This window comes from Xanthomonas vasicola pv. musacearum NCPPB 4379 (genome assembly GCF_000277895.2).
Taxonomy (GTDB): domain Bacteria; phylum Pseudomonadota; class Gammaproteobacteria; order Xanthomonadales; family Xanthomonadaceae; genus Xanthomonas; species Xanthomonas vasicola.
On record NZ_CP034655.1, the window covers coordinates 1 to 57671 of the forward strand.

Annotated in this window: 42 protein-coding genes, 2 other RNA genes and 4 pseudogenes (1 of these 48 running past the window's edge); 26 read left to right on the top strand and 22 right to left on the bottom strand. The window is 63.5% G+C overall.

The features are described 5' to 3' along the window. The first annotated feature begins 39 nt into the window (after positions 1–39). The 11 genes from dnaA to KWO_RS00060 all read left to right on the top strand — a co-directional run bounded on the left by dnaA (position 40) and on the right by KWO_RS00060 (position 13400). Positions 40–1368: a chromosomal replication initiator protein DnaA gene (gene dnaA / locus KWO_RS00010; RefSeq protein ID WP_010376404.1), complete on the top strand. Its 1329-nt coding sequence runs from the start codon at positions 40–42 to the stop codon at positions 1366–1368. Positions 1369–1646: 278 nt separating this feature from the next. Then, positions 1647–2747, top strand: a complete 1101-nt coding sequence (gene dnaN / locus KWO_RS00015) for a DNA polymerase III subunit beta (RefSeq protein WP_010364809.1) — start codon at positions 1647–1649, stop codon at positions 2745–2747. A 1071-nt stretch (positions 2748–3818) separates the two neighbouring features. Continuing rightward, complete coding sequence (recF, locus tag KWO_RS00020; protein WP_010376403.1) at positions 3819–4925, top strand: DNA replication/repair protein RecF; 1107 nt, start codon at positions 3819–3821, stop codon at positions 4923–4925. Between the two features lie 112 nt (positions 4926–5037). Beyond that, positions 5038–7482, top strand: coding sequence for a DNA topoisomerase (ATP-hydrolyzing) subunit B (gyrB, locus tag KWO_RS00025; protein ID WP_010376402.1), 2445 nt, complete (start codon positions 5038–5040; stop codon positions 7480–7482). Positions 7483–7549: 67 nt separating this feature from the next. After that, positions 7550–8386 carry a CPBP family intramembrane glutamic endopeptidase gene (locus KWO_RS00030; protein ID WP_010364801.1) on the top strand — a complete coding sequence of 279 codons (837 nt, stop codon included), beginning with the start codon at positions 7550–7552 and terminating at the stop codon, positions 8384–8386. Between the two features lie 186 nt (positions 8387–8572). Beyond that, positions 8573–9379 carry a M48 family metallopeptidase gene (locus KWO_RS00035; RefSeq protein WP_017113519.1) on the top strand — a complete coding sequence of 269 codons (807 nt, stop codon included), beginning with the start codon at positions 8573–8575 and terminating at the stop codon, positions 9377–9379. Between the two features lie 276 nt (positions 9380–9655). Continuing rightward, positions 9656–10849, top strand: a complete 1194-nt coding sequence (locus KWO_RS00040; protein WP_010376399.1) for a tetratricopeptide repeat protein — start codon at positions 9656–9658, stop codon at positions 10847–10849. A gap of 153 nt (positions 10850–11002) precedes the next feature. Continuing rightward, on the top strand, positions 11003–11668 hold the full coding sequence (locus KWO_RS00045) for an energy transducer TonB (protein ID WP_010376398.1): 666 nt from the start codon (positions 11003–11005) through the stop codon (positions 11666–11668). Positions 11669–11752: 84 nt separating this feature from the next. Beyond that, on the top strand, positions 11753–12514 hold the full coding sequence (exbB, locus tag KWO_RS00050) for a TonB-system energizer ExbB (RefSeq protein ID WP_005912445.1): 762 nt from the start codon (positions 11753–11755) through the stop codon (positions 12512–12514). A 46-nt stretch (positions 12515–12560) separates the two neighbouring features. Continuing rightward, on the top strand, positions 12561–12983 hold the full coding sequence (locus KWO_RS00055) for an ExbD/TolR family protein (protein ID WP_010364790.1): 423 nt from the start codon (positions 12561–12563) through the stop codon (positions 12981–12983). A 3-nt stretch (positions 12984–12986) separates the two neighbouring features. Beyond that, positions 12987–13400 carry an ExbD/TolR family protein gene (locus KWO_RS00060; protein WP_005912449.1) on the top strand — a complete coding sequence of 138 codons (414 nt, stop codon included), beginning with the start codon at positions 12987–12989 and terminating at the stop codon, positions 13398–13400. A gap of 416 nt (positions 13401–13816) precedes the next feature. On the opposite strand, the gene KWO_RS00065 is transcribed toward KWO_RS00060, so the two are convergent. From KWO_RS00065 to cls, 3 genes are all read right to left on the bottom strand, one after another. After that, on the bottom strand, positions 13817–14584 hold the full coding sequence (locus tag KWO_RS00065) for a pyridoxine 5'-phosphate synthase (protein WP_010376396.1): 768 nt from the start codon (positions 14582–14584) through the stop codon (positions 13817–13819). A gap of 10 nt (positions 14585–14594) precedes the next feature. Then, positions 14595–14864, bottom strand: coding sequence for a hypothetical protein (locus tag KWO_RS00070; RefSeq protein WP_010376393.1), 270 nt, complete (start codon positions 14862–14864; stop codon positions 14595–14597). A gap of 74 nt (positions 14865–14938) precedes the next feature. Next, the gene (cls, locus tag KWO_RS00075) at positions 14939–16399 is read right to left on the bottom strand and encodes a cardiolipin synthase (protein WP_010376391.1); all 1461 of its coding nucleotides are present in this window, start codon (positions 16397–16399) and stop codon (positions 14939–14941) included. 136 nt (positions 16400–16535) lie between these two features. Here cls and KWO_RS00080 point away from each other — a divergent pair, with 136 nt between their 5' ends. After that, a complete protein-coding gene (locus tag KWO_RS00080; protein ID WP_010364757.1) occupies positions 16536–17630 on the top strand; it encodes a PA0069 family radical SAM protein in 1095 nt (364 codons plus the stop codon). A gap of 224 nt (positions 17631–17854) precedes the next feature. Here the strand turns inward: KWO_RS00080 and KWO_RS00085 are convergent, their stop codons facing one another. Then, a complete protein-coding gene (locus KWO_RS00085) occupies positions 17855–18556 on the bottom strand; it encodes a 2OG-Fe(II) oxygenase (protein WP_010376389.1) in 702 nt (233 codons plus the stop codon). 259 nt (positions 18557–18815) lie between these two features. Continuing rightward, complete coding sequence (locus tag KWO_RS00095; RefSeq protein ID WP_010376388.1) at positions 18816–20156, bottom strand: outer membrane protein transport protein; 1341 nt, start codon at positions 20154–20156, stop codon at positions 18816–18818. Between the two features lie 218 nt (positions 20157–20374). On the opposite strand from KWO_RS00095, the gene KWO_RS00100 reads away from it, so the two are divergent. From KWO_RS00100 to KWO_RS00110, 3 genes are all read left to right on the top strand, one after another. Further along, positions 20375–21067, top strand: coding sequence for a rhomboid family intramembrane serine protease (locus tag KWO_RS00100; protein ID WP_010364746.1), 693 nt, complete (start codon positions 20375–20377; stop codon positions 21065–21067). Positions 21068–21182: 115 nt separating this feature from the next. After that, on the top strand, positions 21183–21503 hold the full coding sequence (locus KWO_RS00105) for a DUF1820 family protein (protein ID WP_008572943.1): 321 nt from the start codon (positions 21183–21185) through the stop codon (positions 21501–21503). Next, entirely contained in the window at positions 21503–22495 is a 993-nt protein-coding gene (locus KWO_RS00110; protein WP_017112423.1) for a D-2-hydroxyacid dehydrogenase family protein, read from the top strand. Before KWO_RS00105 ends, KWO_RS00110 begins: the two co-directional genes overlap by 1 nt. A gap of 161 nt (positions 22496–22656) precedes the next feature. Here the strand turns inward: KWO_RS00110 and KWO_RS00115 are convergent, their stop codons facing one another. Then, the gene (locus KWO_RS00115) at positions 22657–24186 is read right to left on the bottom strand and encodes a S41 family peptidase (protein WP_010376383.1); all 1530 of its coding nucleotides are present in this window, start codon (positions 24184–24186) and stop codon (positions 22657–22659) included. A gap of 104 nt (positions 24187–24290) precedes the next feature. Further along, positions 24291–25589: a murein hydrolase activator EnvC family protein gene (locus KWO_RS00120; RefSeq protein WP_026113122.1), complete on the bottom strand. Its 1299-nt coding sequence runs from the start codon at positions 25587–25589 to the stop codon at positions 24291–24293. A gap of 97 nt (positions 25590–25686) precedes the next feature. On the opposite strand from KWO_RS00120, the gene KWO_RS00125 reads away from it, so the two are divergent. Both KWO_RS00125 and KWO_RS00130 read left to right on the top strand, forming a co-directional pair. Next, a complete protein-coding gene (locus KWO_RS00125) occupies positions 25687–26343 on the top strand; it encodes a DUF4097 family beta strand repeat-containing protein (RefSeq protein ID WP_010364732.1) in 657 nt (218 codons plus the stop codon). A 155-nt stretch (positions 26344–26498) separates the two neighbouring features. Continuing rightward, positions 26499–28310, top strand: coding sequence for a M28 family metallopeptidase (locus KWO_RS00130; RefSeq protein WP_010376380.1), 1812 nt, complete (start codon positions 26499–26501; stop codon positions 28308–28310). Between the two features lie 319 nt (positions 28311–28629). Here the strand turns inward: KWO_RS00130 and KWO_RS00135 are convergent, their stop codons facing one another. The 3 genes from KWO_RS00135 to KWO_RS00145 all read right to left on the bottom strand — a co-directional run bounded on the left by KWO_RS00135 (position 28630) and on the right by KWO_RS00145 (position 31656). After that, positions 28630–29076, bottom strand: coding sequence for a PepSY domain-containing protein (locus KWO_RS00135; protein WP_010376378.1), 447 nt, complete (start codon positions 29074–29076; stop codon positions 28630–28632). 208 nt (positions 29077–29284) lie between these two features. After that, positions 29285–30268: an IS5 family transposase gene (locus tag KWO_RS00140; RefSeq protein WP_017113471.1), complete on the bottom strand. Its 984-nt coding sequence runs from the start codon at positions 30266–30268 to the stop codon at positions 29285–29287. A 272-nt stretch (positions 30269–30540) separates the two neighbouring features. Further along, positions 30541–31656, bottom strand: coding sequence for a glycoside hydrolase family 5 protein (locus KWO_RS00145; protein ID WP_017112675.1), 1116 nt, complete (start codon positions 31654–31656; stop codon positions 30541–30543). Positions 31657–32205: 549 nt separating this feature from the next. Here KWO_RS00145 and KWO_RS00150 point away from each other — a divergent pair. Further along, a non-coding RNA gene (locus KWO_RS00150) (sX9 sRNA) lies at positions 32206–32278 on the top strand. A gap of 4 nt (positions 32279–32282) precedes the next feature. Here the strand turns inward: KWO_RS00150 and KWO_RS00155 are convergent. Both KWO_RS00155 and KWO_RS00165 read right to left on the bottom strand, forming a co-directional pair. Then, positions 32283–33332, bottom strand: coding sequence for a glycoside hydrolase family 5 protein (locus KWO_RS00155; protein WP_010375107.1), 1050 nt, complete (start codon positions 33330–33332; stop codon positions 32283–32285). Positions 33333–34108: 776 nt separating this feature from the next. After that, positions 34109–35182, bottom strand: a complete 1074-nt coding sequence (locus KWO_RS00165; RefSeq protein WP_010375109.1) for a glycoside hydrolase family 5 protein — start codon at positions 35180–35182, stop codon at positions 34109–34111. A 311-nt stretch (positions 35183–35493) separates the two neighbouring features. On the opposite strand from KWO_RS00165, the gene KWO_RS00175 reads away from it, so the two are divergent. After that, complete coding sequence (locus tag KWO_RS00175) at positions 35494–36552, top strand: NAD(P)-dependent alcohol dehydrogenase (RefSeq protein WP_010364711.1); 1059 nt, start codon at positions 35494–35496, stop codon at positions 36550–36552. A gap of 392 nt (positions 36553–36944) precedes the next feature. On the opposite strand, the gene KWO_RS00180 is transcribed toward KWO_RS00175, so the two are convergent. From KWO_RS00180 to KWO_RS00205, 6 genes are all read right to left on the bottom strand, one after another. Further along, positions 36945–37928 (bottom strand): IS5 family transposase, encoded by a 984-nt coding sequence (locus KWO_RS00180; protein ID WP_017113471.1) that lies wholly within the window; start codon positions 37926–37928, stop codon positions 36945–36947. Positions 37929–37980: 52 nt separating this feature from the next. Continuing rightward, complete coding sequence (locus KWO_RS00185) at positions 37981–38334, bottom strand: hypothetical protein (protein WP_010375346.1); 354 nt, start codon at positions 38332–38334, stop codon at positions 37981–37983. Beyond that, on the bottom strand, positions 38321–38623 hold the full coding sequence (locus tag KWO_RS00190) for a hypothetical protein (protein WP_010375348.1): 303 nt from the start codon (positions 38621–38623) through the stop codon (positions 38321–38323). The genes KWO_RS00185 and KWO_RS00190 overlap by 14 nt, the downstream gene beginning before the upstream one ends. A 148-nt stretch (positions 38624–38771) precedes the next feature. Then, positions 38772–40253, bottom strand: coding sequence for an FAD-dependent oxidoreductase (locus KWO_RS00195; protein WP_010375350.1), 1482 nt, complete (start codon positions 40251–40253; stop codon positions 38772–38774). 105 nt (positions 40254–40358) lie between these two features. Continuing rightward, positions 40359–44831, bottom strand: a complete 4473-nt coding sequence (gene gltB / locus KWO_RS00200) for a glutamate synthase large subunit (RefSeq protein WP_017112506.1) — start codon at positions 44829–44831, stop codon at positions 40359–40361. Positions 44832–45032: 201 nt separating this feature from the next. Next, positions 45033–45413 carry an I78 family peptidase inhibitor gene (locus KWO_RS00205; protein ID WP_010364702.1) on the bottom strand — a complete coding sequence of 127 codons (381 nt, stop codon included), beginning with the start codon at positions 45411–45413 and terminating at the stop codon, positions 45033–45035. Between the two features lie 54 nt (positions 45414–45467). Between KWO_RS00205 and KWO_RS00210 the strand changes: the two genes are divergently transcribed. After that, positions 45468–46745 carry a DNA topoisomerase IB gene (locus tag KWO_RS00210; RefSeq protein WP_026112752.1) on the top strand — a complete coding sequence of 426 codons (1278 nt, stop codon included), beginning with the start codon at positions 45468–45470 and terminating at the stop codon, positions 46743–46745. Between the two features lie 283 nt (positions 46746–47028). Here the strand turns inward: KWO_RS00210 and KWO_RS00215 are convergent, their stop codons facing one another. Then, positions 47029–47373, bottom strand: a complete 345-nt coding sequence (locus KWO_RS00215) for a hypothetical protein (RefSeq protein WP_010375356.1) — start codon at positions 47371–47373, stop codon at positions 47029–47031. 223 nt (positions 47374–47596) lie between these two features. On the opposite strand from KWO_RS00215, the gene KWO_RS00220 reads away from it, so the two are divergent. The 4 genes and pseudogenes from KWO_RS00220 to KWO_RS00235 all read left to right on the top strand — a co-directional run bounded on the left by KWO_RS00220 (position 47597) and on the right by KWO_RS00235 (position 52916). Beyond that, positions 47597–50026, top strand: a complete 2430-nt coding sequence (locus tag KWO_RS00220) for a penicillin acylase family protein (protein ID WP_017112505.1) — start codon at positions 47597–47599, stop codon at positions 50024–50026. Further along, a pseudogene (locus tag KWO_RS00225) lies at positions 50026–50576 on the top strand (substrate binding domain-containing protein); the annotation flags it as partial. The gene KWO_RS00220 and the pseudogene KWO_RS00225, both read left to right, overlap by 1 nt. A 214-nt stretch (positions 50577–50790) precedes the next feature. Then, positions 50791–51177 (top strand): BlaI/MecI/CopY family transcriptional regulator, encoded by a 387-nt coding sequence (locus KWO_RS00230; RefSeq protein WP_010375367.1) that lies wholly within the window; start codon positions 50791–50793, stop codon positions 51175–51177. A 3-nt stretch (positions 51178–51180) separates the two neighbouring features. After that, positions 51181–52916, top strand: a pseudogene (locus KWO_RS00235) (M56 family metallopeptidase). Between the two features lie 323 nt (positions 52917–53239). Here KWO_RS00235 and KWO_RS00240 read toward each other — a convergent pair. Further along, a non-coding RNA gene (locus KWO_RS00240) (sX9 sRNA) lies at positions 53240–53315 on the bottom strand. Between the two features lie 733 nt (positions 53316–54048). On the opposite strand from KWO_RS00240, the gene KWO_RS00250 reads away from it, so the two are divergent. Continuing rightward, positions 54049–54615, top strand: a complete 567-nt coding sequence (locus KWO_RS00250) for a hypothetical protein (RefSeq protein ID WP_010375371.1) — start codon at positions 54049–54051, stop codon at positions 54613–54615. A 36-nt stretch (positions 54616–54651) separates the two neighbouring features. Continuing rightward, positions 54652–54926, top strand: a pseudogene (locus tag KWO_RS00255) (saccharopine dehydrogenase); the annotation flags it as partial. A 196-nt stretch (positions 54927–55122) separates the two neighbouring features. Here KWO_RS00255 and KWO_RS00260 read toward each other — a convergent pair. Together KWO_RS00260 and KWO_RS00265 are read right to left on the bottom strand one after the other, a co-directional pair. Next, positions 55123–55908 (bottom strand): DUF1868 domain-containing protein, encoded by a 786-nt coding sequence (locus KWO_RS00260; protein ID WP_010375372.1) that lies wholly within the window; start codon positions 55906–55908, stop codon positions 55123–55125. 10 nt (positions 55909–55918) lie between these two features. Next, positions 55919–57671 (bottom strand): annotated as a pseudogene (locus KWO_RS00265) (TonB-dependent receptor); it runs 916 nt beyond the window's last position.

Genomic DNA, 57671 nt, shown 5'->3' on the forward strand with positions numbered 1-57671 from the left:
TTCTGCGCGCCGCAGCCAGCAACAGATGATCATACTTTGATGGATGCTTGGCCCCGCTGTCTGGAACGTCTCGAAGCTGAATTCCCGCCCGAAGATGTCCACACATGGTTGAAACCCTTGCAAGCCGAAGACCGCGGCGACAGCATCGTGCTGTACGCCCCGAACGCCTTCATTGTCGACCAGGTCCGCGAACGCTACCTGCCGCGCATCCGCGAGTTGCTGGCGTATTTCTGTGGCAATGGCGAAGTGGCGCTAGCCGTGGGTTCGCGCCCGCGCGCGCCCGAGCCGGCTCCTGCCCCCGTCGCGGCGGCCGTTGCACCGCAAGCGGCGCCGATCGTGCCGTTCGCCGGCAACCTGGATTCGCATTACACCTTCGCCAATTTCGTGGAAGGCCGCAGTAACCAACTGGGTCTGGCCGCCGCGATCCAGGCTGCGCAGAAGCCCGGCGACCGTGCGCATAACCCGTTGCTGTTGTACGGCAGCACCGGCCTGGGCAAGACCCACCTGATGTTCGCGGCCGGCAATGCGCTGCGGCAGGCCAATCCGGCCGCCAAGGTGATGTACCTGCGTTCGGAACAATTCTTCAGCGCGATGATCCGGGCGTTGCAGGACAAGGCGATGGACCAGTTCAAGCGCCAGTTCCAGCAGATCGATGCGTTGCTGATCGACGACATTCAGTTCTTCGCCGGCAAGGACCGCACGCAGGAAGAGTTCTTTCACACCTTCAACGCGCTGTTCGACGGCCGCCAGCAGATCATCCTGACCTGCGACCGCTATCCACGCGAAGTGGAAGGCCTAGAGCCGCGGCTGAAGTCGCGCCTGGCCTGGGGCCTGTCGGTGGCGATCGATCCGCCGGATTTCGAAACCCGCGCAGCCATCGTGCTGGCCAAGGCGCGCGAGCGTGGCGCCGAGATTCCCGACGACGTGGCATTTTTGATCGCCAAGAAGATGCGCTCCAATGTGCGCGATCTGGAAGGCGCGCTCAACACGCTGGTGGCGCGCGCCAATTTCACCGGGCGCTCGATCACGGTGGAATTTGCGCAGGAGACGCTGCGCGACTTGTTGCGCGCCCAGCAACAGGCGATCGGCATCCCCAACATCCAGAAGACCGTGGCGGACTACTACGGACTGCAGATGAAGGATCTGCTTTCAAAGCGGCGTACGCGTTCGCTGGCGCGTCCGCGCCAGGTGGCGATGGCGCTGGCCAAGGAGCTCACCGAGCACAGTCTGCCGGAGATCGGCGACGCTTTCGCCGGCCGCGATCACACCACCGTGCTGCATGCCTGCCGGCAGATCCGCACGCTGATGGAGGCCGACGGCAAGCTGCGCGAGGACTGGGAAAAGCTGATTCGCAAGCTCAGCGAGTAGCCCGTTGACCGCAATCGTGTGCCCGCTGGAGAAAAGCGTGGAAACGTTGGGGTCAAATGCGGGAGAATCTGTGGATAACGTTGCGCCGCGGTCCGATGGAAAAAACTATCCACAGGGTTTCCCACCAGCTCAGGCGCACTAGTCCCAAGCGTTTCAGGCGCTGAAATGTCTTTAGAAACAAACAGTTATGGTGGTTATCCGCTGAAAACGGCCCTACCATCACCACCAAGCTTTTGATTTATTCCATTATCTTTTAAAGCATAGGGGCACGGAACCACATGCGTTTTACACTGCAGCGCGAAGCCTTCCTCAAACCATTGGCCCAAGTGGTCAATGTGGTCGAACGCCGTCAAACCCTGCCTGTTCTGGCCAACTTGCTGGTGCAGGTCAAGGACGGACAGGTGTCCTTGACCGGTACCGACCTGGAAGTGGAAATGATCTCGCGCACAATGGTGGAGGACGCGCAGGACGGCGAAACCACGATTCCTGCCCGCAAGTTGTTCGACATCCTGCGCGCCCTGCCCGACGGCAGCCGCGTCACCATTTCGCAGACCGGCGACAAGGTCACCGTGCAGGCCGGGCGTAGCCGCTTCACGCTGGCGACGCTGCCGGCGAACGACTTCCCGTCCGTGGACGAAGTTGAAGCGACCGAGCGCGTGGTGGTGCCAGAGGCCGGGCTGAAAGAGCTGATCGAACGCACCGCGTTTGCGATGGCACAGCAAGACGTCCGGTATTACCTCAACGGTCTGTTGTTCGACCTGCGCGACGGTTTGCTGCGCTGTGTGGCGACCGACGGCCACCGTTTGGCCTTATGCGAGATGGAGCTGGAGAAGGCTGGCGGCGCCAAGCGTCAGATCATCGTGCCGCGTAAGGGCGTGACCGAGCTGCAACGTTTACTGGAAGGCGCGGATCGGGAGGTCGAGCTGGAAGTTGGTCGTAGCCATATCCGCGTCAAGCGTGGCGATGTGACCTTCACCTCCAAGCTAATCGACGGCCGCTTCCCGGATTACGAGGCAGTGATTCCGATTGGTGCCGATCGTGAGGTCAAGGTGGATCGCGAGGCGCTGCGTGCGTCTTTGCAGCGTGCGGCCATTCTGTCCAACGAAAAATACCGCGGTGTGCGTGTAGAAGTCTCGCCGGGTCAGCTGAAGATCAGCGCGCACAACCCCGAGCAGGAAGAAGCGCAGGAGGAGATTGAAGCCGATACTAAGGTCGACGACCTAGCGATTGGCTTCAACGTTAATTACCTGCTCGACGCGCTATCGGCTTTGCGCGATGAGCACGTGGTCATCCAGCTGCGCGACGCGAATTCGTCTGCGTTGGTGCGTGAGGCAAGCAGCGAGAAGTCCCGTCACGTGGTGATGCCGCTGCGTCTGTAGCGCCTCGTTCCACGTGGAACACGAGAAGCCTGGCGAAAGCCGGGCTTTTTTGTTTGCCTGTTCTGCAGCTTGTTGGGCCTAGTTTGCCTAACTTGGTTGGGCGTCATCGCCATAACGCGGAAAGGCGGGCTGCTGGGACCGTAGTGCTAGCAGAACAGGCAAGGCATGTTGCTCAATCGCCGGAGGGAGAATCTTCATCGCGATATTTCGGATCACCAGACGCTGACACTGTTGGCTTCGTTGCTGACGAGATACATCAGGCAAGTGCTTAAAATACATTCCCACACGCCCTGATTGGCTGCCCTTTTTCGATGACGGTAGACCCAAGTTTCGGATTACTCGCGATGCAGGATGGAACTGGGGTGCGACCGGTGTCGTGGGTGAGTTTATGCAGAAGTCCGAGATATCTCGAATACACACAGCGTTGGCCGCTGGCCTGGACAGATTCCCCGTGACAGTCGGGCTCCGGGACTAACAAGCGATTTTCAACGTACCCGCAATCTGGGTGGGCTCCGTTCAGATTACGAGTTCTTACCCACACTCGAACGACGAAGCCGTACTCGGCTCTGAATTGCCCTAGGTGTTCGCTTTTGTGAGACCAAGTGTTTGTTGGAAGTGATCGCGGGGAAGTACATTCCAGAGTTCTGGCACTAAACGGGTTCAGCCCGAGAGCAGAGCGACAACCCATCGCCATCGTGCTGACCCACCCGGTGACAAAGATTCGCTGGCTTGGAAATCCCGGTTTTGACTTATGCACATCTAGCTTTGCTTTTAAAAATAGAAATAACTTAAGAGCTTGGTGGTGATGGTAGGGACAGATTTCGCCGAAAAGTGGATCAAGTTATTGTTCTTCAAGCTATTTATGGCCTCGAAACCCTGTGATTATCGGCCTATTTGCCGGCCTAAAAGCTGTGGATAAGGCAAAAACGGCTTCGGGCATCTTTTTTTATCCACAAGTTATCCCCTATCTGTCCAACACCGCCTGTTGGCGTGTCTGCACGGGTTTCATGCCGATCACGTATCCTTCGACCCGACCGGCATGCCGGATTACATCCCGGAGCACACCGATCGATGCATGTAGTGCGGTTGTCCATTCATCGGCTTCGTCGGTTTCAGACCGTCGAGCTCCATCCCGCCAGTGCATTGAATCTGCTGACTGGCAATAACGGCGCGGGTAAAACCAGCGTGCTCGAGGCGCTGCACCTGATGGCATATGGCCGCAGCTTCCGTGGCCGCGTCCGTGACGGCCTGATCCAACAAGGCGCGAATGACCTTGAAGTCTTCGTGGAATGGAAAGAAGGCAGCGGCGTTGCAGGAGAGCGGACACGTCGTGCCGGCTTACGTCATAGCGGCCAGGAATGGACGGGGCGTCTGGATGGCGAAGACGTGGCGCAGTTGGGATCCTTATGTGCTGCGCTGGCTGTTGTGACCTTCGAGCCGGGTAGCCACGTGTTGATCAGCGGTGGTGGTGAACCTCGCCGTCGCTTCCTGGATTGGGGCTTGTTCCACGTGGAACCCGATTTCCTGGCCCTCTGGCGACGCTACGCCCGAGCGCTCAAGCAGCGCAACGCGCTGCTCAAGCAAGGCGCGCAGCCGCGCATGCTGGATGCCTGGGATCACGAACTCGCCGAATCCGGTGAAACGCTGACGTCCAGGCGCATGCGCTACCTGGAACGCCTGCAGGACCGCCTGATTCCGGTGGCGGGTGCAATCGCGCCATCGCTCGGGCTGTCCGCACTCGCATTTGCCCCAGGCTGGAAGCGCCACGAGGTCTCGCTCGCCGATGCCCTCTTGCTTGCCCGCGAGCGTGACCGCCAGAACGGTTACACCTCACAAGGCCCGCACCGTGCGGACTGGATGCCCCGTTTCGACGTGCTTCCTGGTAAAGATGCGCTTTCTCGCGGCCAAGCCAAGCTCACCGCCCTCGCCTGCCTCCTCGCCCAGGCCGAGGATTTTGCCTTCGAGCGCGGCGAATGGCCGGTGATCGCGTTGGATGACCTTGGGTCGGAACTGGACCGGCATCACCAAGCCCGCGTCCTGCAACGGCTTGTCTCAGCGCCAGCGCAGGTGCTGATCACCGCGACCGAGACCCCGCCCGGGCTCGTAGACGCTGCCGCGCTATTGCAACGGTTCCACGTGGAACACGGCCAGCTCGCGCTGCAAGCCGCCTCAGACTGACCCAACGGCCGGGGTGGGCCGACTGGTATAATTTGCCCGCTATCCCCCTTTTCCCACGGTGCGAAGCGGCTGCCGCCGTCAGCGCCCGTGTTGTGGAGCCAACGGCACGCGCATGACCGACGAACAAAACACCCCGCCAACACCCAGCGGCACGTACGACTCCAGCAAGATCACCGTGCTGCGTGGCCTGGAAGCCGTCCGCAAGCGCCCCGGCATGTACATCGGCGACGTCCATGACGGCACCGGCTTGCATCACATGGTGTTCGAGGTGGTCGACAACTCTGTCGATGAAGCCCTGGCCGGCCATGCCGACGACATCGTGGTGAAGATCCTGGTCGACGGCTCGGTGGCGGTGTCCGACAACGGGCGCGGCGTGCCGGTCGACATCCACAAGGAAGAAGGCGTGTCTGCGGCCGAGGTCATCCTCACCGTGCTGCATGCCGGTGGCAAGTTCGACGACAACAGCTACAAGGTCTCCGGCGGCCTGCACGGCGTGGGCGTCTCGGTGGTCAACGCGCTGTCCGAGCACCTGTGGCTGGACATCTGGCGCGACGGCTTTCACTACCAGCAGGAATACGCGCTGGGCGAGCCGCAATACCCGCTCAAGCAGCTGGAAGCCTCGACCAAGCGCGGCACCACGTTGCGCTTCAAGCCGTCCGTGGCCATCTTCAGCGACGTGGAGTTCCATTACGACATCCTGGCGCGCCGCCTGCGCGAGCTGTCGTTTCTCAATTCCGGCGTCAAGATCACCCTGATCGACGAGCGTGGCGAGGGCCGTCGCGACGATTTCCATTACGAAGGCGGCATCCGCAGCTTCGTGGAGCATCTGGCGCAGCTGAAGTCGCCGCTGCACCCGAACGTGATCTCGGTCACCGGTGAGCACAACGGCATCGTGGTGGACGTGGCCCTGCAATGGACCGACGCCTACCAGGAAACCATGTATTGCTTCACCAACAACATCCCGCAGAAGGATGGCGGCACCCATTTGGCCGGCTTCCGCGCCGCGTTGACGCGTGTGCTGAGCACCTACATCGAACAGAACGGCATCGCCAAGCAGGCCAAGGTTGCGCTGACCGGCGACGACATGCGCGAAGGCATGATCGCGGTGCTGTCGGTCAAGGTGCCCGACCCCAGCTTCTCCTCGCAGACCAAGGAAAAGCTGGTCAGCTCGGACGTGCGCCCGGCAGTGGAAAACGCCTTCGGTGCGCGCCTGCAGGAGTTCCTGCAAGAGAACCCGAACGAAGTCAAGGCGATCACCGGCAAGATCGTCGATGCCGCCCGTGCCCGTGAAGCCGCGCGTAAGGCGCGCGATCTCACCCGCCGCAAGGGCGCGCTGGACATCGCCGGCCTGCCCGGCAAGCTGGCCGACTGCCAGGAAAAAGACCCGGCGCTGTCCGAACTGTTCATCGTCGAGGGTGACTCGGCAGGTGGCTCGGCCAAGCAGGGACGCAACCGCAAGAACCAAGCAGTGCTGCCGTTGCGCGGCAAGATCCTCAATGTCGAACGTGCGCGCTTCGACCGCATGCTGGCGTCCGATCAGGTCGGCACACTGATCACCGCGCTCGGCACCGGCATCGGCCGTGACGAGTACAACCCGGACAAGCTGCGTTACCACCGCATCATCCTGATGACCGACGCCGACGTTGACGGCTCGCACATCCGTACCCTTCTGCTGACGTTCTTCTACCGGCAGATGCCGGAGCTGATCGAGCGCGGCTACATCTACATTGGCCTGCCGCCGCTGTACAAGCTCAAGCAGGGCAAGAGCGAGTTGTATCTGAAGGACGCCGCCGCGCTCAACGCCTATCTGGCCAGCAATGCGGTCGAAGGTGCGGCGCTGATTCCGGCCACCGACGAGCCGCCGATCACCGGCGAAGCGCTGGAAAAACTGCTGATGCTGTTTACCAGCGCCAACGAAGCGATTGCGCGCAACGCGCACCGCTACGACCCGGCGCTGCTCACCGCCTTGATCGACCTGCCGCCGCTGGATGTGGAAAAACTGCAGGCCGAAGGCGACCACCATCCGACCCTGGATGCGCTGCAGGCAGTGCTCAATCGCGGCACCCTGGGCACCGCGCGCTACCAGCTGCGCTTCGACCCGGCCACCGAGAACGCGCCTGCCACGCTGGTGGCGATCCGCCGCCATATGGGCGAAGAGTTCACCCAGGTGCTGCCGATGGGTGCATTCGAAAGCGGCGAACTGCGTCCACTGCGTGAGGTGTCGCTGGCCCTGCACGACCTGGTGCGTGAAGGCGCGCAGATCGTGCGCGGCAACAAGAGCCACCCGATCACCAACTTCGCGCAGGCGCACGCCTGGTTGCTGGATGAGGCCAAGAAGGGCCGCCAGGTGCAGCGCTTCAAGGGCCTGGGCGAAATGAACGCCGAACAGCTGTGGGAAACAACGGTCAACCCCGACACCCGTCGCCTGTTGCAGGTGCGGATCGAGGACGCGGTGGCCGCCGACCAGATCTTCAGCACCCTGATGGGCGATGTGGTCGAACCACGCCGCGACTTCATCGAGGACAACGCGCTGAAGGTGTCCAACCTGGATATCTGAGCTGCCACCCCCGGCGCGCACGTCGCACTCGCGGCGTGCTGCTCGGGGCGGTGTTCGCGGAACGACGATGAGCACAGATCTTCCACCTCCCCCGGCACCTCGCGCAGTTGCCGGCAAGCCGCCGCTGCTGCCTGTGCTCGTGGGGTTTTGGGTCGACGTGCTCATCGCCGCCGGCCTGTTGCTAACCCTCAGCGTGGCCGGCTTTGCGTTGTGGGGCGCGGTGCGTGGCTTCAGCCATGTACAGGCGGCCAAGGCGCAGGGCCTGACGCCGTCCTCCACCGAGGTGATGGCCGCCATCGGCCAACCCGGTGTGCTGGTGCAGCTGGTCACCGCGCTGGTCAGCACGGCCACGCCAGCGTTGCTGTTGTACTACTGGCGTCGTCGTGCCACTGCCGCCGAACAGGCCGCCTCGCGGACTGCCGCGCGCCGCCCCTCCACCTGGGGCTGGACCGCCCTGATCGCCGCCGCCGTCTTCCTGCTCAGCAATCTGGTCAGCGTGGCGGCCTCGGCGCTGGGCATCAAACCGGTGCCGACCAACCTGCCGTTGATGGAAGAAGCGCTCCAGCAATGGCCGCTGGCATTGACCCTGTTTGCGGTGGTCATCGCGCCGGCCTACGAAGAGCTGCTGTTCCGCCGCGTGCTGTTCGGGCGCCTGCTCAGTGCCGGCCGCCCATGGCTGGGTATCGTCTTGAGCGGCGCGATTTTCGCCCTGGTGCATGAAGTTCCCGGTATCAGCGGCAATGGCCCTGCCGCCATCGCCCAGCTGTGGCTGGTGTACGGCAGTATGGGCGCGGCGTTCGCGTGGCTGTATTGGCGCACCGGCACGCTGTGGGCCCCGATCGCTGCGCATGGCATCAATAACGCCACCGCGCTGGCGGCGTTGTACTTTTTCGGGCTCGGCTGAGCGCGAATAGCGGCGACCTGCGACTGCCCTGCCGTCGCAACGCGACGGTACCTGATTACGGAATGACCCCGCACGCTCTGGCCCAATCGCTACCGGGCAAGCACGCCCCGGTAGCCGCACGCAGCCGCTTGACGAAATGTTAAGACGAGCCTGCCAAAATGGCCGGATGGTTCTAGGGGGATCCGAATGAAAGCTAGGCTGTTGACCGTTGTTGCCGTGCTTGCACTGACGGCGTGTGCCACCACAACTTCGCCAACCGGCCGCCGACAGGTGGTCGGTGGCGTGTCGCAACAGCAATTAGACCAGTTGGGCGCGCAATCTTTCGCGCAGACCAAGGCCAAGGAAAAAGTCAGTACCGACGGCAAGCAGAATGCCTACGTGCAGTGCGTGGTCAACGCACTGGTGGCACAGCTGCCACCGCAATGGCGCGAAACCAAGTGGGAAACCGCGCTGTTCGTGGATAACGAAGCAAACGCGTTCGCCCTGCCCGGTGGCAAGGTCGGGGTGAACACCGGCATCTTCACCGTGGCCAAGACCCAGGATCAGCTCGCGGCTGTGCTCGGACACGAGATCGGCCACGTCATCTCGCGCCATCACGAAGAGCGCATCACCCGTCAGCTTGGCGCGCAAGCCGGTCTGGGCATCATCGGCGCGCTTGCCGGCGCCGCCTATGGCGACGGCGCGGCCAGCGCGGTCAATCAGGTTGGCGGTATGACTGCCCAGACAGTGTTTCTGCTGCCTGGCTCGCGTACCCAGGAAAGCGAAGCCGATGTGGTCGGTCAGCGACTGATGGCCCAGGCCGGTTTCGATCCGGCGCAGGCGGTAACGCTGTGGCAGAACATGATGGCCGCCAGCGGCAATCGCCAACCGCAGTGGCTGTCGACCCACCCCGATCCTGCCAACCGCATCCGCGAACTGCAGGCCGACGTTGGTCAGCTTGAACCGGTGTACCAGCAGGCCAAGCAAGCCGGGCGCGTGCCACGTTGTGGCTAGAGCCGCTAACAGCATCTACGCGGCTTTTGTTGTTTCGTGCGGGTACTGACCTGAATTCAACGCCTGCCTCGTTACACTGCGGGCGCAGGTGTTGCGACCGGTCACTGAATGTTAGCTGTGCTAAGACTTGTTTACCCCGTTGCCGTTTGTCACACCACAACATGGAAACCGTTTTCGAGAACTGAGACTTTCTGCTAAGTTTGCCGGCCCAGATTTTTCGTACAGCGCCCATTCCGCTTTTCGTACCGCCCGACGGCGGATCGTCCGAGGTGAAACATGAAACTGCTCAACCGCAAGCAAGCCCTGTTGTCCTTGTTCATTGCCGCGTCGCTGGGTGGGGCTGTCATTACCGATGCGGTCGCGCAGTCGGACCGTTCTTCCGAACGCGCCAGCCGTAAATCCAAAAGCGGCAAGGCCGAGGAGCTGTACCCACAGTCGACCCGTCAGGCACCGACGATCAAGCCGTCCTCCAAGTTGAGCAGCAAGCTGCAGAAGCTGATCGAAACCTTCAACAAGGGCGAAGACTATCCGGGCGTGCGCAGCCAGGCCGATGAGATCCTGGCCAACAGCGCTGCCAACGAAGCCGACAAGGCGTTGGCCGCACAGCTGGCTGCCCAGGCCGCTTACAACCTGGACGACACCGCCGCTGCCAAGAAGTATCTGCAGCAGGCCATCGGCCTGAACGCGCTGGACAACAACGGCCAGTTCCAGTCGATGCTGATGCTGGCCCAGTTGCAGCTGCAGGACGACCAGAAGGCCGAAGGTCTGGCCACGCTGGACAAGTACCTGGAAGAGAGCAAGTCGCAGCGTCCGGAAGATCTGATCCTCAAGGGTCAAGCGCTGTACCAGGCCGAGCGCTACAAGGAAGCGATTCCGGTGCTGAAGCAGGCTATTGCCGCTTCGCCCGAGCCGAAGGACACCTGGAACCAGCTGCTGATGGCGTCCTATGCCGAAGCTGGCCAGACCGGCGAGGCCGTCGCTGCCGCCGAAGCGCTTGCCGCCAAGACGCCCAACGACAAGAAGGCCCAGCTCAACCTGGCCAGCATGTACATGCAGGCCGACCAGATGGAAAAGGCCGCAGCCGTGATGGACAAGCTGCGTGCCGCCGGGCAGTTGACCGAAGAAAAGGAATACAAGCAGTTGTATTCCATCTACGCCAACACCGAGAACAAAGAAAAGGACGTCATCGCGGTTATCAATGAAGGTATGCAAAAAGGCATCCTCAAGCCTGATTATCAGACATACCTCGCATTGGCACAGTCGTATTACTACAGCGACGATGTGCCGAAGGCGATCGAAAACTGGCAGAAGGCCGCACCGCTTTCCAAGGATGGCGAGACGTATTTAAATCTGGCCAAGGTGCTGCACTCGGAAGGTCGCATCCCGGAGGCCAAGCAGGCCGCACAGCAGGCGATCGCCAAGGGTGTTAAAAAACCAGAAGACGCCAAGAAGATCATCAACCTGAAGTAAAAAAAGAAAATAAACCCCCGAAATCCCTGTGTTTTTAGTGGTTACAGGACTCGGGATTGGTATAAGCTTGGGAGTTCCTGCGGTGTCAAAACCGTCCGAAAACCTGGGGATCATCACAGTGATCCGGGCCCCCACTGAAAGAGCCATCGGCGCATGACGGAACAACTCGTTATCCACAGGCATGACTATGATGCCGGGAACCAGGGTCTGAGCTGGGCCCGCATTATCGGCATTGCTTTTGTAATTGCTTTGCACCTCACTGCACTGATGATGTTGCTGATCCCTGCAGTGGCGCCGAAGGCTCCGGCAGAGAAGGAGCGCACCACCATGGTTACCTTGGTGGATGCACCGCCTCCTCCTCCCCCGCCGCCGCCGCCGCCGGAAGACAAGCCGCCACCGCCGGTCAAGAATCTGTCGCCGCCGAAGCCGTCACCGGTTCCGCCGCCGCCGGAAGCTCCGGTGGTCGACGTTCCCGACCCGCGTCCGAGCGATATCGTCACGCCGCCCAGCCCGCCGAGCCCTCCGGCTCCGCCGAGCGACATTGGCGCCAGCGTCGATATCTCGTCCAAGAACATGAACCCACCGAAGTACCCGCCGGCGGCATTCCGTGCCGGTGTCCAAGGTGAGGTCATCCTGATCGTGGATGTGGATGCCAGCGGCAACGTGACCAATGTGTCGGTCGAAAAGTCCAGCCGCAACCGCGACCTTGACCGTGCCGCGATGGACGCAGCACGCAAGTGGAAGTTCAACGCTTCCACTGTCAACGGGCAGAAAGCCGCCGGACGTGTCCGCGTCCCGGTCAACTTTGCTCTGAACTGATCCACGGGCCGGCTACGGTCGGCCCAGGATCCTGTCTTCCTTTCGCTCCACCCTTCATCACCACACACAACAAAGGTAAGCGTCATGCTGCAGGAATTCTTTATCGCCGCCGCTGCAGGGGGCTCCAATCCGTCGGCCGCTCTGTCGCAGATGGGCTTCGAGCACTTGATCACCGAAATGACCTCCAGCCCCGGCGATTTCGCCGTGTCTTGGGTCGTGTTGATCACCCTGATCGCCATGTCCGCTGCCTCCTGGTACTGGACTGTCATCAACATCTTCCGTGCCACACGTCTGAAGAGCGCGGCTGACCGCGTCACCACCGCGTTCTGGGATGCCCCGAATGCACAGGACGCCATCCGCGCGATGGAAGAACAGCCGGCTTCCGAGCCGTTCTCCAAGATCGCACTAGACGCAGCCCAGGCTGCTGCTCACCACCAGCGCGCCGAAGGCAGCACCGGTGGCCTGGGCGAGAGCCTGAGCCGTTCGGAGTTCGTCGACCGCGCCCTGCGTCAGGCCGTGACCCGCGAAAGCACCAAGCTGCAGTCGGGCATGACCCTGCTGGCCACCGTCGGTGCGACCGCACCGTTCGTCGGTCTGCTCGGTACCGTGTGGGGCATCTACGGCGCGCTGATCAAAATCGGTGCAACCGGTTCGGCCTCCATCGACGCCGTTGCCGGCCCGGTGGGTGAAGCGCTGATCATGACCGCGATCGGTCTGTTCGTCGCCATCCCCGCCGTGTTCGCGTTCAACTTCTTCTCCAAGGTCAACAGCTCGGTGATCGCCAAGTTCGACACCTTCGCCCACGACCTGCACGACTTCTTCGCCACCGGTTCGCGCGTTCGCTAATCCGGTTGTAAAGAACGACTTCGCAACGATTTAGACGGAGCCCGTTATGGCCTTCAGTAGTGGAAACAGCGGTGGCCCGATGGCCGACATCAATGTGACGCCCCTGGTGGACGTCATGCTGGTGCTGCTGATCATCTTCATCATTACGGCGCCGCTGATGTCCCATAAGGTCAAGGTGGAGCTGCCACAGGCCAACTTGATCCAGAAGGAAGATGCGGAGAAACGCGCCGCGCCGATCACTCTGGCCGTCAAGGAAGATGGGTCGCTGTACTGGAACGACGAGCCGATTTCCAAGGAAGCCTTGGAGTCGCGCCTGTCCACCGCAGCACAGCAGACCCCGCAGCCGCCGCTCAATTTGCGTGGCGACCGCACGACCAAGATGCGTACGATCAACGAGATCACCAAGATCGCGCAGGGTCAGGGCATGCTGGACGTCGGTTTCGTTGCAACCAAAGTGAAGGGGCAGTAAGCCATGGCATTTAGTACTGGTGGAAGCCGTGGGCCGATGGCCGACATCAACGTCACGCCCCTCGTGGACGTGATGCTGGTGCTGCTGATCATCTTCATCGTCACCGCGCCGATCATGACCTATCCGATCGCCGTGGACCTGCCGCAGCGGGTGCTCAACCCGCCACCGCAGACGACCGAACCGCCGCCGCCGATCGAGTTGCGTATCGACGCCAGCAACCAGGTGTTCTGGAACAACAGTCCGACTCCGGTCGATGTGTTGCAACAGAAGATGGAAGAAGTGGTGCAGGCCGATCCGACCAATCAGCCGGAACTACGCATCGATGCAAATCCGGATGCGGAGTACGAAGTGATGGCGAAGGTGCTGGCCGCTGCGAAGAACTCGCAGATGAAGAAAATCGGCTTCATGCAGCAGTAAACGTCTCTGCAAGACCGCAACACAACAGTCATGACGCGACTGCAACGCCACCGGAAACGGTGGCGTTTTTTTTTTCTGTTGTGTGGGTAGTAGTGGGTAGTTGCAAACATGGCTATGGCGCAGCGATCTCGATCACATTGCTCCTGGCGGCTGAGCAGCCAGTGCATTAGAACGTTGCCGGCTTATCTGGTTGGCGCGGTGCCAGATGGCACGCGACAAAGTGGCCACGTGCTGATCCGATGCGCGCGGCCATCGTCCATTCCCTGTGGATCACCTTGCATCGCCTGCGGCGAGCTGCTGTCTGCCTACTACCCCAATAACAGGCGTGTCCTTCGCCGCTGCATCAAACGACACCGCCACTGCGTCGCCATGCCAACCAGCGTTCGCGCACGATCGACTGTCGGCATTGCGCCAAATCAGGCGGTAAAGCGACCGCCGCGCAAAATCTCGACGTACGCGCGCACGCTCGCATCCAACCCTTGATATAGGGCTTCGCTGATCAAGGCGTGGCCGATGGATACTTCCAGCACGCCCGGAACTGTGGCGAGAAAATCGCCGAGATTGGCTTGCGATAAATCGTGTCCGGCATTGATGCCCAGGCCGGCGGCACTGGCACGCTGCGCGGCATCGGCGAACAGTGCCAATGCGGTATCTGCCTGCCCGCTGGCATGCGCGTACGCATATGGGCCGGTGTACAACTCGATGCGGTCTGCGCCCAATGCGGCTGCGCGGGCGATGTCCGGGTTACCGGCATCGACGAACAGGCTGACACGGCTACCGACCGCCTTGAACGCGGCGATCAGCGAGGCAAGTTGCCTGGTGTCCTGCGCAAAATCGAAGCCATGGTCGGAGGTCAGTTGCCCGTCGCCATCCGGCACCAGCGTGATCTGCTCCGGGCGCGTGGCGCGGCACAACTCCAGCAACCCCGGATAGCCCGCGCGCGGCGGCGCGAACGGGTTGCCTTCGATATTGAATTCCACCGCATGCGCACGCGTCAGCGCGCTCAGTGCGAAGACGTCGTCGGCGCGGATATGGCGCTGGTTCGGGCGCGGGTGCACGGTGATGCCGTGCGCACCGGCGGCGATGCAGGTGCGTGCAGCTTGCACCACGTCCGGGTCGGTGCCGCCGCGCGAATTGCGTAGCACCGCGATCTTGTTGACGTTAACGCTGAGCCGAGTGGTCATACGGCGGTCATCAGACCTGCGGCTCGTTGTCGCGTGCAGCGGCCAGTGCAGCCGACTTGCGTGCTTCTGCCAGCTCGCGCAGGCGGCGCAGCTCGGCCGGGTCGATCATGCTGCTGGTGTCGCGTTGGGTGTCGTCCATGCGCGAGGCGAACCAGCCGCGTGTCCACAGCAGCAGTAGCAGCAATGCCACCAGCAGCGAAACCACCAGCAACCACACGTGCGGCGTGCTGAAGGCCAGCACCAGCGCACCCAGTGCCATAAGCAGAAACAGCCAGTGCATGACGAGCTCCCCGTTGAGTGGCGGCAGTGTAACGCCGTGCCCGGCGTGGTTCCACGTGGGCACCGCGCCGTTGGTCAGAGCAGCGGCGATAACAGCCGCGCGAAGGCTTCCGGCAGGCGTGAACGCCATAACGGCCGATGCCGCACGAAACGCACTTCCTGCGCCTGTTCCATGTCGGCGCCGATCAGCCCTGCCATCTCTGCCGCCACTGCCTGGTCGCGGAACAGCATCGACAATTCGAAATTGAGCCGGAAGCTGCGGCTGTCGAAATTGGCGCTGCCGACGATGCAGACATCGTCGTCGGCCAGCAGCGCCTTGGTGTGCAACATGCGCGGGCCGTACTCGTAGATGCGCACGCCGGCTTCCAGCAGCTCGTCGAAATACGAGCGTGCCGCGTAGGTGACCAGCCGCGAATCGCTCAGCCGCGGCACCAGCAGGCGCACGTCCAGCCCGCCAAGCGCGGCCGAGGTCAGCGCCATGCGCGCGGCTTCGCCGGGGACGAAATACGGGGTGACCAGCCACACGCGGTGCTTGGCCTCATGGATGGCTGCGACCATCAGGCGGTGGATCGCTTCCCAGGACGAATCCGGGCCAGACACCAGCACCTGCGCATCCACCGTGCCTCGCGCACGGGTGGGCACATCGTCCGGCCAGAGTTGCTGGCCATGGAATGCGGCGCGGCCCTGGCCGGTGGCATAGAGCCAGTCTTCCAGGAAAACCAGCTGCAGGCTGCGCACCACATGGCCCTGCAGGCGCACGTGCAGGTCGCGATAGGCATCTTTGCGCACCTGCTCGTTTTCATCGTCGGTGACGTTGATGCCGCCGGTGAAGCCGACTCGGCCATCGATGACGATCACCTTGCGGTGGGTGCGCAGGTTCAACCACGGGCGCTTGAACGGCTTGAGCAGCTGCGAGGGATGAAACCAGGCGGTTTCCACTCCGGCCTCGCGCAGCGTGCGCAACACGCGCCGGGTCATCGCCGATGAGCCGATCGCATCCATCAGCAGCCGCACCCTGACTCCGGCGCGGGCACGTTCCATCAGCGCAGCGCAGATCGCGGTGCCGCTGCGGTCGGGCTGGAAGATGTAGTACTCCAGATGGATGTGGTCGCGCGCATCACGGATCGCTTCGATGATGGCGGCGTACGTGGCAGCGCCATCCACCAGCCAGTGCACTTCGGTGGCGCTGCTGGGCGCCAGCCCGGTGGTGGATTGGGCGATCTTGGCCAGCTCTGTGCAGTCGGCATCCGGCGGGCAGACGCTGCTGTAGCTCTCCATGCCCGAGCGCGAGCGCCCGCGCCGCAGCCGCTGGCGTTTGACCTTTTGCGGGCCCAGCCAGTAGTAGATCAACAGCCCCAGATACGGCAGCGCCGCCAGCGACAGCACCCAACTCAGCGTGGCCACCGGCTCGCGCTTTTGCAGCACGATCCAGGCGGCGATCCACAGCAGGTACAGCACATAGGCGGCGAGAAGGAGCGCTTCGAGGTGGGGAGTGTTGGCCAGCCAATCCCACGCGCCCTGTGCAAATGCGAGCATGCGCGGATTCTACGGGGCGCACGCGGTGTTGCGATGACCGCGTCGCCAACCCGGTGGCGCTGCAACGGTCTGACGGCTTCATCGGGTTGAATGTGCAGTCGCAGCGGGCGAGACGCTGCGGCCGTACGATGACGCGATGGCAAGTGCGATCAAGGGCCGAGGTGCAACCGGCCATCTGCCCGGGCGATTCGAGGTCACCACCCAGCAGGCGGTGGACGATGGCTGGTGCGCCGACGACAGCGATGAGTTTGCCGCCCCGGCATTGCGCACGCAGGTGACCGACGAAACTGCGCGCAGCATCATTAGCCGCAATCAATCGCCGGATATCGGGTTCTCGCAATCGGTCAATCCGTATCGTGGTTGCGAACATGGCTGCAGTTACTGCTTCGCGCGACCTTCGCACGCGTATCTCAATCTCTCGCCGGGCTTGGATTTCGAGACCAGGCTGTTCGCTAAGACCAATGCGCCGGAGCTGCTGCGACGTGAGTTGTCGCGGCCAAGTTATGTGCCCAGCCCGATCGCATTGGGCATTAACACCGACGCGTATCAGCCGATCGAGCGCAAGCGTGCGCTGACGCGCCAGTTGATCGAGGTGCTATGGGAGACGCGTCATCCGTTCACGCTGATCACCAAGAATGCGCTGGTGACGCGCGACCTGGACCTGCTCGCGCCGTTGGCGCGCGAGGGTCTGGTCAACGTGCATTTTTCGGTAACCACCCTCGACCCGCATCTGTCGGCCAAGCTCGAACCGCGCGCGTCCGCTCCGCATGCACGCCTGCGCGCGATGCGTGCCCTGCACGATGCCGGCGTGCCGGTTGGCGTGATGGCCGCGCCGGTGATTCCGTGGATCAACGACCACGAACTGGAAGCGATCCTGCAAGCCGCTGCCGCTGCCGGCGCGCACAGTGCCGGTTACGTGCTGTTGCGTTTGCCGCACGAAGTGGCGCCGCTGTTTCGCGATTGGTTGCAGACCCATCACCCGCAGCGCGCCGAGCATGTGATGAGCACCATCCAGCAACTGCGTGGCGGCAAGGATTACGACAGTGCCTTCGGCACGCGCCTGCGCGGACAGGGCGTGTACGCGGACCTGCTGGCGCGCCGCTTCGCCCTCGCCCACCGCCGCGCCGGCTTCGATGCACGCACCATGGCGGCGCTGGACTGCAGCGCATTCCGCCGTCCGGCCCCACCGGCCAAGCCGGTGCCTGCGTCGCCGCAGGGTGTGCTGTTTTAGGGCGGGAATTGGGGATTCGGGAGCGGGGATTTGTAACAGCGCAGCACCGCGGTCCTGCAGATATTGCTTGGTGCGTGGCATGTGTCTGCCAAATCGAAGTAGAGCGGCGTCATCGTCAGGCCCGCCGTTGTTGGCAGCATCGCAGCGTACTTCTTGCACGATTCGATAGCCCGGCGCGTAACGGCCAAGCGTTCCGCTCTTATCCAATCCCCATTCCCTATTCCCTATTCCCCGCCGTAAAGCGCCTGCGCCGACTGAAACAAAATCCAGCTCGTCGCAATGAACTTGTCACCGCCGACCGGGCGGTTGCCGCGGTGGGTGTGGGTGAAGGCAGTGGGGGCAATCAGCAGGCTGCCGGTGCGTGGGCGGGCCTTGCGTTGCTGGAACAGGAATTCGGTTTCGCCTTGCGCGAAGTCGTCGTTGAGATACAGCGTCCACAGCAGATGCCGATGCAGCGTGTCGGCGCTGGCATCGCGCGGATACAGCTCGCAATGCCAATACGGGTAGCCGCCCTGATCGGCGGTATACCACTGCAGATTAATCGCGCCCGGGCGCAGGCAGGTGCGCGTCAGATCGCCCAACGCCTGGTCGCTCATCTGCACGATGTCCTCGGCCACCAGGCGATGCGGTGTGCCATCGGCGGTGGTCACCTGCAGCATCAGCGGTGAGATCAGGGCCTGCGGATACTGCCGCAGATAGCTGAGCACGCCGTCGAACACGGCCTGCTGCAGGCGGCTTTCCACTTCCGCCCATTCGGCCATGCCACTGATGCGCAGGTCACGACTATGTTTGAGGTCGGGGAACACACCGCCACCGATGCGGCCTGGATGCAGCTGCTGGCTCTGGCGCATGCGTTGCACGATGGCCGCGCAATCTTCGCGCGAGACGGCGTTGTCGGTGATCTGGATGAAGTCGGGTTGGCTCATGCGCCTGACCATAGCAATCTGGCGCGCCGGCTGCAGCGTTCGCCATGCATGGCGCACAAGCGGGATCCGCACGCGACGTTGTCGACATCACCAATGCGTGGCCACGTGGCGATACCGCGCAAGGTGGTGAAGCGCGGTGTTGATGCGCGATGCCTTGCCCGCTTCGCTGGTTGCTGGTTGCGCGTGTTGGGCGTGCAACGCAGCAAAGAAAAACCCCGCCGAAGCGGGGTTTTTCGTCAAACAACGCAGGCTGCGACGATCAGAACTTGTAGTTGATCGAAGCGGCCAGCACGTCGCCCTTCACGTCGTAGCTGCCAGCCAGACGGTCGCCGGTGGCGCTGCGGGTGTCGCTGGTCGGGTCGCTGGTGAACAGGTGGGTGTAACCGAAGTTGTACTCGGTCTGCGCCGACGGACGCCAGCTCATGCCCAGCGAAACCCACTTGCGGCTCGCGTCCGGCACGCGCACGTCGCGGTGTTCGGCGGTGGTCGGGGTCTGGTCGTATGCCAGGCCGCCGCGCAGGGTCACCGTATCGCTCATGCGGTAGTCGGCACCGATCGAGGCGAAGGTGGTGTCGCGGTAGGAGAAGTCCAGCACGCTGTCGGGCTGGTTGGAGGCGAAGTCCACGGTCACCTGGTCGAACTTGCTCCAGGCGGTGCGGGTGACATCGGCCATGATCGACCACTGCTCGTTCACGTTATGCGTGAAGCTGGCGGTGGCGCTGGCCGGCAGCTTGACGGTGGCGCGGCCCTTGGTGTCGACGAAGGTGCCCGGTGCGGCAACCGCGAGCACGGCAGCAGCGTTACCCGGGGTGGTGAAGTCGGCGGTGCCGTCGGTGATCTTGTGGTCCACCTGCGAGCGGTAGCTGAAGCCGATGTGGGTGTTCTCATCGATGCTGAACAAGCCACCCAGGGTGAAGCCCACTTCGGTGCTGTCGCCCTTGATGCGCGAGTAGCCATCGGCACTGCCCGGCGCGAAGCCCGGCACGCGGCGCGCGGCCAGCACGCTGCCGAAATCGACGGCGTTGGCCAGGTCGATATCCAGACGCTCGGCGAACACCGAGGCACCGAAGGACACGTACGGGTTCACGTCATAGGAGAACGCGACGTTGAAGTCGATCGCCTGCAGCTCGGTCTTGGTGCCGTGGTAGCGGCCGACCCAGTCGCGGTCGTATTCGGTCTTGAAGCCGAACGGCGCGGTCAGCGAGGTACCCAGGTGCATGTTGTCGTTCTCGCCGAACGGCACGTGGAAGTACATCGCCGGGACCGGTGCGATCATGCCGGCATCGCCGCCGTTGCCGCCGGAGACCGGAGCGCCGTTGGCATAGTTGGCTGACTCAGGCTGGAACTTGGCCGAGAAGCTGATGGCGCTGACGTCGGCCTGGAACAGGCGACCGTCCAGCTGGCGCATACCGGCCGGGTTGTTGACGATGATCGAGGCATCGTCCGGGGCGCTGCCCGAACCTGCGAATGCGCGGCCGAGACCCTTGGCGCTGTTTTCCTTCAGCTGGAATGCGGCGCCGTGCGCCTGACCAACGGCCAGCACGCCAGCGACACCGACGGCCAACAGGGTGGCGCGGCTGAGAGTGGAAGCAGTAGACATAAGTTGTAGCTCTCCGGATAAGGACTGCAATGGTCGATTCAGCGCCCGCGTCCAGCACCAATCCAGTGCCCGGAGCGCGCCGGAGACCCCCCCCCGACATACGACGCCGTACGCAGTATACCTATGGCGATTAACCGAACAATAACGAATCGCACGCTGAACGTGGCATCAGGTTAGGGTTGGGTTCAGCGGCGCGGACCGGCTATTGTCCCCGTCCGATGTTCGTCTCTCTTCCTTCCCGCAAAAAACCCACGCCGCGCTGGGCGGTGCCGCTGCTGTTCGCGACGGTGTGGCTGGCGTATCTGTGGTCGATCAGTCGGCCGGGCGAGGCGCGCAATACGCTGTGGCTGGACTGGGGCGCACTTTCCAGTGGCGTCTCCAATCTGGGCGACTGGTGGGCCACCTTGCGCGACGGCAGCGTGCTGCGCCTGTTCACTGCGCTGTTCCTGCACGCCGATTGGTCGCATCTGCTCGGCAACCTGGTGTTCTTGCTGATCTTCGGGCTGCCGGCCGAGCGCATCCTTGGCCCATGGCGGTTATTGCTGCTGTTTCTGGTCGGCGGCGCGGCCTCCAACCTGGCGGCGATCTTTGCCATCGGCACTCCAGACCGCGTGATCATCGGTGCATCGGGCGCGGTGTCGGCGTTGATCGGCACCTATCTGGCGCTGTTTCCGGGCGCCAAGCTGGGCGTGGTGCTGCCGCTGGGCGTGTTTCTGGAATTCATCCGGGTGCCGGCGCCGCTGTTGATCGGCGCCTGGGCAATGCTGCAGGTGGTGTTCGCCTACATCGGCCCGGCCTTCGGCATGGTGGCGTGGTCGGCGCATATCGCCGGCTTTGTATTCGGCATCGTGTACGGCTTGTCGGTGCGCGCGGCGATCGCGCGGCGGCTGCGCAAGCGCCACGGCTTCTGAGGCGCGCAGCGCACCGGGCGTTGGGCTGAGCAGGCTCTGAGCGCTGCGCGGCGGAGCCAGTAACGCGCGATGCCGCGCACTTCGGCGGCCAGGCGGGCGCGCCTATAATCGCGGCATGTCCAAGTCTCTGTACAAAGTCACCTTCCTCAATCACGGCAAGGTGTACGAGCTCTACGCGCGTGAGGTCACCGGCAGCCATCTGTGGGGCTTCAACCAGATCGGCGAGCTGGTGTTCGACGTGCACGATGGGCTGGTGGTGGACCCCACCGAAGAACGCCTGCGCGAAGAATTCGGCAACACCAAGACCTTGCACCTGCCGATGCAGAGCATCGTGCGGATCGAAGAGGTCGAGAAAAAAGGCCAGTCGGTGATTCGCGATGCCACCACCGGCGACAAGGTGGTCACTCCGTTCCCCTCGCCGATCAAGCCACGCTGATGCGCATCCTGGTGCCCGACGACTATCAGGGTGCTGTGGCTCAGCTGCCCTTTGTGCAGCGCATGCAAGGTCACCAGGTGCAGGTAATAGGCGCACTGGACGAGCATCTCGATGTGCGTGTTGCGTGTCTGGCCGACGCCGATGCGTTGGTGCTGATCCGCGAGCGCACGCGGGTGGATGCGGCGCTGCTGCAACGGCTGCCACGGCTGAAACTGATCAGTCAAACCGGGCGGGTGGGCGCGCATGTGGATGTGGCGGCATGTACCGCGCTGGGTGTGGCAGTCGCTGAAGGCGTGGGTTCGCCGGTGGCACCGGCCGAGCTGACCTGGGCATTGATCCTGTCGGTCAGTCGTCGGCTGACCGAGTACCAGCATGCCTTGCAGCAAGGCCGATGGCAGGCACTGGGCGATCCTGGCTTGGGCCGCGTGCTGCACGGGCGCACGTTGGGGATCTGGAGTTACGGACGGATTGGCCAATGCGTGGCCGGCTTCGGGCGCGCCTTCGGCATGCAGGTGTTGGTGTGGGGCGGCGAGGCGTCTTGTGCGCAGGCAGCGCGCGACGGCTTCGCGATTGCGGGCAGCCGCGAAGAACTGTTCGAACGCAGCGATGTGGTGTCGCTGCATCGGCGGCTGACTGCGCAGACGCGGCATGACATCACCGCACAGGATCTGGCGCGCATGCGTGGCGATGCGTTGCTGGTCAACACCAGCCGTGCCGAATTGATTGCGCCTGGCGCATTGCTCGCTGCGTTGGATGCTGGCCGGCCCGGGTACGCCGCGCTGGATGTGTTCGAACACGAGCCGGTGCTGGACCCACACGATCCGCTGCTGCTGCACCCGCGCGTGTTGGCAACGCCGCATCTGGGCTATGTGGAACGCGACAGCTACGCGCTGTATTTCGACGCGGCGTTCGACAACGTGCTGGCGTTTGCCGCGGGCACGCCGCGCAATCTGGTCAATCCCGAGGTATTGGCAACAACAAAGCGGGTGTGATCCCCGCTGGATTAGCGCGGCCTTGAAGCAACCGACAAGACGCGTGCGCTGCTGCCACGTAAGCGCCGGCCAGTGTTGGGCGCGGCACGTACTCGCCCACCGATTCCTGCGCGCCGAGCAGACCTACGTCACGACAAGGCGCGCAGGTCTGTTGCCCATTCTTAGTTGACCGGCTCGGTGGTCTTCTCTGCTGGCGTCGGCGTCGGCGTCGGCGTCGTCGGTTCGGCTGGCGCAGCGGGTGCAGCCGCAGGCTTTGCTTTGCCTGCCGGTTCGGCCGATTTGGGCTTGTCTGTGGTTGCCGGGCGCGCTGCGGCAGGCTTGGCCTCGGCACCGGCCTTGGCTGCCTTCGCCTTCTGCGCGGCCTGCGCCTTGGCCTTGCGTGCAGCTTGCGCCTTGGCAGCGGAGCCGGGTTGCTTGAGTTCGGCCAGGGCTTCGCTGATCGGGCCGTCGCCCGGCAGTACGTCGCCGGCGCTGTAGCCCTCTTCGCCTTCGTCGTCGCCGCGCAGGTGGCCTGGCAAGGTGGCCTCGCTGTAGTCGGTCAGGCTGGCCGGCACATCGGCATCGCCCGGCTGCGGCTCGGGGGTGAGCATCACGTCCGGCACGATGCCGCTGGCCTGGATCGACTTTCCACTGGGCGTGTAATAGCGCGCGGTGGTGAGCTTGACCGAGTCGCCGTTGTCCAGCGGCAGCACGGTCTGCACCGAGCCCTTGCCGAAGGTGCGGCTGCCGATGATGCGTGCGCGCTTGTTGTCGCGCAGCGCGCCAGCCAGCACTTCGGAGGCACTGGCCGAGCCGGCGTCCACCAGCACCACGACCGGTGCGCCATTGAGCAGGTCTCCCGGGGTGGCGTCGAACTTGGCATCGCTGATCGAGATGCGCCCGCGCGTGCTGACGATATTGCCTTTGTCGAGCAGATCGTCGGCCACCTGCACCGCCGAGGTCAGCAGACCGCCGGGGTTGCTGCGCAGATCCAGCACCAGGCCGCGCAACTTGCCGCCGGCCTGCAGCTGCTTGAGGTTCTTCTGGAAGTCGGCGCCTGTATCAGCCTGGAAGGTGCTGATGCGGATATAGCCGTATCCCGGCTCCAGCATCTTGCTACGCACGCTGGCCACGCGGATGGTTTCGCGCTGCAGGGTCACATCGAACGGCTTGGGCGTCTTGTCGCGCACGATGGTCAGGACCACCTTGCTGCCGGATTCGCCGCGCAGCGGTTCCATTGCTTTGCTGGCATCGATCGGCTTGCCGTCGATGGCCACGATCACATCGCCGGCGCGGATGCCGGCGCGCGCGGCCGGGGTGTCGTCGATCGGCGCGATCACCTTCAGCGTGTTGTCCTGTTGCTGCAGCAATTCCACGCCGATGCCGTCGTAAGCGCCGGTGGCCTGTTCGTCGAAGGCTTCGGCGTCTTCCTTGTCGAAATAGGTGCTGTGCGGGTCCAGATCAGAAAGCAGGCCGCGCACCGCGGCGTGCATCAGCTTCTTGTCTTCGACCGGGTCAACGTAGGCCTGCTTGACCGCGTTGTACACCGCCACGAAGCGGCGGATCTCGTCCAGCGGCACCTTGGAAACAGCAGCTTCATTGGCTTCCGGATCGTCCGCGGTGGCCCGGGCGGCGGGGCCGGCCTTCTGCGCCCAACCGGGCGACGCGAACAGGGCCAGCGACAGGGCAACGGACAGGACGGCTACGCGCATGAAGCACTCCGACAAGAGATAAAGGCGCCCCGCAGCGCGGAGCTGACCGGATTATGCGCGAAGCCGCGGTAAATCCGCGTTGAATTGCGGGCGGTGCGCGGCGCTCAGCGGCGTTGCAGCCAGCTCGATGGATCCACCGGTTGGCCGTTGCGACGCAATTCGAAGTACAGCGCCGGCACGCCCTGCCCGCCCGAACTGCCGACCTTGGCCACCGCTTCGCCGCGTTTGATCGACGCACCGGCATCGCGCAGCAAGGTGTCGTTATGCGCGTACAGGCTCATGTAGCCGTTGCCGTGGTCCACGATCAGGATCATGCCGTAGCCGGTCATCCAGTCGGAAAACACCACCGTGCCATCGGCCACTGCGGTGACCGTGGTGCCCTTGGGCGCGCCGATCAGCACGCCCTTGCTGGTATGGCCATCGGGCAATGTGGCATTGAAGCGCGCCAGCAGATTGCCCGACACCGGCCAGCTGAGCCCACCGACCTTGGGGGCCGGTGCACTGGCGACGACCTTTGGTGGCGTCTTGCCGGGGCGATCGGGGCGCTCGGTTTTACCGCGTTTTGCCTGTGCAGCGGCTTCGGCGGCAGCGCGTTTGGCGGCAGCGCGACGTTCGGCTTCGGCCTTGGCGGCGGCGGCGCGCAGATTGGCGAGCAGCTGCTCCAGTGCCTTGGCATCCTGGCCGATCGCCTTTTCGCGTTCAGCGCGTTGTTTGTAGCGATCGTCCAGTTGCGCGACGGTGGCCGCTTGTTGCGAACGATCTTTCTGTAACGTGGCGGCCTGCGCCTTTTGCTGCGCACGCGCTGCATCCAGCGCCTGGCGCCGGGTGGCGATGTCCTGTTCCACTTTCGTCAGTGCATCCAGCTGTTTGGTCAAGGCGTGGATGCGCTGCGCACGCGCGTTTTGCACATACCGGTGATCGGCCAGCATGCGCGTGGCATCGCCAACGGTGTCTTGCGACAGCAGCACTTTCAACGGCGCGTTGCGGCCTACCTGATCGGCCGCACGCAATAATGCCGCCAGCTGCGCGCGCTGGTTTTGCAGGCCACGCTGCAACTGCGCGCGTTCTTGCTGAAGAGTGGAAAGATGTTGTTCCTGCGCGCGCATTGCCGCTTCGGTCTCGCTCAATGCGCGTGCGGTCCTTGCCACTTTCTCATCGGCCTGGCGCAACTGTTGCGCAGCGGTGCCGCGCTTGCCTTCCAGTTCGCGCCGATCGGCGCTGATGGTCTTGAGCTCATCGCGCAGCTGCTGCAGTTTGCGTTCGGTCTCGCGTTGGCTCTGCGCGCTTGCGCCCACGCTGCCCAGCAACGTGCAGGCCAGCGCGCACGCTGCCAGCCACATCTGTCCACGCCCGGTGGCAGGAGCGAGCGGCGAGCGCGGCAGCGGTGCGGGCGAAAGGGGCAACGAAAGATCCAGTGACTTCAGGCAGGTGCGCGATTGTAGCCAAGCATGATGTGATCGCCGCCACGCCCCAGACAACCGCCGCCGCGCGAGGTTCAGCATGAAGCCCCAAATTCTCCTCTTGGCACTGACCCTGGTCTGCACCAGTGCCTGGGCCGACGACGACGTGAGCAAGGTCAACGGCCGCATCAGCGCCGACGCCGGCAAGATCTATGGCTCGCTGGAAACGGTGAACGGCTCCATCGAGATCGGCGCCGGTGCACAAACCAAGAACGTGGAAACCGTCAATGGCGGCATCCGCATCGGCGATAACGCGCGCACCGGTGGCGTGGAAACCGTCAACGGGGCGATTACCTTGGGCCAGAAAGTGACCGTGTCCGGCGGGCTGGAAACGGTCAACGGCAGCGTCCTCACCGAGCGCGGCAGCCAGGTCAGTGGTGGCGTGGAAACCGTGAACGGCAGCATCGGCTTGGTGGGAACCGAGCTCGGCAAGAGCATTGAGACGGTCAACGGCGATATCACAGTCGGGGTGGGGTCGCATGTGCGCGGCGGCATCAAAGTGACCAAGCCAAGCTTCGGTTTTTCGTTCCAGACCGCACGCACGCCGCGCGTGGTGATCGGCCCGAACGCGGTGGTCGATGGACCGCTGCACTTTGAGCGCGAGGTCACCCTGTATGTTCACCGCAGCGCCAAGATCGGCGCGGTGAGCGGCGCCACGGCACGCAGCTTCGACGGCGAGGTGGCGCCCAAGGACTGACGCGTTCGCACGCATCTGCACCTGCGTGCGCGGGGGCAAGGGCGTCTGCTTCTGGCGCCCTGCCGGCAATGTTGACGCAGCACACCCAGCCACGCGCTCACCTCACCATGCCGCACACGCTCTAAGATCGGGATTCCGCCGCACGAGGAGTTCCGATGCCCCGCAAGATCCTGTTGTGCCTGGCCGCGACGCTGGCCCTGGCTGGCTGCAAACGTGAACCCGCCGATGCGCCGCAAGCGCCCACGACGCAGACGCCTGCCGATAGCGCGCCCAGCGCGCCGGTCAGTCGCCACACTTTCTCTCCGGAGCTGACCACCGGCGATTTCGCCGAACTGGTCAAGACGCTGGCGTCCGACGACTTCGAAGGCCGCGGCCCGGGCACGCCCGGCGAAGAAAAGACCGTGACCTATATCCGCGACCAGATGCAGCGCATCGGGCTGCAGCCGGGCAATGGCGACAGCTGGTTCCAGGAGGTGCCCATGGTGGAAACCACCGCCGATGCATCTACCGCGCCCAGTCTGCGCAGTGGCGACAAGACCCGCGCGCTGGCGTTCGGCACCGACATCGTGGTCGGCACGCGCACCGGTCAGGCCGAGGTCAAGCTGGACAACAGCGAGCTGGTGTTCGTCGGTTATGGCGTGGATGCGCCCGAGCAGCAGTGGAACGACTACGCCGGCCAGGATTGGAAGGGCAAGACGGTGGTGATGTTCGTCAACGACCCGGGCTTCCACACCGACGACCCCACGTTGTTCAACGGCAAGCGCATGACCTACTACGGGCGCTGGACCTACAAGTTCGAAGAAGCCGCACGCAAGGGCGCGGCGGCGGCGTTGGTCGTGCACGACACGCCCGGCGCCAGTTACGGCTGGGATGTGGTGAAACATTCCTGGTCCGGCCCGCAATACGATCTGCCGGCCAAGGACGACCCCGACCCGCGCCTGCCGGTGCAGGGCTGGATCAGCGCCGACACCGCCAAGCAGTTGTTCGCCAATGCCGGGCTGGGCCTGGCGCAGGCCTACAAGGACGCCAGCAAGCGCGGCTTCAAACCGGTGCCGTTGAAGGCCAGCTGGTCGGTGGATCTGAAGAGCAGCATTGCCGAAAAGACCTCACGCAACGTGGTCGGCGTGCTGCCGGGCACCAGCCACGCTGATGAGGCGGTGCTGTACATGGCGCACTGGGATCACCTGGGCAAGCATCCGGGCGAAAGCGGCGACAACATCTACAACGGCGCGGTGGACAACGCCACCGGTGTGGCCGGCATCCTGGAAATTGCCGATGCATTCGCGCATCAGGATCCCAAGCCTGCGCGGTCGGTGGTGTTCCTGGCAGTGACGCTGGAAGAATCCGGCCTGCTCGGTTCCAAGTATTACGTGGCCAACCCGAGCTTTCCGCTGGACAAGATCGCTGCGGTGATCAATCTGGATGCGATGTCGGTGGCCGGACGCGCGCGCGATGTCACCGTGGTGGGCATGGGCAGCTCGGAGCTGGAGGACATCCTCAAGCCGATCGCCGCGATGCAGGGACGCACCCTGCACCCTGAAGCCACGCCGCAAAGCGGCTCGTACTTCCGCTCGGATCACTTCAACTTCGCCAAGGCCGGCGTGCCGGCCTTGTATGCCGATGGCGGCGAAGACCTGCGCGAAGGCGGCACTGCCGCCGGACGTGCCGCGGCCGAGGACTACGGACGCCATCGTTATCACGCGCCCGGCGACGAATACGACGCCGCCACCTGGAAGCTTGACGGCACCATCGAAGACCTGCAGGTGGTCTATGGCGTGGGCAAGGAAGTGGCAGCCGGCGAACGTTGGCCCAACTGGTACCCCGGCAACCCGTTCAAGGCCGCACGCGACCGCATGATGGCTGGCAAGCCCGGTGCAGGCACGGCGACTGCGCAGCCCGCTGGCCAAAAAGCCAGCGACGCTGAGACCACGGCCACGAATGCGAAGAACGCCAAGTCCGCACGTTGAGGCATGTGGATGCGTTGCTGCTGGTAGCAGCAACGCATCGGCAAAGTGGGTCCGCCGCAAGCAGTGAGAAACACGTGTCATGCAAAGGGCCTCCATTCGGAGGCCCTTTGCGTTGCTGTGATATGTCAGGCGTTTGGCCGATGGCTTCGCCACATTGCGCACACATGATTTCGCGCGATTGGTCGCTTGCTGTGGCTGCGTGCATGTGCGGACAAGCGCACTGCGAATAAAAAAGTGGAGTGGCAATGGCGCGTTGGCAGATGCATCTGCATGCACCACCCTGCCCTACCCGCTGAGCGCGAGCGCGATGTGTTGACCCTCAATCGTTATCCACACTCACCACGTGTCCATCCTCCGGATCCACGTGTAGTTCAACCTTCTGCCCGTTGCGCTTGGCATCGGCCTTCCACAGGCCGTCCTTGAACTTGAGGTCATGCACGTCCGCATAGCCACCGGTAGAGAGCGCTGCGCGCACATCGGCTTCGCTGAGCTTGGAGGTGGTCTGGTCGCCGTAGACGCGGCCAGTGAGCGGGTCGATGTGCACGTCGACGTCCTTGCCATCGCCACTACGTGCGTCTGCCTTCCAAACACCATGCTCGAACTTGACGTCGTGCACCTTGGTATAGCCCTTCGCGGTGAGCATGCTGGTGACCTCGACGGAAGTGAGCGGCTTGGCCGGCTTGTCGGCTGCCGCCTGTGCAAACGCACCGTGCGACGCCAAAGCCAGTGCACCGATCAGCGCGGTCTTCATCAATCGCTGTGTCATGAGAATGCTCCTGCTGTGAAGTGCGCCCATGCTGGCGGGCACATAATCGCAATCAGGTGAAAACGTGCAAGCAGCCGCGACGAAAGTTCAGTTAGGGATGGTCTGATCAACGCGACCGGAAAACGAAGCAACCGCATCCGCCGCGCTGAGGGCGCTCAAATCGCCGATTTTTTGCCGGTTTCGGCACGTTTGCGGGGTGTTGCCTGGATTACAGGCACAGCTTCCCCGCAGCAGGCATTAACGCTTTGCGCGTCAGCCACAGATTCGATAGTGCAAACAGCGTCAGCACCTGTGCGGTGTTCTTCGCCAAACCGCGATAGCGCACCTTGACGTAACCAAACTGACGCTTGATCACCCGAAACGGGTGTTCCACCTTCGCACGCAGGCTGGCTTTGGTGTGCTCCCAGCGCTTGGCCAACTTCAGTTCGCGCTTATTCTTGATCTGCTTCAGCTTCGAGGGCTTCTCCGCGATCAGGTAGCGCAGCGTGCGCTTGCCCTTCATCTCATCGCGCTTGTCCAGCCCGGTGTAGCCGCTGTCGCCGCTCACAGTGTCTTCCTTGCCGTGCAGCAGCTTGTGCGCCTGCGTGATGTCCGCTGCGTTGGCCGCCGTGCATTCCACGTGGTGCACCAGGCCCGACTCATCGTCCACCCCGATGTGCGCCTTCATCCCGAAGAAGTACTGGTTGCCCTTCTTGGTCTGGTGCATGTCCGGATCGCGCTCGCCATCCTTGTTCTTGGTCGAACTTGGCGCCGCAATGATCGTGGCATCCACGATCGTCCCGCCCCGCAGACTCTGCCCTTTACGCGACAGGTGCGCGTTGACCCGGTTGAACAGCTTGCGCGCCAAATCATGCCGCTCCAGCAAATGCCGGAAGTTGAGAATCGTCGTTTCATCCGGCACCTCATCCAGCCCGCCGATCTTCGCAAAACGGCGCATCGACACCGTGTCGTACAGTGCTTCTTCCGCCGATGGATCGCTCAGTGCGTACCACTGCTGCAAAAAGTGGATGCGCAGCATCGTCTCCAGCCGATACGGCTGTCGCCCCGGCTGCCCCGACTTCGGGTAGTGCGGTTCGATCAGTGCCAGCAGATCCTTCCACGGCACGACCTGGTCCATCTCGGCCAAGAACACCTCACGCCGCGTCCGCTTGCGCTTGCCGTTGTACTCCGCATCGCCGAAGGTCAGTTGCATCGTCGTTGTCCCGTTGCGTCTGTGTGATTGTCGCAGGATCAAGGGGAGTTGTTCAGAGTTTCCTTAGCTGAAATACCGAAGCGCCCATTCACCGGCAATGCACGCGTTGTTTACGTCGGGATGAACAAAAGGTTGAGCGCATCGATGGCACTATCTGCAATGCGAATACCATGCACTGTGCGGTTGCGTCGCGATTTTGCAGATCACCCACACCACGCGCGCTGCGTGCATTCAAAAGACAAAGCCGCCTTGCGGCGGCCTTGTGGCTGATATCAGCGTGTCGTGCGTGCAGTGGAGGTGCTTGTCTTTGCGGTCGCTTTAGCGGAAGTCACCGGCGCCCGCGTGGCTTGTGCAGCCTGCGGCGACAGAATCGCCATCTGCGGCTTGTCGGTGCCATCCTTGTTGGGGTGCACGTTGTACGCGTAGCTGAGGTTCCACCACGAACCGGCCCCCCAACAGGTCCAACCCAGCCAGACATCTGCGTTGCTTTCCATGTGCGCCAACATGCCCTTCAGCGCCTGGTTGCAGACCGCATTGTTGACGCTGCCGAATTCGGCCAGAAAGCCGCGCTTACGGTTGGTGCGCAGCCACTGCGTGAAGTTGCGCAGGCGCTCGGCGCCAATGGTGCTGCTGACGCAGGTGCTGCTGGTGCCGCTGGAATCGGCATCCAGATACTGATGCACTTCGAAGGCGTAGCGATCGAGCGGGTCGTAGATGGACGTCAGCGCGGTGGCGTTGGAGTAGCCATCGTTCGTGGAGGAATACCAACTGTGCGCGCCGGTCCACAATGTGCCGGGCACCAGAATCAGGTTATTGGCACCGGTCCTGCGGATGGCATCGATGGCGGCCTGCGCTGCGCCGGCCCATTCGCTGGCCGAAATATTATTGGGTTCATTCATCAGCCCGAACATCACCGCATTGTCGCTGTTGAACTCCAGGGCGAGACGGCGCCATAGATCGGTAAACGCGGCCACCGGTACTTCCGGGCTGCCGATCTTGTAGCCGTAATACTTTGCGTAGTTATGGATATCGATGATCAGATACATGCCGGCTGCCTTGGCGCGCGCCACAGCCTGTTGCAGCAACGCCAGCTGGGTCGGATCCAGGTCGCCGCGCGCGGTGGGCTGCAGTCGTTCCCACAAAATCGGCAGGCGGATGGTATTCATGCCAACGCCGGCGAAATAGGTGTAATCGCTGGCCGCGGCGTACATATAGTCCTTGTTAAGGACTCCGGGCCTTTTGGAAGATGCGAACTCGGCACCGGAGAGATTGACGCCCGCATAGGTGAGCGCGCGCGTCTCCGCGTGGGCAAGCGAGACGCTACCAAAAACAATGAAAAACACAGCATATTGCAGCAGCGTACGCAGAGATAAAGACAGAGCGGACATGACATAACTCCTTCGGCGGCGAGCGAGATTTAAGGGAAGGGCTTACGCGTTTGGCGGGATGCGCTGCATCCGCCTGAGTTATTGCATATGCCGTGCCAATCGCCGAGCGTGGTTATAGAGCGCCAATATGCGAATTGCATCGCAGTCATACTCTGCAAGGCGCTTTGTTGAGATTGATAAGCCGCACAAAATCGCCTGGTATAGCGCGCTGTTCGCGCAATTGCGGCGTGGGTGTGTCCGCGCTGTCGATTTTGCGTCGTATGGACGCGTCTGCCGTCACTGCCATGACGTCATATCTATGACGCTACGCCGCATTAAAATGCCACTGATAATGTCGACATAGGTTTTTCCTCAAAATTCGAGGAGACAGCGATAAAAGCAGTAATGCTCAGCCCGGTAGAAAGCGCATGCTCGCTACCGGACAGAAGAGTGATGCATGCGGTGACGATTGCATTCCGTGCCCGCACGCGTCTTGACTAGCGCTGTCGTTGCCGACAACAGCTGAAACACCAGCGTGCAGTCATCAAGCGGGCGCGGCAGTCGCGTGGCATGGCCCACGCGTACGCTGTGGTTTCTGCACCATCCGCGCCCACCTGACCACTGCTCGCTAGCGGTGTGGGCCGTGCTTAATCGGTAATCCGGCGCGCATGTCGGCTTAATAGCGACATCTGCGGCTTGTCTCGCCCTTGCGCATCTGGTTGCACGTTGAACGGATACGACCGGCTCCACCACGTGCCTGCCGCCCACCAGGACCAGCCCATCCACACATCGCTATTGGATTCCATGTAGCCCAGCATGCCGTTGAGCGCGCGCTTGCAGGTGGCCGTGTTGCCGGTACCGAATTCGGCAAGGAACCCGTGTTTTTTGTTCAGGCGCAGCCACTCGGTGAAGCTGAGCAGGCGCTCGGCCCCGACCGTGGCGCTGACGCAACCGCCGCTGGTACCGCTGGAATCGGCATCCAGGTATTGATGCGCTTCGATGGCATACCGATTGAGCGGGTCGCGAATGGACGCCATCGCCACTGCATTGGATTGTCCGGCCACCGTGGAGTACCAGCTGTGCGCGCCTGTCCATAAGGCGCCCGGTACCAGAATCAGATTGGTGGCGCCGGTTTTACGAATGGTGTCGATCGACGCCTGCGCGGCCGCCGCCCACGCTTGCGGACTGATGTCGCAAGGCTCATTCATCAGCCCGAAAATCACGGCGTTGTCGCCCTTGAAGGCAATCGCCAGCCGTCGCCACAAATCGTTGAAGGTGCTGATCGGCACTTTCGTGCTGCCGATGGTGTGGCCGTAATACTTGGCGTAGTTGTGCACATCCACAATCACGTACATTTTTGCTGCCTTGGCATTGGCGACCGCTTGCCGGATCAACGTCAGTTGTGCCGGGTCCAGCTCGCCACCCGCCTTGGGCTGCAGCCGTTCCCACAGGATCGGCAAGCGCACGGTGTTCATTTGCTTGCCGGCGAAGTAGGCGTATTCATCGGCCGCCGGATAGTGATAGTCGATGTTGAGCACGCCGGGCATTTGCGAGGAATTGATTTCGGCGCCGGATAGATTGACGCCTGCATATTTGAGTCCGCTGTCTTGCGCCTGCGCGAGCGGCATGACGGCAAGCAATAGCAAAGACAGCGCGCGGCAATGCAGCCGGCGCTTGCGCGTGGTGATGGATTTCATGGGGAAACTCCTGAGACTTCTGCGTGCGAGAGACGTGTGCAAGGACGACGTGCCGAGATGGGCATGAGCTCGTTCGATGTACGACAGCAACGCGTCCATCACAAGACTAGGCGTATACGCCCGCACAAACCACGGTTAAGAGGGATCAATCGGCCAAGCTGTGCAGTGACACGCAGTTCTTGTGTTAGAGCGCGCACGCGTGGCCCGAACGCACCGCACCTTTTGCGCACGCTTCAAACGAGTGGCACGGTCCATGACTGCGCGATGGCGTAGTGTGCATCGCAGGCGAATGCAGCTGCATTGTGTGCAGTGCCTCTGCACTGCAGCGTTTGTCTGTCCATCGCGATGGGTTGCCTGATTGCAACGCTGTCGTCTGCCGGTGCCAACCACGGCGGCAGGCAATGCGCAGGTGTCGTGCGCAATCGCGGTGGCGCGATTAAAGGATGAGATCGCTTGCGCGTCGTCCACGCATCGTGGCGCGGGAGCGTAGCACCAGCGCGTCGCCGAGACGGCCGCTTGCACTGCAGCTTGCACATGCCCATGGAAGACATGGCAGGCGCTCGATGCAGGGCTGTTGCACGCGATTAAGAGCGCACAGCGGCAACACGGAGCGTTTGAGCTGGCGCGGATCGCTTGTGCCTTCTGCGCTGCCCACGGCGAGCTAGCGGCGGTCTGGTCCTCTCCGAAGCAGACTGCCCTCCAATGCGGTGCACGGCAATGGACAAAAAAATGTGGCCGCAACACTGGTTGCGACCACGCTCTGCCTATGCCGCTGCTTACTTGCCGGCGCGGCGTGCGTACTTGCTCAGGATCGCCATCTGCGGTTTGTCGCTACCGTCCTTGCCGGGCTGTACGGTGAAGGGGTAGTCCGGCTTCCACCAGGAACCTGCCGCCCACCAACTCCAGCCCAGCCACACGTCGCTGTTCTTTTCCATGTAGGTCAGCATGCCTTCCAGCGCCTTGTCGCAGACGGGATTGTTGGCCGTGGCGAATTCGCCCAGGAAGCCCTTCTGCTTGTTCTCGCGCAACCACGACGTGAAGCCCTCCAGCTTTTCTTGGCCTACCGAATCGCTGGTGCACACCGGCTTGGTGCCGCTGTAGTCCTTATCCAGGTATTGGTGCGCTTCAAAAGCCAGGTTGTTGCCCGGGTCCTTGAGGATCTCCAGCGCCTTCGCGTTGGAGATGCCGTAGCTGGTGCTGCGCCAGCTGTGTGCGCCGGTGTACGCCGTGCCTGGTACCAGGATCAGATTGTTCGCGCCGGTCTTGCGGATCGCATTGATCGCTCCCTGCGCGGCATTGGCCCAATCCGGTGCGGAAATGCCATTGGGCTCGTTCATCAGCCCGAAGATCACCGCCTTGTCGTTCTTGAACTCCAGCGCCAGCCTGCGCCACAGATCGGCCAACGCGCTGGCCGGCACATCGCTGGTGCCGACGCGCTTGCCGTCGTACGTCGCATAGTTGTGCAGATCCAGGATCAGGGATTGCTTGTTGGCCTTGGCCGCCTCCAGAGACTCCTTGATCAAGCCCAATTGGGCCTGGTCCAGCGGACCATTGAGCTCGGGCTGTACGCGTTCCCACAGGAAAGGCAGGCGGATCGTATTCATGCCTTTGCCGGCGAAATAGCTGAAATCCGAGGCGGCCGGGTAGGTGTAGTCCTTGAACAACGTGCCGGGCTTCTTGCGCGAGTTGAACTCAGCGCCGGACAGATTGACGCCGACATACTTCAGGCCGGCGGTTTCCTTCTTCGGGTCGGCCGGCTCCTTGGCCTGGACCAATGGAGTGGCAGCGAGCAAGGTCAACGCGAGCGCGGCGGTGCGCAAGCGGGAGAAGTGCGGGGGAATGCGGAACATGGGAGCCTCCTTCGGCATCGACGTGGGCGGCCGCGGGGGGAGGGCACGGCCAGTGCAGATGGTGCAGGGCGATCAGCGGCTGCGTGAGCCTGGGAGCTCGCACGTTAGCGTGCCATTCACGCGCATCGCGCGGATTTGACCGCATGCGAACATGCGAAAAGCGCATCATGCCGCTGCGGTAGCGCCCGCAATAGGCCAGGGTAAGACGCACTGTCGCAAGAGTGCGACAGTGCTGCGTCTTAAGCTATCGATCCGTTCTTTTCTGTTGTTGGCGCACCTTGCCGACGACGCAACACTCCGGAGGTTTCCCCATGAGCACAGCCCACGCCTACGCTGCCCAGGCCGCCGATCAACCACTTGCCCCGTTCGTGTTCGAACGCCGCGCGCCCGGCCCCAACGACGTGCACATCGACATCGCCTACTGCGGCGTGTGTCACTCGGACCTGCATACCGCACGCAACGAATGGCACAACACGGTGTACCCCTCGGTGCCCGGCCACGAGATCGTTGGCCGCGTGAGTGCGGTAGGTAATGCGGTTACCGGCTTCAAGGTCGGCGACCTGGCCGGTGTTGGTTGCATGGTCGACAGCTGCCGCAGCTGCGCCTCCTGCCAGGAAGGCGAAGAGCAGTATTGCGAACAAGGCTTCACCGGCACCTATAACGGGCCGATGTTCGGTGGCGGCGAGAACACCTACGGCGGCTACTCCGACCATATCGTGGTCGACCAGAAGTACGTGCTGCGCATCACCCACAGCGACAACCTGGCCGCGGTGGCACCGCTGCTGTGCGCCGGCATCACCACCTATTCGCCGCTGGCACACTGGAAGGTGGGTCCGGGCCAGAAGGTGGGCGTAGTCGGCCTCGGCGGCCTGGGCCACATGGCGGTGAAGATCGCCAAGGCGATGGGCGCGACCGTGGTGCTGTTCACCACTTCCGAAAGCAAGCGTGCTGATGCACTGCGCCTGGGCGCCAGCGAAGTGGTGATTTCCAAAGACGAAGCGCAGATGGCGGCGCAGCACAACACCCTGGATTTCATCCTCAACACCGTGGCCGCGCCGCACAACCTGGACCCGTTCCTCAACGCACTCAAGCGTGACGGCGCCATGGTGCTGGTCGGCGTGCCCGAGCAGTCGCACCCGTCGCCGGCCGTGTTCAACCTGGTGATGAAGCGCCGCACCCTGGCCGGCTCGCTGATCGGCGGCATCCGCCAGACCCAGGAAATGCTGGACTTCTGCGCCAAGCACAACATCGTCTCGGACATCGAAACGATCCGCGCCGACCAGATCAACGAGGCCTACGAGCGCATGCTCAAGAGCGACGTGAAATATCGCTTCGTGATCGATATGGCCTCGCTGGATAAGGCGGCCTGATTCGTTATTGCATAGCGTTGCGATGCCGCCGCTTGCGTCGTTATTTGGCGCAAGCGGTGGCGCATCTACGTTGGCATTAAAACGGTCATCGAGGCGCTACACGTCACCATTATATTGATGGCAAATTTGATGTTTGGGAATGCTAAGCGCTACCCAAGGCAACGCCTCCTACAAAGTGCTATGAGCTGTATAGGCTATCGAGCTTTGGGATCGGAAAATATCTGCAGAATGCCTTCGACTGCGGTCAACCCGCAGTTGCCGTGCCTCAATTTGACTTAGGGATGGTCTGATCAACGCGACCGGAAAACGAAGCAACCGCATCCGCCGCGCTGAGGGCGCTCAAATCGCCGATTTTTTGCCGGTTTCGGCACGTTTGCGGGGTGTTGCCTGGATTACAGGCACAGCTTCCCCGCAGCAGGCATTAACGCTTTGCGCGTCAGCCACAGATTCGATAGTGCAAACAGCGTCAGCACCTGTGCGGTGTTCTTCGCCAAACCGCGATAGCGCACCTTGACGTAACCAAACTGACGCTTGATCACCCGAAACGGGTGTTCCACCTTCGCACGCAGGCTGGCTTTGGTGTGCTCCCAGCGCTTGGCCAACTTCAGTTCGCGCTTATTCTTGATCTGCTTCAGCTTCGAGGGCTTCTCCGCGATCAGGTAGCGCAGCGTGCGCTTGCCCTTCATCTCATCGCGCTTGTCCAGCCCGGTGTAGCCGCTGTCGCCGCTCACAGTGTCTTCCTTGCCGTGCAGCAGCTTGTGCGCCTGCGTGATGTCCGCTGCGTTGGCCGCCGTGCATTCCACGTGGTGCACCAGGCCCGACTCATCGTCCACCCCGATGTGCGCCTTCATCCCGAAGAAGTACTGGTTGCCCTTCTTGGTCTGGTGCATGTCCGGATCGCGCTCGCCATCCTTGTTCTTGGTCGAACTTGGCGCCGCAATGATCGTGGCATCCACGATCGTCCCGCCCCGCAGACTCTGCCCTTTACGCGACAGGTGCGCGTTGACCCGGTTGAACAGCTTGCGCGCCAAATCATGCCGCTCCAGCAAATGCCGGAAGTTGAGAATCGTCGTTTCATCCGGCACCTCATCCAGCCCGCCGATCTTCGCAAAACGGCGCATCGACACCGTGTCGTACAGTGCTTCTTCCGCCGATGGATCGCTCAGTGCGTACCACTGCTGCAAAAAGTGGATGCGCAGCATCGTCTCCAGCCGATACGGCTGTCGCCCCGGCTGCCCCGACTTCGGGTAGTGCGGTTCGATCAGTGCCAGCAGATCCTTCCACGGCACGACCTGGTCCATCTCGGCCAAGAACACCTCACGCCGCGTCCGCTTGCGCTTGCCGTTGTACTCCGCATCGCCGAAGGTCAGTTGCATCGTCGTTGTCCCGTTGCGTCTGTGTGATTGTCGCAGGATCAAGGGGAGTTGTTCAGAGTTTCCTTAGAAGAAACTTGACGTCTGTAGGGACACCGATCTCGTTCTTTAACGCAGCCATTAACCTAGCTTGTGCCGGTTCCAATTGTTCGACCTGGCCTTTGACTACACCCACGAACTGTAGATTTAAGGCGTTGTACTTCTCCCACGCTTGGTCACGCTCTTGCCTGCGCATATTGCACTGACCACGGAAATGTTCGAAGGATCGTTGAAGTGCTGCCATACGAGCGAAGTCAGGATGACCAGACTCGTTCTGTGCCCTCATCTCTATATTAATACGCTGGACTTCTTGCATATTTTGGTTGTAGAGCTGATCCGCAATTGCTATTTCGGATTTAAGCTCGTACATGGGCTTTGTAGCCGCCATGAGGAAAAACAGTGACCCCCGTGAATGATGCACTTGGCTCGCCAGCATGCTTCATCACTTCGGAACCGCCGACCAGTTGCACCCTCGCAAGCTGCGCAATGACAACTTGGACGGGTATTCCGAACTCCGGCGACGTGGGATCCTTCGCCGACAGCATACCAAGGTGTCCTTGTAGCGCTTTAATGTCGCTGTAGAGCTTCAGGTAAACTTCTTTACGTAGGGTACCGAGACGATCCTTGAGCTTTCCGGCTGCGTCATGCTGCAGTTGCATGCGCAAACGTCGGGAATTACTCCAATTTGAAAGCAGAACTCCCGCTAGCGAAATTGCAGCCGCGACTATTCCAGACCAGACAACTGTTGGAAGGCTTAGGCCTTCAAACGTCATGTGCAGATAACCATCGGTCAAGCCCTATGATTAATCACGCAGCAGCCGGCTCCTTGACCTGCGCTTTCACTCCCAGCAGCTGCACGATGCTGCCCGCCGCGTCACGGCCTTCGGCCACTGCGGTCACCACCAGGTCGGCACCGCGCACGCAGTCGCCGCCGGCGAACAGGCGCGGGTTGCTGGTCTGGTAGGGCAGGCGGCCGTTGCCGTCGGCCGGGGCGACGATGCGGCCGTTGCTGCCGGCTTCCACGCCTTGCGAGGACAACCAGTCGGGCAGGGTGGGCGAGAAGCCGAAGGCGATGATCACCACGTCCGCTTCCAGCAGCGATTCGCTGCCTTCCACCGGCACCGCGTTGCGGCGGCCGCTGGCGTCGGGCTCACCCAGCTTGGTTTCCACCACGGTCACGCCGATGGCTTCGTCGTCGGCGCCGGATTCGATCGACAGCGGTTGGCGGTTGAACAAAAAGCGCACGCCTTCTTCGCGGGCGTTGGCGACCTCGCGTGCGGAGCCGGGCATGCTGGCTTCGTCGCGGCGATACGCGCAGGTGACCTTGGCTGCACCCAGGCGAATGGCGCTGCGTACGCAGTCCATGCCGGTGTCGCCGCCGCCCAGCACCACCACGCGCTTGCCGTTGAGGTCGGGCAGGGCGAGTTGGTCTTCCCAGCCGGCGATCGGCCGGCCATGTGGATCGTTGCCGCTAACGATGCGGCTGTTCTGCACCAGGAACGGCAGCGCCGGCAGCACGTTCTTCAGGTCCTGCCCCGGTAGACCGCCGTCGGTGTAGCGGTAGGCGCCGGTGCCCAGGAATACCGCATCGTATTCGCCCATCAGCTGCTCGATGCTGACGTCCTTGCCGATCTCTACGCCCAGGCGGAACTGCACGCCCATGCCTTCGAGGATTTCGCGGCGCTTGCCGATCACCGACTTGTCCAGCTTGAAGCTGGGGATACCGAACTGCAGCAGCCCGCCGATCTGCTCATAGCGGTCGTACACCACCGCTTCGATACCGGCACGCACCAGGCGGTCCGCACATGCCAGACCGGCTGGGCCGGCGCCGATCACCGCCACGCGGTGGCCGGTTGACTGCACGTTGCCCAGGTCCGGGCGCCAGCCCATCTTGAAGGCGGTGTCGACGATGTATTTCTCCACCGCACCAATGGTGACCGCGCCAAATTCTTCCAGCGTGCAGCTGCCTTCGCAGAGACGGTCCTGCGGACACACGCGCCCGCACACCTCCGGCAGCGGGTTGGTGGAATGGCACAGCGCAGCGGCCTCTTCGATGCGGTCTTCCTGCACCAGCTGCAGCCACTGCGGAATGGCGTTGTGCACCGGGCATTTCCAGCTGCAATACGGGTTGCCGCAGTCCAGGCAACGGCCGGATTGGTACTGGGCGTCGGCCTTGTCGAACTTGCCGTACAACTCGCCCCAGTCGCCGGACGTGCGCAGCTCCACCGGAATGCGCGTGGGCATGGTCCGGGGCAGGTCGAGGAATTGGAAGGCTTGTTTGCGGCTCATAGGGCGGGAATCGGGAATGGGGAATCGCAAAGGCGGGTCTGTGAGAACGGGAGTGGAGCCGATGAACCGGGCTTTTCACCATTCCCGATTCCGCATTCCCGTTGCTCAGGCGGCGCGCCGCAGCGACTCCGTCAGCGACTCAATGCTGGCGGCCTTGGGTTTGACCAGCCAGAACTTGCCGATGTAGTCGCGGAACTCGTCCAGGATCTGCTGCGCCCAGATGCTGCCGGTGAGTTCGCGATGCCGGCTGATCAAGGTGTGCAGGTGCTGGCGATGGTTCTCGAACCCCTCAGCGGAGACGCGGTGAATGTCGATCAGCTCGTGGTTGTAGCGGTCCACGAAGTCGCGTTCGATATCCAGCACGTACGCCAGGCCGCCGGTGAAGCCGGCACCGAAGTTCAGGCCCACCTTGCCCAGCACCAGCACCACGCCGTCGGTCATGTATTCGCAGCAGTGGTCGCCGGCGCCTTCCACCACCGCCAACGCGCCGGAGTTGCGCACCGCAAAGCGCTCGCCCGCGCGGCCGGCTGCGAACAGCTCGCCGCCCGTGGCGCCGTAGAGGCAGGTGTTGCCCACGATGGGCGTGCTACGCGCTTCGAAACGCGCGCCGCGTGGCGGCCGCACCACCAGCCGGCCGCCGGCCATGCCCTTGCCCACGTAATCGTTGGCTTCGCCTTCCAGTTCCAGCTGCAGGCCGCCGGCGTTGAACGCGCCGAAGCTCTGCCCGGCGGTGCCGCGGAAGCGCAGGTTCAACGGCGCATCGCTCATGCCGTGGTTGCCGTGCACGCGCGCGATGGCGCCGGACAGGCGCGCACCGATCGAGCGGTCGGTGTTGTGGATCAGGAAGCGATGGTCGCCGCCGGTCTTGTTGGCGATCGCATCGGCCAGCAGGCCGTCCATCTGCGTGGCCAGGCTGTCCGGCGATTCGTACAGGCGTTGGGCGGCGCAGTGGCTGCCGTCATACTGCGCATGGGTGAGCAGGCGCGAGAGATCGACCTTGACCCCGGCGCGCGGCGAGACGTCCAGCTGTTCGAGCAGGTCGGTACGGCCGACGATTTCGTCCAGCGAGCGCACGCCCAGATACGCCAGCCACTGGCGCACTTCTTCGGCCAGCAGCCGGAAGAAGTGCTCCACCCGCTCCGGCAGGCCGGTGAAGTAGCCGGCGCGCAGGCGTTCGTCCTGGGTGGCCACGCCGGTGGCGCAGTTGTTGAGGTGGCAGATGCGCAGGTACTTGCAGCCCAGCACGATCATCGGCGCGGTGCCGAAGCCGAAACTGTCGGCGCCGAGCAGCGCGGCCTTGACCACGTCCAGGCCGGTCTTCAGGCCGCCATCGGTCTGCAGGATGGTGCGGTCGCGCAGGTCGTTGGCCACCAGCGCCTGGTGCGACTCGGCCACGCCCAGTTCCCACGGCACACCGGCATAGCGGATCGAGCTGACCGGGCTGGCCCCGGTGCCGCCGTCGTGGCCGGACACCGTGATCAGATCGGCGCCGGCCTTGACCACACCGGCGGCAATCGTGCCGACGCCGGCATGCGCCACCAGCTTCACCGACACCAGCGCAGTCGGGTTGACCTGCTTGAGGTCGTAGATCAGCTGGGCCAGGTCTTCGATGGAATAGATGTCGTGGTGCGGCGGCGGCGAGATCAGGCCGATGCCGGGCTTGGCGTAACGCAGCCGGGCGATCAGTTCATTGACCTTGTGGCCGGGCAACTGGCCGCCTTCGCCAGGCTTGGCGCCCTGGGCGACCTTGATCTGCAGCACTTCAGCGTTGACCAGATATTCCGGGGTCACGCCGAAGCGGCCGGAGGCCACCTGCTTGATCTTGGAGCGCTTCTCGGTGCCGTAGCGGGCCGGGTCTTCGCCGCCTTCGCCGGAATTGCTGCGCCCGCCCAGGCGGTTCATCGCAATGGCCAGCGCTTCATGCGCTTCAGGCGATAGCGCACCCAGGCTGATCGCAGCGGTGTCGAAGCGCCGCAGCACATCGATGGCCGGGGCCACCTCATCCAGCGGGGTCGGGGTGGCGGCACGCTTGAGCTGCACCAGATCGCGCAGCGTGGAGGCCGGGCGTGAGTGCACCGCGTCCACGTACTTCTGCCAGTCGCCAGCATCGCCGGTGCGCGTGGCGCGCTGCAGCGTCATGACCACGTCTGGGTTGTACATGTGGTACTCGCCGCCGTGCACGTACTTGAGCAGCCCGCCCACTTCCGGCTTGAGCTGGTCGTTCCAGGCGCGCGCGGTGAGCTCGCGTGCTTCGGTGTCCAGCCGCTGCAAGCCAACGCCGCCGATGCGCGCGGGCGTGTCGGCAAAGCACAGCTCCACCACGTCCGGGTCCAGCCCGACGATTTCGAACAACTGCGCGCCGCGGTAGCTGGCGATGGTGCAGATGCCCATCTTGGAAATGATCTTGGACAGGCCCTTGTAGATGCCCTTGCGGTAGCGACGGCCGATCTGCGACTGCTCGCCGCCCTTGCTCAGCTGCAGGATGCCGCGCCGGCCCAGGTCGAACAACGTCTGGTAGGCCAGATATGGGTACACCGCGGTGGCCCCGAAGCCGAGCAGGCAGGCCATGTGGTGCGCATCGCGCGCGGTGCCGGTTTCGATGATCAGATTGACGTCGCAACGAAGGCCCACCTTGCACAGGTGGTGGTGTACCGCACCGGTCGCCAGCAGCGCATGCGCCATCGGCCGGTCTGGCACCGGGTAACGGTCGGACAACAGCAGCATCACCGCGCCCTCGCGGGCGGCGGCTTCCACTTCCTGGCAGATGCGTTCCAGCCCCGCCTTGAGGCCTTCTTCGACGCTGTAGGACAGGTCGATCAGGCGGTTGCGCGCGACGTACTGCTCCATCTTCAGCAGCTGACGCAGCTTACGTTGGCTGAGCACCGGCGAGTTGAGGATGACGTGGTTCACCGTCTCCGCACCGGCGTGGAAGATGTTGGTCTCCTTGCCGAGCTGGGTGGTGAGCGACATTGCGATGCCTTCGCGCAGCGGGTCGATCGGCGGGTTGGTGACCTGCGCGAACGCCTGGCGGAAGTAGTCGTACAACGGCCGGGTCTGGCGGCTGAGTACCGCCATCGGAGTGTCGTCGCCCATCGAGCCGGTGGCTTCCTGCTCGGTCTCGGCCAGCGGGCGCAGGATCTGCTCCACTTCCTCGGTGCTGAGCTGGAACAGCTTGTGGTAGCTGCGCAGGGTCTGCTCGCTAAAGGGCTCTTCCACCAGCGAGGGGTCGATCAATTCGGTCTGCAGATAGGTCACGCCCTGCTGCAACCACTGCTTGTACGGGGCGCGTGCACGGTTGATGCGGTCGATGGCATCGGAATCGAGCAGGTCGCCGCGCTTGAGATCGATCGCCATCATCTCGCCAGGACCGAGCTTGCCCTTGCGGGTGATGCGCTCGGCCGGCAATTCCCACACGCCGGCTTCGGAGGCCACCAGGAAGTGGCGGTCGGACGTCAGCATCCAGCGCGCCGGGCGCAGGCCGTTGCGGTCGAGCATGCAGGCGGCATAGCGGCTGTCGCAGGCGACGATGCCGGCCGGGCCGTCCCACGGCTCGGTGTTGAGGCCGTAGAACTCGTAGAACGCGGCCAGATCGGCGTCCTTGAACTCCAGCGACTGGGTCGCCGGTGGCACCAGGATGCGCAATGCCTGCAACAGGTCCATGCCGCCGGCGATCAGCAGCTCCAGCATGTTGTCCAGGCTCTGCGAATCGGAGCCGTGCATGGAGATCACCGGATCGAATTCGGCGATATCGAAACGCGGGGTCTGCCATACCTTGCTGCGCGCCTGCGCCCAGCGGCGGTTGCCTTCGATGGTGTTAATTTCACCGTTATGCGCGAGCAGCCGGAACGGATGCGCCAGCGGCCAACGCGGCAGCGTGTTGGTGGAAAAGCGCTGGTGAAACACAATCGCGCTGGAGGACAGATCGCTGCGCTGCAAGTCCGGGTAGAACGTGCTCAGCTTGTCCGGCAGCACCATGCCCTTGTAGCTGATGCCATTGGGCGAGAGGGTGGTGACGTAGAAATTGTTGACCGCGTGCAGCGCCTGCTCGGCACGGCGGCGCGCCAGAAACAGTGCCAAGGTGAAGCCGTCTTCGGTCTGCTCGGCACCGGCATCGACAAAAACTTGCTCGATACGCGGCAAGGTGTCGCGTGCCAGCTGGCCGCACACGCTGTCGTCGGTAGGCACCACGCGCCAGCCGCGAAAGTGCACGCCGGCGCTCTGCAGCTGCGCTTCCAACTCGGTGCGACAGCGGGCGGCATCGGCCTCGTCCAGCGGCAGGAACACCACACCGGCCGCGTAGCGCCTGCCCAGGGTGATACCGGCGTCGCGCGCGAGCCCGCGCAGGAACGCATTGGGTTTGCGAATCAGCAGGCCACAGCCATCGCCGGTGAGTCCGTCGGCGGCGACACCGCCGCGGTGGGTCATGCGCGAGAGCGCCGCAATCGCGGTGTCCACCAGCGAGCGGGAAGGTTGGTCGTCCAACTGGGCGACCATGCCAAAACCACAGGCGTCGCGTTCATCGCGCACGCTGTTGTAGAGACCGTAGTCGTTGAGCCCTTGGCGAGTGCGGGGGGCCATGTCTGCCTCTTTGCGATCCAGGAGAGCGGCGACGACGTTGCACCGCTCGATCCGTGGAGCGTTCGAAGAGGTCACCGGATGATCGACTAGACCACAGTTGATGCGGTGCCGCAATACACCGTTACAGCTGCAACAAGAGCCGCTGCAATCCCTTGTGCCAGCAGGCTTGGCGCCGGTCTTGCGACAGGCGCCAACGCCGTATCAGCCGCAGCGCACCGAGGTGACCACGTTCTTGGCGTCCACTTCCAGATTGAGCCGTTCGCCGTTGAATTCCATGGTGGTCATCTGGCCGGGTTTGAGCACGCGCACCGACTTGGCGGCTGCATCGCTGCGCGCCTGTTCGCTCACCGCATCGGTCAACGGCTGGCCCACCAGCGATTGCACCTGGGTGGCATCGCAGGTACCGATCGGCGGCGCTTCCGGCGCTGCATCCGGCGCGGGGGCAGAGGCCTGTTCGGCCGCGTGCTGGGCCTTGGCGGTGACGGCTTCCTGTTCATCGGGTTGCGGTTTGTTGCAGGCAGTCAATGCAGTCAGCACAACCAGGGTGCAAGTCAGGCGGGCAATAGGCAGAACAGCGCGCATCGATCACTCCAGCGAAGGGATGCCCAAGCATAAGCACAAAGTCACGCGACGGGCATGGCTTGCGCACACGGCGTTGTCGTTCCGTTGACATCACCTAGTCTCGCCGCGCTCAACAATTACGCCCAGTCCTTCGACCTGTGCGCAATGAAAGCCAAACGTGTTCTTCGCAGTGCCGCAGCCACCGTAAGCACCACCGGCAAGCTTGCTGCGGTGGCCACTGGTGCCGCCGTCGCTACCGCTGCCGTGGCAAGCGCGGCGGCCGTGGCGCAGGCCAAGGCCACCGCACGCGCGGCCGGGCTCACGTACGTCAACGATCAGCAGCCCGGCATCAGCCGCCGCAAGGCCGGCAAGAGTTTCAGTTACCGCGATGCCGACGGGCAACGCATTGGCGATGCCGAGACCTTGCAGCGCATCCGTTCGCTGGCCATTCCCCCGGCGTATACCGAGGTGTGGATCTGTGCCAAGCCCAACGGCCATCTGCAGGCCACCGGACGCGATGCACGGCGGCGCAAGCAATACCGTTATCACGCCGACTGGGCGCAGGTGCGTGGCGAAGGCAAGTTCGAACGCGTGATCGACTTCGGTACTGCGCTGCCCAAACTGCGCCGGCGGTTGCGTCGCGATCTGGTGCTGTCAGGATTTCCGCGCGAAAAAGTATTGGCAATTGTGGTGGCATTGCTGGCCGACACCTTGGTGCGCGTGGGCAATGCCGAATATGCGCGCAGCAATCGCTCGTACGGGCTGACCACGCTGCGCAACCGGCATATGGAGTTTTTGAAAGGCGGCCGCGCGCGACTCAAGTTCCGCGGCAAGAGCGGCCAGGACCACGACATCGAAGTGGACGACAAGCAGCTGGTCAAACTGATCCGCGAATGCCAGCAATTGCCGGGGCAATCGTTGTTTCAGTACCGCGACGACGATGGCCAGTTGCAGCCGGTGGATTCGGGCGAGGTCAACGACTATCTGCGCGAGGCCATGGGCGAAGACTTCACTGCCAAGGATTTCCGCACCTGGGGCGGCACGCTGGCCGCATTGCAGCGCCTGGCGCGTCTGCCATTACCCGAGCGCAGCAGCGAACGCGCGCTGACCCAGGTGCAAAACGATGTCATCCGCGAAGTGGCCGACGCCTTGGGCAACACACCCTCGGTCTGCCGCAAGGCCTACATCGACCCGCGCGTGTTCGAAGGCTGGCGCGCGGGCCAGCTGCAGGCCATGGCCACCGGCGTGCGCGGCGAGCGCCAATGGGAAGCAGCCACGCTGAAGTTCCTGACCGCGTCGCGTAGCAAGCTCAAGGCACAGGCAAAGCCGGCGTCGAAGCGGAAGTCAGCATAGAAGCGAAATCCGTAAAGAGTTGCGCTAAGACAACTATGCTTGCCCAGCACGAACAGTGCACCGAGGAAGGTACCGTACACGCGCAATTCACCAGATGAGCGCGGCCGGTGCTCGGTATGGCTGTCCTGCGCACGCCGCGCTTGCGACCGTTCACGGCCACAGACGACGGCTAGATACGTTTGTCAGACACTGCAAATGGCAGACCCGGGAGCCGGAAAAGCTGCGGTGCTTTACCGAATCCCGAATCCCAAATCTCCAATCCAAAATCTCCAATCCCCAACAATCAGCCGCAATACATCGCCGTGATGCTGTTGCTCGGGCCGGTTTCGATGGTGAGCTGATCGCCGCCGCTTTCGCTGGCACCCTGCGCCGGATCGGCCAGACCGCTGGCGGTGGTGCCGCCGGTGGCGCGCTCACCGCGACGCACGATGACCTGCTGGCTGTCGCTATCCACGCGCGCACGTTCGATGGTCTGCGCCGCTGCCGCCAGACCTACTGCACCACGCACCTTGTCGATATGGCACTGGCCGGAGATGGCACCGTCGATCGGCTGCACTTGCGCAACCTGAGTGGAAGCGCAGGCCGACAACAACACAACGGCAGCGAGCGGGGCGAGGATACGGATCATCGGGAATCTCCAGGGCAAGAATGCCGCAAGCGTGAAGGTGGTGTTGTCGGGATGGCATGAAGATGCCGCGCCGCACCGTGTCAGAGGACAGACACCTCTCTGGATTGCCGGCGATCGTCTGCGCACCGGGGTACGCTGCAGCAACGCTGGCCCGCAGGGATTCGCTTGCGACGCCAGCGCTTCCGGGCCGCGCGCCGCCCCGCATTGTGAGGGGTGCAGGCTGATGCGTTCACCAGATGCGATCGCCAGCATGACCCTCACTGCCTTGCTGTGTGCACTGGGTGTCGCCTGCGCCACGCTGGCGCCGACCGTTGCACGTGCAGCGCCTGCGCCCAACCAGGCCACCATGACGGTGGCAGGTCTCCAACAGCCGGCGCAGATCCGCGTGGACAGGTGGGGCTTGGCACATATCTACGCGCAGACCGACGACGACGCGTTCTTCGTGCAGGGCTTCAATGTGGCGCGCGACCGTTTGTTTCAGCTGGATCTGCTGCGACGCAAAGGCCTGGGCCACCTGTCCGAGGCGTTCGGGCCAACCTATGTGGAACAGGATCGCGCCGCGCGGCTGTTTCTGTATCGCGGCGACATGGCGCAGGAATGGAGCAGTTACGGGCCCGATGCCCGGCGCGACGTGGGTCGCTTTGTGGCCGGCATCAACGCGTATATCACATGGCTGGACAGCCACCGGCAGGCACTGCCCTACGAATTCGGCAAGCTGGGGTATCGCCCTGAACGCTGGGCGCCGGAGGATGTGCTGCGCATCCGCACCACTGGCCTGAGCCGTAATGTCAAAAGCGAAGTCGCGCGTGCGAACGTGGCCTGCAAGGCCTCGCTGGCAGTCGATGCGGTTCGCCTGACATTGCAGCCGACCTGGACCACCACGCTGCCAGAGGGACTGGACCCGTGTCTGCCGAAAGACGTATTGAAGGTCTATGAGCTGGCGACGCAGAGCCCCAAGCTGAGCGCAGGCACGCAGCTGGCGGCAATCGCATCAACGCCTTCGGCCACGGACGAACAAGCCTCCGCCGAAGGCAGCAACAACTGGGTCATCGCACCGCACAAATCCGCCACCGGTCATGCAGTGTTGGCTGACGACCCGCATCGGGCCTACAGCGTGCCCAGCCTGCGCTACTTCGTGCATCTCAACAGCCCTGGCCTGGACATCATCGGCGCCGGCGAGCCCACCGCGCCCGGCATTGCGATCGGGCATAACCGCACCAGCGCGTTCGGCCTGACCATCTTCAACATCGATCAGGAAGATCTGTACGTCTATCGGTTGCGTCCAGACGACAACGCGTCCTACTGGTACCAGGGCAAATGGGAGCCGCTGCGCAGCGAGCACGAACAGATCGCCGTGCGCGGCGCCGCGCCGGTGACAGTAGAGCTGCAATTCACCCGTCACGGGCCGGTGATCTATGTCGATGCCGAAAAACATCTGGCGTATGCGCTGCGGTCGGTGTGGAGCCAGCCCGGTGCGGCGCCCTATCTGGGCTCGCTACGCTATCTGCGCAGCAACTCGTTCGTGCAGTTCAAAACCGCACTCGCCCATTGGGGAGCGCCGTCGGTCAATCAGGTATATGCAGATGTCGACGGAACCATCGGCTGGGCCACCGCCGGCATGACCCCGCGCCGCGATCACGGCGATGGATTGCTGCCAGTGCCCGGCGATGGCCGCTACGAATGGAACGGCTTCTGGGATAGCACGGTGTTGCCCTGGTCAAAGAATCCCAAAGCCGGCTTCATCACCACCTCCAACGAGATGAACCTGCCCTCCGGCTACCCGGTTGCGCAGCGCAAACTCGGCTTCGAGTGGGCCAATGAGGCACGCCACGCCCGCATCACCCAGGTGCTCTCGCTGCTGCCCAAGGTGACGCTGGAGGATTCGGAAAAACTGCAGAACGATCAGGTCTCCTTGCCCGCGCAACGCCTGGTCGCATTGTTGCGACCGCTGCGTTCGCAGGACCCTGATATCAGCGCCGCACTTACGTTGCTGCGGCCATGGAATGGCGAGATCAGCGCCGCGTCGCCCGCCGCAGTGCTGGAAGAGGTCTGGTTCAGTCGCTATCTGGGCAATGCATACAAAGCGTTGCGATTACAGCCGTCAGAGGCCGACAGCTTCGGCGCGCCCGATGCCGCGGCCATGTTGGATGCGCTGGAACATCCCGGCGCCGTGTTCGGCGCAACGCCGGCCGCACGCCGCGACCAGCTGCTGCTGCAGTCGTTGCGCAGTGCGTACCAGGCGCTTGTCTCGCTGCAAGGCCCCAATGCCTCGCAGTGGCAATGGGGCAAACTGCACACCAACAAGATCTCGCACGCGATGAGCGCGGTGGCCGGTGTCGATCGCGCGCTGCTTGATATCGGCCCGTTCGCCAAGGGCGGCAGCCCTTATACGCCGAATCAGTCCAGCTACGACCCTGCCGATTTTCGCCAGACGATCGGTCCTTCTGCACGCTTGATCATCGACCTGGGCAATTGGGATAACTCTCGCGCCATGAATTACCCCGGCCAATCCGGCGACCCGGCCAGCCGGCATTACCGCGACCTCGCACCGCTATGGCTCAAGGGAAGCTATTTCCCGCTGCTGTACACGCGCGCTGCGGTAGATGCGGCAACCGAACAGATCTTCGACCTGGTGCCTGCGCAGGCGCAGTAATCGGCGCTGACTTCTGTGTGGCTTATCCGGAGATCACGCTCGAGGTAGTGGCCGAGGACCGCACGGTCGATCTGGTGGAAGAACAGTGCGATGTCGCCATCCGCATCAACCCAAGTCCGGACAGCAGCCTGGTCGGTCGCTGCTTTGCCAAGGACCGGTTGGTGGCGGTGGCCGCACCGTCCATCGCGATGCCGTCCGGCGAAGCAGTGCATCCGGTGCCGGGCGTGGTGATGTCGAGCATCCAGCCCACCACCTGAGTGCTGGATGGCGGGCGCCTGGTGTTGGAGCCAGTGCCGCGGATGCAGTTTTCCTCGTTTCTGATGGTGCGTGATGCCGTGATCGCCGGCGGCGGCGTTGCGTTGATTCCGCAGTCGATTGCGTCGGAGCAACTCGCACGCGGCGCGTTAGTGCAATGGGCACCATCTCCAGCGTGGAGCCGGCGCTATGGGTATCGCATACCTCTAGGCGCCTGGCAGCACCGAAGGTGCGCGCCTTCGTGGATTTCATCTGCGCCCGCTATCCGGACATGTCGCTGGTGTTGAAGGGGTAGGGCAATCACGTCCTTCCGGTCGAAAGCGCACCAAGCCCGCTAGCGCCTTTTTCAGCTGCTGCGCGCAACACGTCTGAAGTCGCCCCAGGGCATCTGGCCTCGCCAGGCAACCAGGCGCCACGACAAACATCCATACGCACCCCTGCCATCCGACCTATTGACGACAGCTGTAGTCACGTCTACGGTAGCGACAACTGTAGTCAGGGAGAGCGGCATGCGTGGCAAGACCATCGGTGACCAGGAGCTGGCCCTGCTGCAGTACATCGAAGAACAGCGGCATGCCAGCGTGGGCGAAGTGGCTGCCGCGTTCGGTGAGCCGCGTGGGCTCGCCCGCTCCACGGTGTTGACCATGATGGAGCGGCTGCGGGCCAAGGGCTTTCTGCGTCGCAAGCAAGTGGACGGCATGTACCGCTACAGCGCCACCGCGGGGCAGGACGATGTGGTGCGAGGCGCAGTGGGGCAATTCGTCGAAAAGACCCTGCAGGGCTCGGTGTCGCCGTTTGTGGCGTGGATGTCGCAGCGCGCCGAAGTCAGCGATACCGAACTGGCCGAACTCGAAGCATTGGTTGCCAAGCTGCAATCGCAGCGCAAGGAGGATTGAGTCATGTCGCCCCTGATCGAAGCGGTGTTATGGAAGCTTGGCGCCACCAGCGTGCAGACCGCGGTGCTGGTGTTGGTGGTGTGGGCGCTGTGCCGTGGCGTGCGCCGCCTGCCAGCGGCCACGCAAACCTGGTTGTGGTGGTTGGTAGGTGTGCAGGCGGTGGTTGGCCTGGTGTGGAGCAGCCCGGTGCAGCTGCCGGTGCTGCCAGCGCATGGCGTGACCACTGCGCTGGGTTCGACCGGCAGCCTGGCGTCGATGGAAACTGCCGCTGCCGCGGCATCCACGGCTGCACATGCCGGCGCCACCGCGCAGGCGATGCAGGGCGGTGCCTGGCCCACCCTTGCTGCGGCATTGCTGGCGTTGTGGGCGGCGGGCGTGCTGGTGCTGGCGGCCGGCACGGGGCGCGCCTATCTGCGCAGCCGTGCATTGGTGCGCGCGGCCCAGCCCTGCACCGACCAGGCCTTGGTGCAGGCGTTGCAGATGGCTGCTGAGGCGCATGGCTTATCGCGCACGCCGTCGCTGCGGTTGTCGTCGCAGATCGACTCGCCGCAGTTGATCGGTCCGTGGCAACCGGTGTTGCTGTTGCCTGCTGCACGGCTGCCGCACATGGCCGATGACGATCTGGACATGGCGCTGACCCACGAGTTGATCCATCTGCGCCGTGGCGATCTGTGGTGGGGCTTGCTGCCGGCGTTGGCGCAGCACCTGTTTTTCTTCCACCCGCTGGTGCATCTGGCCGCGCGCGAGTATGCAATCGCCCGCGAAGCCGCCTGCGATGCCGCCGTGGTCGCCGGGCATCGGCATTGCCGCCATGAGTACGGCCGCTTGTTGTTGCAACTGGGTGTGGCGCCGCGTCCACGCGGCGGCGTGGCGAGCGCGTCCCCCTCATTTCTTGGTTTGAAGCGCAGATTGTCGATGTTGCAGGACACCCGCGCGTTTCCACGGCTGGCCGCCGCGATGATTTTGGCCACAGTAGCGGTGTGCGGTGTGCTGCCGCTGCGTCTGGTAGCCAAACCCGCACCGGAGACGTCTGCCCACATGCAGCCGGTTGTGGTTACCGCCCCGGCAGCAGCGGGCGCTGCACGCGCACAGGTCAACACTGCAGACGCAGCAGCGCCGATGAGCGCGTTGCCTGCACCGGCGCTGCCGGCCGCACCTGCGGAAGCGGCCGCCCCTGCCACCCACGGTGTCATTGCCGATGTGCTGGGCGCCGAGCCGCTGCATGACGAGGATGCGGACCCAACGGACAGCAACTGGAATCTCGACCTGGGCCGCATCCGCCGCGATGCCACCCGTGGCGCGCAAGCCGCGGTGCACGAGGCGCTCGCTGCCAACAACCAGGACCTTGAGCTGCAGCAGGAGCGGATGCAGGAAGCCCAGGACGCATTACAGGAAGCACGCGAACAACTGGCCTCGTTGGGCCCGGAACTGGCGCAGGCCAAACAGGACGCGCAACAGCAAGCACGCCAAGCCGAGCAACAGATTCGCGAAGTCGCGCTGCAGCATCGTCAGGCGCACTACGCGTATGCCGCTGCAGTGCGCCAAGCAGACGAGCTGTCGCGGCAGCAGGTTGAAATGGCCAAGCAGGCCGCTCGTCAGGGCCGCGCCGAGGCCGAACGCGGGCAACGGGAAGCGGCGCAAGCGCAACGCGAGGCCGCGCAGGCGCAGTAGAGGCCGAAAAAGCGCAAGCAGAGGCAGACCAAGCGCAGGCAGAAGCAGAACCGGCGAAGAGCAGCTAGGAACCATTGATGAAACGACTGCGCTCACCGTCAGTCGGGCGCGGTCGATACGAGGAGCCGGCATGGACCATGCGTGGATTCGGCGACGAACCTCGTCATAGCGTGCTAATTACGCCAGCTGATCGCCACAGCTGGTAGCTGCCTGCACCATCTTGCTTGCTGCTTTAGCGATCCAATAGAGAGCGGCAGCATCGCGGGCCGCTGTAGACCGCACGTCACGGCGGCGATGGGTGCCGTTGGCCACGGAGCAGCAACGCATGGTGTGCCGCGTGACTCCACCTCCGGCTGTGCACGGCCGGCAGACACGCGGCCGCAGTAAGAGTGGGTAACAGAACGTCGTGCGCAGTCGTCAGGTGGGCGTGGACGGCAGATCAGCAACGCAGTGTACGGGTGGTACATGCCGATTCAGAGCACCGTCCGCTGCCACCGCGCGGTGAGCACGGTGTTTTTCCGCTGCGTTTCAGCGCAGTTCCTGACGCCACGCATCTGCCGACGCAATGCGCTGGCATCGCATCGGTAAAGGCAGTACCTGCATCACCACGGGCCGCCACAGCCCTGCATTTGCTGAGTCTCGACGTCTGCAGCGTCGGCAACCCCGTGGCCGCGTGATCGCTGTTTCCATCCGCCGATGCGCACTGCTCAGGCGGCACTCAACGCGCTGTGCCTTTCGTGGAGATCTCACATGATCCAGACCACTGTTCCATTGCTGTGCCTGCGTTCGGCGTTGCTGCTGGCCCTTGCCGCCGCCGCCGGCCCCACCGTGATCGCAACCGCCGCTGCAGCGCCTGCGCTGGCTGTACCTGCACCTTCTTCATCGGCGCAGGTCGCACCCATCGCGCATATCTCGCCTGTCGGGGACAGGGCAAGGGTTGCACCAGCAGCACCTGATGTGACTTCTACGCAAACCGCACCGGTTGTCGTTGCACTGCGCGTGTCTGCGATCTCTCCGGTAGCGCCGGTCGCACTCATGGCGCCCGCGCCTGCAGTTACCGGGGCAGGCTCAGCAGTGCCCGCAGCCAACGCAATGCGGGCGTTGCCTGTTGCGCCCGCTATTTCTTCAACAACGCCGGTCGCACCCGCCGCACCCCTTGCACCCGCTGCTGCAGCAGCACCGGCACGGCTGCGTGCCGGCATGAAAAAATCCTGCGGCCATGCCACTGCAAACACGCAGGGCGAAGGCGACGCCTATGTGCTGGTGCACGGCGATCGCGAAGTGATGCACGGCACGCCCGACGATCTGCAGACGGCGCGAAGCGACGCGGGCGATGGAAGACGCGTGCTGTGGTTTCGTGCGGATGGGAAACAGTACCTGGTGCGTGATCCAAGCTTGCTCCATCAGCTGGCTGTGGCGCATCTGCGCAGCCAGCAATTGGCCGATGCTCAGGCCAGATTGGCCGCACGTCAGCACGCCTTGAGCGAACGGCAGGCTGTACTCGACGCGCAGCTGTCTGCGCACGCTGAGCCGCGCCTGCGGCAGGCGTCGACACGCACAGCGTCGGCCACTGCCTCCACGCAAGCGCAGCAACCTGCAACGCCCGATGCGCTGCAGGGATTGACGCAGCAGCAACAGGCACTGGCACGGCAACAAGCCGCATTGGCAAGCAAGCAGGCTGGCACATTCCGGTTGGTCACGCAGCAGGCGTTGAAGGTGTTGCGCGAAGCACTGAAAAGCGGCCACGCGACGCGTATCAACGGTTAGCCGCAGGGTGCCAGCCGTGCAACAACGCGAGCGCAGATGAGGGTGCGCTCGCCGATACTGTGCACAGACGCAGGCGGCGAGCAGGCGATGACGTATCGGGTAGTGGTGTTGGGCGGCTTCGGCCACTCGGTGCGCGCATTGTGCGTGCGCTGGCGGCAACGGCGCAGATTCATGTGATCGCGGCCGGGCGCCATCCTGGCGATGTGGCGACCAAGTGGCCGGGTATCGCACCCGGCAGCATCTCCACCTGGCGGCTGGATATCGATGCAAGCGACTTTGCTGCGCAGCTTGCGGCCACCGGCGCCGATGCGAGTGATGCTATCAGCGCGATGCGCTGCGTACCCTCGCCCCAACCTCTGTGCGCGCCACGGCCGGCGCTTGCAGTGCGGGCGCTCAAGGCACGCGCGGCAAGGACGCGCGTACCGTGCCTTCTCGCCCCGAGGGGAGAGGGGTTTTACAGAGGCGCGCGTCTAGGTCACACAGCCCCGTAGCAGCCTCCACCCATCCTCAGACCTCATGCAGCGTGCGAAACGCGTACATGTCGTCGAACGTACAAAAATGAAAGCGCGGCACCGTGATCGGCCCTGCTGCTGCCAGCTGTGTGAGCCAGCCGCGCACCGCCGTGCGATACGCGGTTTGTTCTGCCGCATCGAGCGTGTCGCACAGGTAGGCCAGCGAAATATGAAACTGGAAGTTGGTGTACTCGGGGCGCTGCAAGCGTGTCAGTGTCATCAGCGATTGGCGCGCAGCTTCCAGGCGCTGCGCGGTTTGTGTGTCCGCCGGCTTTAACGGAATCAGCAGATTGTCGTTAGCGCCGGTCTTGGCCGCCGTCGGGTTGACCAAGAAGCGGCAAGCGCCCAGCGGCGGCGCAGCGCGCGCTTTCACTCGCGACAGATAGTCGGCGTTGATGTCTGCCAAGGCATGGTCGCGCGTCAGATCGCTTGGCCATGGCCCATGCGCACGGTCGCTCTCGTTGACCCCGCCCAGCAAGGTCACGTGATAACTGCTTGGCGGCAGCAAGGCGAATTTGTTGGCGAAGCGCTGTTCGGGCAGTTCGCGGTAGATGTTCAGCACGCGGTCGAAGCTGTCATAGCCATCGCCCTGCTGCTCTAGATGACCCACGAAGGTGTTGCCGGCAAACGGCATCGGCCGCCGCGAGCGCAAAAACTTGCGGCCAACATCCGACGGTGGCGGCGTCTTGGCCAGGGCGGGGATGCCGCTGGCCAGCAGCGAGGTGCCAGCGGCAGCCATCAGGTGACGACGACTGATGCGTGTGTCCAGAAACGACGACATGGGAAAGCCCTCAGAGTTTGATGTTGATGCCGAGCATCACGGTGGGTGCCATTTTCCAGGCCGATTGCACGTATTCCTGGTGGCGGCCGATACGGTACTCGTAGCCCTGGCCGGCCAGATTGAGCACGTCCAGGCTCACTGCCACCGCGGGCGAGAGGTCCCAGGCCAGTTTCAGATCGAGACGGTCCAGCGGTTGCTGGTAGCGGTTGCGATAGAACTCCTGCTGGTTGCTGTAGTTGGGGTAGCGGTCGTCCCACAGCTCGCCGGTACGGCTCCAGGCCAGGGTGCTGTGCAGCGGCCCGCGGGCGTAATTCAGGGTCAGATTCCATAGCTGCTTGGGCTGCTGCGGCAGTACCGATAAGGTGGTGCGGCTGCCATCGCATCGCCCAGGATCACCGGGTAGTCCACGTCCAGGAAGGTGACATTGGCACCGACCGACAGCCCGGCCAGCGCGGGCAGCCACGGGCCCAGTTCCTTGATCGCGCCGAGTTCGACGCCGTGCATGTGGACCGGCCGGTCGGTATTGCGCGGTTGGGTGACCAGCACCTGCTGGCCGTCGATGCTCTGCAGCTGGCCGTAACGGAAAATCTCGTTGTCGATGGTCTTGTGGAACAGCGCGATCGACAGCAGGCTGCCGCCGTCGTCGAACGTCCAGTCGTGGCCAAGGTCCAGATTCTGCGAGCGACGCGGCTGCAGGTCCGGGTTGCCCTGGTTGAGCGTGGACGGGTTGCTGCCCAGCGTGAGCACGCCGCCGTTCAACGCCATCTGGTCCAGGCGCGGTCGCCCGATCGAGCGCGAGGCACCAAAGCGTAACGTGCCGTTGGCGCTGGTCTGCAGCTGGCCGGCCAGCGATGGCAACCAGTTGCGGTAGCTGCGCTGCGCACTGACAGGCGTCCAGACGGTTCCGCTCAATTGCTGGCCACTGCTGCCAAAGCGGGTCTGCTCCAGGCGCACGCCGCCGGTCAACCGCCAGCGCTCGCCGCGCCACTGTGCTTGTGCGAAGCCGGCGCGCACCTGCTCATCCACGCTGTAGCTGCCGCTGTTCTGCGCGGTGGTGTCCACCACCCCGCGCGCCAGGCCGGACGCGGCATCCCAGCGGGCGTCGGCCAGGTCCGGGTCGATGGTCAACATGGGCGCGTTGCAACCCAGGGCGCAGGTGGGATCGCCCAGCACATCGGCCAGCGAATAGGGCAAACCGCTCCAGGTCGTGCGCTGGAACGCGGTCTGCATGTGCGTGCGCACCTGTCGCAGGCCCCAGGCCAGTCCCAGCCCCCGGCTGTCTTCGTCCATGTTGCGACGTAGCTCCAGTTGCAGGTCGCTCACCCGTTCGGCGTAGGTCGTGCGCTCCTGCTGGTGGTTGAGGTTGGCGTAGCGGGTCGGGTCGTCGGCCAGTGCGGGGTTCAAGGCCGTGAATGCCGGCAGGGTGCCGCTCCAATCGAAGCCGTAGGCCAGGTGGTTTTGCTGGAAGCGGTCCCAGGTCTGCGGGTTGTCCACCGTGGCGCGCGAGGTGCTTGCCCGCAGCGCGCCGCGCCACTGGGCGGGCAGCTCGGCCAGCAGTTCGCCGTTGATGCCGGACAACCCGCGCTTCCAGCGCAGTTGCCCTAACTCGACGAGCTGGTTGAGGTTATCCAGCGTGCCGCTTTCCGGGCCGCTGCGGGTCAGGCGCGCGCTGTTTTGCACCTGGGCGGCCTGCATATTGCGGTCGGAGGCTTCGTGCTGGCGGAATGTGTAGCCGGACACATGGCCGCTGAGCGGACCCTCCG

What these genes read in the sequence shown, in the direction of transcription:
- exbB (WP_005912445.1), top strand. Translation starts at nt 11,753, where the DNA reads ATGCTGCAGGAATTCTTTATCGCCGCCGCTGCAGGGGGCTCCAATCCG.
- KWO_RS00125 (WP_010364732.1), top strand. Translation starts at nt 25,687, where the DNA reads ATGAAGCCCCAAATTCTCCTCTTGGCACTGACCCTGGTCTGCACCAGT.
- gltB (WP_017112506.1), bottom strand. Translation starts at nt 44,831, where the DNA reads ATGGCCCCCCGCACTCGCCAAGGGCTCAACGACTACGGTCTCTACAAC.
- KWO_RS00045 (WP_010376398.1), top strand. Translation starts at nt 11,003, where the DNA reads ATGACGGAACAACTCGTTATCCACAGGCATGACTATGATGCCGGGAAC.
- KWO_RS00195 (WP_010375350.1), bottom strand. Translation starts at nt 40,253, where the DNA reads ATGAGCCGCAAACAAGCCTTCCAATTCCTCGACCTGCCCCGGACCATG.
- KWO_RS00060 (WP_005912449.1), top strand. Translation starts at nt 12,987, where the DNA reads ATGGCATTTAGTACTGGTGGAAGCCGTGGGCCGATGGCCGACATCAAC.
- KWO_RS00055 (WP_010364790.1), top strand. Translation starts at nt 12,561, where the DNA reads ATGGCCTTCAGTAGTGGAAACAGCGGTGGCCCGATGGCCGACATCAAT.
- KWO_RS00070 (WP_010376393.1), bottom strand. Translation starts at nt 14,864, where the DNA reads ATGCACTGGCTGTTTCTGCTTATGGCACTGGGTGCGCTGGTGCTGGCC.
- KWO_RS00135 (WP_010376378.1), bottom strand. Translation starts at nt 29,076, where the DNA reads ATGACACAGCGATTGATGAAGACCGCGCTGATCGGTGCACTGGCTTTG.
- dnaN (WP_010364809.1), top strand. Translation starts at nt 1,647, where the DNA reads ATGCGTTTTACACTGCAGCGCGAAGCCTTCCTCAAACCATTGGCCCAA.
- KWO_RS00065 (WP_010376396.1), bottom strand. Translation starts at nt 14,584, where the DNA reads ATGACCACTCGGCTCAGCGTTAACGTCAACAAGATCGCGGTGCTACGC.
- gyrB (WP_010376402.1), top strand. Translation starts at nt 5,038, where the DNA reads ATGACCGACGAACAAAACACCCCGCCAACACCCAGCGGCACGTACGAC.
- KWO_RS00210 (WP_026112752.1), top strand. Translation starts at nt 45,468, where the DNA reads ATGGCTTGCGCACACGGCGTTGTCGTTCCGTTGACATCACCTAGTCTC.
- KWO_RS00185 (WP_010375346.1), bottom strand. Translation starts at nt 38,334, where the DNA reads ATGTACGAGCTTAAATCCGAAATAGCAATTGCGGATCAGCTCTACAAC.
- KWO_RS00040 (WP_010376399.1), top strand. Translation starts at nt 9,656, where the DNA reads ATGAAACTGCTCAACCGCAAGCAAGCCCTGTTGTCCTTGTTCATTGCC.
- KWO_RS00190 (WP_010375348.1), bottom strand. Translation starts at nt 38,623, where the DNA reads ATGCAACTGCAGCATGACGCAGCCGGAAAGCTCAAGGATCGTCTCGGT.
- dnaA (WP_010376404.1), top strand. Translation starts at nt 40, where the DNA reads ATGGATGCTTGGCCCCGCTGTCTGGAACGTCTCGAAGCTGAATTCCCG.
- KWO_RS00175 (WP_010364711.1), top strand. Translation starts at nt 35,494, where the DNA reads ATGAGCACAGCCCACGCCTACGCTGCCCAGGCCGCCGATCAACCACTT.
- KWO_RS00080 (WP_010364757.1), top strand. Translation starts at nt 16,536, where the DNA reads ATGGCAAGTGCGATCAAGGGCCGAGGTGCAACCGGCCATCTGCCCGGG.
- KWO_RS00030 (WP_010364801.1), top strand. Translation starts at nt 7,550, where the DNA reads ATGAGCACAGATCTTCCACCTCCCCCGGCACCTCGCGCAGTTGCCGGC.
- recF (WP_010376403.1), top strand. Translation starts at nt 3,819, where the DNA reads ATGCATGTAGTGCGGTTGTCCATTCATCGGCTTCGTCGGTTTCAGACC.
- KWO_RS00130 (WP_010376380.1), top strand. Translation starts at nt 26,499, where the DNA reads ATGCCCCGCAAGATCCTGTTGTGCCTGGCCGCGACGCTGGCCCTGGCT.
- KWO_RS00105 (WP_008572943.1), top strand. Translation starts at nt 21,183, where the DNA reads ATGTCCAAGTCTCTGTACAAAGTCACCTTCCTCAATCACGGCAAGGTG.
- KWO_RS00180 (WP_017113471.1), bottom strand. Translation starts at nt 37,928, where the DNA reads ATGCAACTGACCTTCGGCGATGCGGAGTACAACGGCAAGCGCAAGCGG.
- KWO_RS00220 (WP_017112505.1), top strand. Translation starts at nt 47,597, where the DNA reads ATGCGTTCACCAGATGCGATCGCCAGCATGACCCTCACTGCCTTGCTG.
- KWO_RS00085 (WP_010376389.1), bottom strand. Translation starts at nt 18,556, where the DNA reads ATGAGCCAACCCGACTTCATCCAGATCACCGACAACGCCGTCTCGCGC.
- KWO_RS00230 (WP_010375367.1), top strand. Translation starts at nt 50,791, where the DNA reads ATGCGTGGCAAGACCATCGGTGACCAGGAGCTGGCCCTGCTGCAGTAC.
- KWO_RS00035 (WP_017113519.1), top strand. Translation starts at nt 8,573, where the DNA reads ATGAAAGCTAGGCTGTTGACCGTTGTTGCCGTGCTTGCACTGACGGCG.
- KWO_RS00145 (WP_017112675.1), bottom strand. Translation starts at nt 31,656, where the DNA reads ATGTCCGCTCTGTCTTTATCTCTGCGTACGCTGCTGCAATATGCTGTG.
- KWO_RS00165 (WP_010375109.1), bottom strand. Translation starts at nt 35,182, where the DNA reads ATGTTCCGCATTCCCCCGCACTTCTCCCGCTTGCGCACCGCCGCGCTC.
- KWO_RS00095 (WP_010376388.1), bottom strand. Translation starts at nt 20,156, where the DNA reads ATGTCTACTGCTTCCACTCTCAGCCGCGCCACCCTGTTGGCCGTCGGT.
- KWO_RS00115 (WP_010376383.1), bottom strand. Translation starts at nt 24,186, where the DNA reads ATGCGCGTAGCCGTCCTGTCCGTTGCCCTGTCGCTGGCCCTGTTCGCG.
- KWO_RS00110 (WP_017112423.1), top strand. Translation starts at nt 21,503, where the DNA reads ATGCGCATCCTGGTGCCCGACGACTATCAGGGTGCTGTGGCTCAGCTG.
- KWO_RS00215 (WP_010375356.1), bottom strand. Translation starts at nt 47,373, where the DNA reads ATGATCCGTATCCTCGCCCCGCTCGCTGCCGTTGTGTTGTTGTCGGCC.
- KWO_RS00260 (WP_010375372.1), bottom strand. Translation starts at nt 55,908, where the DNA reads ATGTCGTCGTTTCTGGACACACGCATCAGTCGTCGTCACCTGATGGCT.
- KWO_RS00140 (WP_017113471.1), bottom strand. Translation starts at nt 30,268, where the DNA reads ATGCAACTGACCTTCGGCGATGCGGAGTACAACGGCAAGCGCAAGCGG.
- cls (WP_010376391.1), bottom strand. Translation starts at nt 16,399, where the DNA reads ATGCTCGCATTTGCACAGGGCGCGTGGGATTGGCTGGCCAACACTCCC.
- KWO_RS00155 (WP_010375107.1), bottom strand. Translation starts at nt 33,332, where the DNA reads ATGAAATCCATCACCACGCGCAAGCGCCGGCTGCATTGCCGCGCGCTG.
- KWO_RS00205 (WP_010364702.1), bottom strand. Translation starts at nt 45,413, where the DNA reads ATGCGCGCTGTTCTGCCTATTGCCCGCCTGACTTGCACCCTGGTTGTG.
- KWO_RS00250 (WP_010375371.1), top strand. Translation starts at nt 54,049, where the DNA reads ATGAAAAAATCCTGCGGCCATGCCACTGCAAACACGCAGGGCGAAGGC.
- KWO_RS00100 (WP_010364746.1), top strand. Translation starts at nt 20,375, where the DNA reads ATGTTCGTCTCTCTTCCTTCCCGCAAAAAACCCACGCCGCGCTGGGCG.